Source organism: Nocardioides psychrotolerans (genome assembly GCF_900113685.1).
GTDB classification, from domain to species: domain Bacteria; phylum Actinomycetota; class Actinomycetes; order Propionibacteriales; family Nocardioidaceae; genus Nocardioides; species Nocardioides psychrotolerans.
Genome location: NZ_FOQG01000001.1, coordinates 284,601 through 340,805, shown reverse-complemented (window position 1 = coordinate 340,805; position 56,205 = coordinate 284,601). Strand labels below are relative to the sequence as shown.

Here is a 56,205-nt window from a genome sequence, read left to right as displayed (position 1 = left end):
GATGGGCCTCAAGCGCGGCATCGAGGCTGCGGTCACCGCCGTCTCGGAGCAGCTCTCCAGCATGGCCGTCGAGATCGAGACCAAGGCGCAGATCGCGTCGACGGCCTCCATCTCGGCTGCTGACACCACGGTCGGCGAGATCATCGCCGAGGCGATGGACAAGGTCGGCAAGGAAGGCGTCATCACCGTCGAGGAGTCGAACACGTTCGGCCTCGACCTCGAGCTCACCGAGGGCATGCGGTTCGACAAGGGCTACATCTCGGCCTACTTCGTCACCGACCCCGAGCGGATGGAGACGGTCCTCGAGGACCCCTACGTCCTGATCGCCAACCAGAAGGTCTCCAGTGTCAAGGACCTGCTGCCCCTCCTCGAGAAGGTCATGCAGTCCGGCAAGCCGCTGCTGATCCTCGCCGAGGACGTCGACGGCGAGGCCCTGTCCACGCTGGTCGTCAACAAGATCCGTGGCACCTTCAAGTCCGTCGCCGTCAAGGCTCCGGGCTTCGGTGACCGCCGCAAGGCCATGTTGCAGGACATCGCGATCCTGACCGGCGGCCAGGTCATCTCGGAGGAGGTCGGCCTCAAGCTCGAGTCGACCGGCATCGAGCTGCTCGGCCAGGCCCGCAAGGTCGTCATCACCAAGGACGAGACCACCATCGTCGAGGGCGCTGGTGACGCCGACCAGATCGCTGGTCGGGTCAACCAGATCCGCGCCGAGATCGAGAAGTCGGACTCCGACTACGACCGCGAGAAGCTGCAGGAGCGCCTGGCCAAGCTGGCCGGCGGCGTTGCGGTCATCAAGGTCGGCGCGGCCACCGAGGTCGAGCTCAAGGAGCGCAAGCACCGCATCGAGGACGCCGTTCGCAACGCGAAGGCCGCCGTCGAGGAGGGCATCGTCGCCGGAGGTGGCGTGGCGCTCGTGCAGGCCGCGGACCTGGCGTTCGCCAAGCTGGACCTCGAGGGTGACGAGGCGACCGGTGCCAACATCGTGCGTTTCGCGACCGAGGCCCCGCTCAAGCAGATCGCCATCAACGCCGGCCTCGAGGGCGGCGTCGTGGCGGAGAAGGTGCGCAACCTGACCCCCGGACACGGCCTCAACGCCGCGACCGGCGAGTACGTCGACATGATCGCCGAGGGCATCATCGACCCGGCGAAGGTCACGCGCTCCGCGCTGCAGAACGCCGCCTCCATCGCGGCGCTCTTCCTCACCACCGAGGCCGTCGTGGCCGACAAGCCGGAGAAGGCGGCGCCCATGGGCGGCGACCCGTCCGGTGGCATGGGCGGCATGGACTTCTGAGCACCCCCTGCCCGCGCTCGCGCGGGTGGAGCTGAAGTCCAGCTCACAGCACCAGCACCAGCCAGCAGGGCCTCCGCTTCGGCGGGGGCCCTGTCGGCGTGCGTGGACGCGGCGTACGACGGCACGTCGGTGCCGTGTGTGAGGCTGGAGCCGTGGCCGACGAGGAGACCAGCGCAGCGGAGCGTCGAGCGCGCTTCGAGGCGCTCGCGCCCGAGCTGGTGGAGTCGCTGCGGCGGTTCCTTGCCCGACGCACGGACACCGCCACGGCCGACGACGTGCTCGCCGAGACCCTGCTGGTCTGCTGGCGCCGGCTCGACGAGGTGCCCGACGCGGCGCTGCCGTGGGCCTACGGCGTGGCGCGGCTGTGCCTGGCCAACGCCCAGCGGGGCGCGCGGCGCCAGGAGCGGCTGGCGGCGCGGGTCGCGGTGGTGGACCCACCGGCTCAGAGCGTGCCGGGGCCGGGGGCGGACGACGGTGACCCACGCCTCGACGAGGCGTTGGCCGGCCTGACGGGGGCCGAGGCGGAGCTGGTCCGGCTGTGGGCCTGGGAGCAGCTCACCCCCACCGAGATCGCCGCGGTCCTCGACGTGACGCCCAACGCCGTGAGCATCCGGCTGCACCGCGCCCGAGCCAGGCTCCGAGACGGCCTGCGAAAGATCGACGGACTGGCCGGACATGAAGGGTCGAGAGAGGGGAGGACGCCATGACCGACGACGAGCTGCAGCAGCGACTGCAGGCGCACGACCCGGCGGCCTCCCTCCCACCGGCCGACCCCACGTGGGTGGCCCGACTCCTGGAGGACGCCATGAGTGCAGACCAGAGCACCGAGAGCCCCGGCACCCGTGGCGACAGCCTGGCGGAGACCCGCGAGAGCGGGACCCGTCACCGCAGCCCGCTCACCTGGCTCGTGGCGGCGGCCGCCGCCGTCCTGATCGGCGGGGTCGGGGTCTTCGGCCTCCTCAACAACGACCGCGAGTCCGGCCAGGTGCCCTCGGCCGGCCCCGGCCCCGGCGCCTCCGTCTCGGGGGCCCCGACCGTCACCGAGCTGGCCGCCGGTGCACCCACGCAGGGACGGTGCATGGTGCCCAGCGCCGAGGTGCTGTCCAACGCCCAGGTGGCGTTCTCCGGCACCGTCGAGGCCGTCGGTGCCGACGTGGTGAGCCTGACGCCCGACCGCTTCTACGCCGGTGAGGTCACCGACGTGGTCGAGGTTCGCACGGAGCCCGCGATGATGCAGGCCCTCGTGGGCGTCGTGGACTTCCAGCCGGGCCAGCGCTACCTCGTGGCCGCCACCGGTGGCGAGGTCATGGTGTGCGGGTTCAGCGGGGCCTTCGCCCCGCGTCTCGAGTCGCTCTACGTCGCAGCCTTCCCGGGGTGAGTGTCGAGGGAGTCCTCCTGGCGGCAGGCGCCGGCAGCCGCATGGGCATGCCCAAGGCCCTGGTCCACGACGAGGACGGGGGCCCGTGGGTCGCCCGCGGCGTCCAGAGCCTCATCGACGGCGGGTGCGACCGGGTCACCGTCGTCCTCGGTGCCTGCGCCGACGAGGCCGTGCGCCTCCTCGACGGGCTGGGTGTCGACGTCGTCATCGCCTCCGACTGGGCCGATGGCATGTCCGCCTCGCTGCGCGCCGGTCTCCGCGCCCTGCCCGAGGACGGGGAGGCGGCGATGGTCCTGCTCGTCGACCTGCCCGACGTCACCGCCGACGTCGTACGACGAGTGGTCGCCGCCGGCACTGATCGCGCCGACCTGCGCCGTGCGGCCTACGACGGTCGGCCCGGACACCCGGTGCTGATCGGCCGCGAGCACTGGGCCGGCGTGCTGGCCGAGGCGAGCGGCGACGAGGGTGCCCGCTCCTACCTCGCTGCCCACGAGGTCGACCTGGTCGAGTGTGGCGACCTCGCGACCGGCCACGACGTCGACGCCCGCTGAGCGGCACGGCGCCGTGCTGGGGTCAACCGGGTAAGTGGTGGCTGGTGGGGCTCGGGTGGGTGGGGACCGCCCCCAGGTCACCACCCTTCGGACCGACCCAGGCCAGCCCCGCGCCAGGGACGGCTCAGCGCACCCGGCGGATCCGGATCGGCCCCTTGGCGGTGGACGGGTCGACGACCTTGCCGCCCTGGGTGATCTCGACCTGGCCGGCGTCGACCAGGCGGCGCGCGGCACGGCGGGCCGGCTCCATCAGCTCGCGCCAGGCCTCCGGGCCGGCGTCGCCAGCGCTCGAGCCCACCGCCCGCGCCGCGTCCGAAGGACAGATCGTCGCGCCGGCAGCGCGACCGGCGAGCAGCGCGAGGATCGACTGCGACAGCTGCTCGTCGACGGGCCGCACCTTGCGGCTGCGGCAGGCCGCACCGCAGAACCTCACCTCGTCCCAGCTCCTCGCCCACTTCTTGCGCCACTCGATGCGGCGCCCGCACGAGGCGCAGATCTTGTCGGGAGGCTGGGCGGGCATGCGACCAGTCTGCCGACCGGACCAACCGCCGGCCTAGGCTGAACAGGTGCGCATCGACCTCACCACCGTCCTGGTCCACGCCGAGGACGAGGCCATCGACTTCTTCACCACCGCACTCGGCCTCGACCTCGTCGAGGACACCCCGCGGCCCAGCACGTGCGGATGACCGCAGCCGGCAACACCTGGGACCTCCTCGGAGCCGCCAGCTCGACCACCGGCCCCAACCGGTGACCAACGCCGCGGTCAGTACCGTGGGCAGCATGGAGCCCACTTCGCCCGCCGACGTCACCGCGCGCCTGCGGGAGACCGGCTACCTCAGCGACGACGACCTCGCGACCGTGGTCTTCCTCAGCCTCAAGATGCAGCGCCCGCTGCTCCTCGAGGGCGAGCCCGGCACCGGCAAGACCGCGCTCGCCGAGGCGATCGCGGAGAGCCTGGGCCTGCCGCTGGTGCGGCTGCAGTGCTACGAGGGCATCGACGCCACCCAGGCGCTCTACGACTGGGACTTCCCGCGCCAGATCTTGCACCTGCGTGCCCTCGAGGCAGCGGGCGGCGCGGACGTCGAGGAGGCCGAGAAGAGCCTGTACGACGAGCGGTTCCTGCTCGCGCGCCCCGTGCTGGCCGCGCTCCAGCAGGCCCCGGCCGTGCTGCTCGTCGACGAGGTCGACCGCGCCGACGACGAGTTCGAGGCGTTCCTGCTCGAGGTGCTCTCGACCTACCAGGTCTCCATCCCCGAGCTCGGCACCGTCAAGGCGGTGACCCCGCCGGTGGTCATCTTGACCTCCAACCGGACCCGCGAGCTCCACGACGCCCTCAAGCGGCGCTGCCTCTACCACTGGATCGACCATCCCGGCCTGGACCGCGAGGTCGAGATCCTGCGCTCGCGCGCGCCCGAGGTCTCCGAGACCCTGGCCCGCCAGGTGGCCACGATCGCTCAGCAGCTGCGCCAGCGCGGTGACCTGGAGAAGCCCCCGGGCGTCGCCGAGACCCTCGACTGGGCCCGCGCGCTCCAGCACCTCGGGGCCACCGAGGTCGACCTCGAGACCTCGGCGCGCACGCTCGGCGCGCTGGTGAAGTACCGCGAGGACACCGACCGCGTGAAGCAGGCGCTCGACCAGATGCTGCGCACGTGATCGACCTCCAGCAGCGCGCCCCCGGCGAGTCGACCCCGGTCCGCGAGGTCGACGAGGTCCTCGCCGGCTTCGCCCGGGCGCTGCGCGCCGCCGGCCTGCCGGTGACCCAGGACCGCACCCAGGGCTTCCTCGACGCGGTCTCGGTCGTCGGGCTCGGCGACCAGCGCGCGACCTACAACGCCGGCCGCGCGACCCTGTGCGGCTCCCCGGACGACCTGCGCCGCTACGACCAGGTCTTCGAGGCCTACTTCAACGCCCGCGACGGCCTGCCCCGCGCCACCCCGGCCCCGCCGACCGCTCCGTCCTTCTCCGACCTGCCCTCCGACGAGCGTGAGGGGCAGGGCGACGGGAACGGGGAGACGGTCCAGGCGATGGCCAGCAACGCCGAGGTCCTGCGCCACCGCGACGTCGCCGGCATGTCCGCGGCCGAGAAGCACCGGCTCTCCGCGATGTTCGCGACGCTGCACCCGCGCGCCCCCCTCCGTCGTACGGCGCGGCACCGGGCCTGGCACCGCGGCCAGGTCGACGCCTCCCGCACGCTGCGCGAGAGCCTGCGTCGCATGGGCGAGCCCTCGGCGATCGAGTGGCGCCGACGCGCGGAGAAGCCGCGCCGGGTGGTGCTGCTGATCGACGTGTCCGGCTCGATGAACGGCTACGCCGACGCGCTGCTGCGCCTCGCGCACCGGATGTCGCAGGGCCCCGGCGTCGTCGAGACGTTCACCGTCGGCACCCGGCTGACCCACCTGACCCGCGCGCTGCACAGCCGCGACGCCGAGCGGGCGCTGGTCGCCGCGGGCGAGGCCGTCCCCGACTGGTCCGGCGGCACCCGCCTGGGCGAGACCCTGCAGGTCTTCCTCGACCGCTGGGGCCGGCGCGGCATGGCCCGCGGTGCCGTGGTCGTGGTGTTCAGCGACGGCTGGGAGCGCGGTGACTGCACGCTGCTCGGCGAGCAGATGCGCCGCCTGCACCGGGTCGCGCACCGCGTGGTGTGGGTCAACCCGCACCGCGGCAAGGCCGGCTACGAGCCGGTGCAGCAGGGCGTGGTGGCTGCCCTGCCGCACGTCGACGACTTCCTCGCCGGTCACTCGCTGGCGACGTTCGCAGACCTGGTGGAGGTGGTGGCACGTGCGTGACGTGCTCGAAGAGCTGATGACCCGCTGGCACGCGGGGGAGGAGATCGGGGTCGGCACCGTCGTGGCGACCTTCCGCTCCGCCCCCCGGCCTCCCGGAGCCTCGATGCTGGTGACCCGGGAGGGTGCGGCCGTCGGGTCGGTCTCCGGGGGCTGCGTCGAGGGCGCGGTCTACGAGCTGGCCGAGTCGGTCGTCGTGTCGGGGGCGCCGGTCCTGGAGCGCTACGGCGTCTCCGACGACGACGCGTTCGCCGTCGGCCTGACCTGCGGCGGCATCCTCGACGTCTACGTCGAGAAGGTATCGCGCGACACCTTCCCCGAGCTCGGCGACATCGCCGCCGACATCACCGAGGGCCGCGCGGTCGCGCTGGCCACGGTGATCGAGCACCCCGACCCCTCCTGGCTCGGCAAGCGCCTGGTCATCCGTCCCGAGTCGCACGACAACGAGGGCACCCTCGGCAGCACCCGCGCCGACGGCGCCGTCCACGACGACGCCATGGGCCTGCTCGCCAGCGGCACCAACGCCACGCTCACCTACGGTCCCGACGGAGAGCGCCGCGGCGAGGGCATGCGCGTCTTCGTCTGGGCCTTCGCGCCCAAACCGCGGCTGCTGGTCTTCGGGGCGATCGACTTCGCCGCCGCCGTCGCCCGGGTCGGCGCCTTCCTCGGCTACCAGGTCACCGTCTGTGACGCCCGCCCGGTCTTTGCGACCCACAGCCGCTTCCCGGACGCCCACGAGGTCGTCGTCGACTGGCCCCACCGCTACCTGACCGCAGAGCAGGAGGCCGGGCGCATCGACCAGCGCACGGTCGTCACGGTGCTCACCCACGACCCCAAGTTCGACGTACCCCTCCTCGAGGTCGCCCTTCGCCTCCCCGAGGTCGCCTATGTCGGCGCGATGGGCTCGCGGCGCACCCACGAGGACCGCGTCACCCGCCTGCTCGAGGTCGGCGTGAGCAAGGAGGAGCTCCAGCGGCTCTCCAGCCCGATCGGCCTCGACCTCGGTGCCCGCACGCCCGAGGAGACCGCGATCAGCATCGCCGCCGAGATCATCGCCGGCCGCTGGGGTGGCACGGGCGAGCGCCTGGTGAGCACGGAGGGCCGCATCCACGGCGACCTCGACCACCTGCCGTGAGCCCCGCCGCACCCCGCCACCGAGCCCACCGAGCCGGTTGAGCCGGCCGAACCGGCGCTGCCACCGGCGCCCGACGCGCGTTCCCTGCCGGCGCTGATGCGCGAGGATTTCCGGGCCAGCCGGATCCGCTACGGCCGCGTGGTCGAGGAGACGGCCGACTACACCCGCTCCCAGGTCACCTACGACAGCAGCGGGGTCACCGTCTCGGGCATCCTCCTGCGCCCCACCGGGCCGGGCCCGTTCCCCCGGGGTCGTCCTCAACCACGGCTACATCGACCCCGACGTCTAGGTCGCCGGCCAGGGGCTGGCCCGCGAGCAGGCCTGGCTGGCCGGTGCCGGCTTCGCGGTGCTAGACACCGACTATCGCGGCCACGCCGGGTGGCAGCGCTCGATCGAGCGCACGGTGCGGTTTCTGCGCAGCCGGCTCGCCTGAGGTCGGGACCGGGACCGACCGGGCGGGGCCACCTGTCACAACGGGTAGTTATCACGGGCCCCGGTTGCTCCTAGCGTCGAGAGCGACACGACACCGGGAGGTTCGATGGGTTCGGGATGGATGGAGACGGTGGCCGAGGCACAGCGGCGGGCGCAGAAGCGCCTGCCGTCGTCGGTCTACAGCGCGTTGCTCGCGGGCTCGGAGCGTGGCACGTCCTACGACGACAACACTCGCGCCTTCGGTGAGCTCGGCCTCGCGCCGCACGTGGCGGGACTGACGGCCGAGCACGACCTCGCGACCACGGTGATGGGTCAGACGATCTCGATGCCGGTGCTGATCTCGCCCACCGGCGTGCAGGCCGTGCACCCCGACGGCGAGGTCGCCGTCGCTCGAGCGGCGGCCGCCCGGGGCATCGCGATGGGGCTCAGCTCGTTCGCGAGCAAGCCGGTCGAGGAGGTCACCGAGGCCTGCTCGCAGGTGTTCTACCAGTCCTACTGGATGGGCAGCCGGGAGGTGATGGCCCGCCGATTCGACCGGGCCCGCGACGCGGGCTGCGTGGGCCTGATCGCCACGCTGGACTGGTCGTTCTCCTACGGCCGAGACTGGGGCAGCCCGGTGATCCCGGAGAAGCTGGACCTCAGGGCGATGGCCCGCTTCGCCCCCGAGGCGCTGCGCCGGCCGCGCTGGCTCTACGACTTCGCCCGCTCCGGGAAGCTGCCTGACCTCACCACGCCCAACCTCGTCGACCCCGGCGCCGAGGACCAGGCACCCACCTTCTTCGGGGCCTACGGCGAGTGGGCGCAGACCCCGCCGCCGACCTGGGACGACATTGCGTGGATGGTCGAGGAGTGGGGCGGGCCGTTCATGCTCAAGGGCATCTGCCGCGTGGACGACGCCCGGGCGGCCGTCGACGCCGGCGTCACCGCGATCTCGGTCTCCAACCACGGCGGCAACAACCTCGACGGGACCCCGGCCCCGATCCGGGTGCTGCCCGCGGTGGTCGCCGCGGTCGGCGACGAGGTCGAGGTGCTGATGGACGGCGGGATCCGCCGGGGCAGCGACGTCGTCAAGGCCGTCGCCCTCGGTGCCCGGGCGGTGATGATCGGTCGTGCCTACCTCTGGGGCCTGGCCGCCAACGGGCAGGCGGGCGTGGAGAACGTCCTCGACGTCCTGCGGGGCGGCGTCGACTCCTCACTGCTCGGCATGGGCCACTCCTCGGTCCACGACCTCTCGCCCGACGACGTGGTGGTGCCCGACGGCTTCCTGCGCACGCTCGGCGGCACCACTGCCCGGGACCGCGCGGGCACGTGAGCGAGCCACGGGTCGCGCTGGTCACGGGGGCGGCCCGCGGGATCGGCGCGGCCACCGCGGTGCTGCTCGCCGACCAGGGGCTGCGGGTGGTCGCGCTCGACTCGTGCGAGGGCGACGGCGGGCGCGCGGGCTACCCGCTCGCCACCCCGGCCGACCTCGAGCGCACCGGCGACGTGCTCGGAGACCGGGGGATCACCCTGCAGGCCGACGTGTGCGACCCCGCGGCGCTGCGGCACGCGGTGGCCTGCGCGGTGGAGGAGTGGGGTCGGCTCGACGTGGCCGTTGCGGCCGCCGCGGTCATCGGCGGCGGAGTCCCGCTGTGGCAGGACACCAGCCTCGCCGCGCAGTGGGAGGTGGACGTCGTGGGGGTGTGGAACACCGCCGCGGCCGCCGTACCGGAGATGCTCACCGGGCCCGACCCCGCCGGTTGCCGCTTCGTCGCCGTCGCCTCCGCGGCCGGCACGCGGGGGCTGTTCCACCTCGCTGCCTACACGACCGTCAAGCACGCGGTCGTGGGGCTGGTGCGCGGGCTGGCCGCCGACCTCGTCGGAACCGGGGTCACCGCCGCGGCCGTCGCACCCGGGGGCACGCGCACCGCGATGCTCGACGCGACCGCGGCGCTCTACGGCGTCACCGCCTCCGACCTCGCACCTGCGCAGCTGCTCCAGGACCTGCTCGACCCGCGCGAGGTCGCCGCCACCATCGCCTTCGCGTGCTCGCGGGAGGGGCGGGTGCTCAACGGCTCGGTCGTGCACGCCGACGGCGGCTTCGTCGGCTGACGGGGCACCTGTCCGTCCGGGCAGGTGGTGCCCCCTCCGTCGGGGCAGGTGGGGGCACCAACCAACGCTTTCGCAACGTAGGGCGAGGCAGTGTGGTCCCCGTCACAGGCTTGGAGGCTCAGATGACCACCACGATGGCGCCCGCCGACACGATCGCACCGCGCCGCTCGACCACCGTCGCGGACCGAGAACCGGTGCGCCACGACGCGCCGCGCGAGCCCTCCGGGCTGGTGAAGTTCCACGCGCCCGAGGTCGTCTTCGGGATGGGGTCGCTGGCCGAGGCCGGCTTCGCCGCCGTCCGGCTCGGCGCGCGCCGACCGTTGGTGGTCACCGACCCCGGCATCATCGAGGCCGGCTGGGTCGAGGAGCTGCTCGGCCACCTGCGCGACTGCGGACTCCGGCCGGTGCAGTGGTCGCGGGTCACCCCCAACCCGCGCGACCACGAGGTCCGGGCGGCCTACGCCCACTACCTGGAGTGGGACTGCGACGTCATCATCGGCATCGGCGGCGGCTCCTGCGCCGACGCCGCCAAGGGCGTGGCGGTGCTGTCGGGCAACGGCGGCGACATCCTCGACTACGCCGGCATCGACCAGATGACCCAGCCGATCCCGCCGGTGCTGATCATCCCGACCACCTCGGGCACCGGCGCCGACGTCAGCCAGTTCTGCATCGTCACCGACACCGAGCGCTCGGTGAAGATCACGATCATGGGCCGCGCCCTGGTGCCGGACATCTCGATCACCGACCCTCGGCTGCTGATGACGATGCCCGAGCAGCTCAACGCGGCCACCGGCCTCGACGCGCTCACCCACGGCATCGAGGCCTTCGTCTCGCTGGCCCACAACCCGCTGGCCGACAACCACGCGCTCAGCGCCGTCGGCCTGGTGTGCACCTACCTGCGCAGCACCATGACCGACCCGAAGGAGGAGCGGCCCCGGACGAAGATGGCCCAGGCCAGCCTCGAGGCGGGGCTGGCCTTCTCCAACGCCATCCTCGGCGCGACCCACGCCATGAGCCACCAGGTCGGGGGCCTCCTCGACGCGCCGCACGGGGTCGTCAACGGGGTGCTGCTGCCGCACGTCATCCGCTACAACGCCCGGGCCACGCCCGACCGCTTCACCGACCTGGCCGCCGCGTCCGGGCTGGAGGTCTCCGGCATGCCGGGCGAGGAAGCCGCCGAGCTCCTCGCCGACCACGTGCGGCGCCTCGCTGACGACGTTGGCGTGCCCCGGGGGTTGCGCGAGCTCGGGGTCTGCGAGGCCGACATCCCGCGGCTGGCCGGCACCACGCTGGACGACGCGTGCCTGACGACCAACCCCCGCGCGGCCACCCGGAGCGACGTCGAGAAGCTCTTCCGAGACGCCCTGTGAGGTGACGGTGACCAGTCAGTCGCTCGACCTCGCGACCCTCACCGGGGTCCGCTCGGGCAAGGGGTCCTACTACCGCGCCTACGTCGCCTCCGACGAGCGCATGCAGCGCGCGGTGCGGGCGATGGACTCGATCTCCCGCACCCTGGTGCGCACGGTCGAGGGCCCGCGCGGCCTCCTCGAGCAGGTCACCCGGGCCGCCTCGGAGCACCTCGAGGCGCAGTGGACGCTGCTCGCGCTCTCCGACGGCCACCTCCCCGGTGCCCGGCCGCGCTTCCTCGCGGTCGACCGGGAGGGCACGGTCGTCGACGAGGACGCCGGCCTGCCACCCGCCGTACGACGTGAGCTCGGCGCGATCCGCGCCGGTCACGCCACCCGCACGCCGGCCGACGCCACCTGGGTGCGGGTGCCCATGACCCTCGACGGGGTGCGGATCGGGGCCCTCGTCGGGTTGCACGGCCTGGACGCCGAGCCCGCGCCGGGGGACCTCTCGGTGCTGCGGATCCTGGCCAACGAGGCGGCCGTCTCGCTGCACACCTCCGAGCAGTACCAGGCGGGCGCGGCCCTGCACCGTCGTGCCCAGCAGCTCTACGACGAGGCGACCGCCCAGGCGCTCGACCTCGAGCAGCGCACTCGCGAGCTGCGCGAGGTCGAGCAGCGGCTGCTGGTGGCCCACCAGCGCGAGCTCGTCGACCACGAGCGGCACCGGATCGCCCGCGAGCTGCACGACTCGGTGACGCAGTACGTCCTGTCCACCGGCATGGCCGTCGAGGTCGCGCGGGGTGAGGCCGAGCACCTGGGTCCCCAGGGGGCCCCGATCCTGGCCCAGCTGTGCACGGCCAAGTCGCTGAGCCAGGTGGCGATCGACCAGCTGCGACGGGCGATCTATGCTCTGCACCAGCCGCAGCGCGACACCGTGTGGACGCTGCCCGAGCTGCTCCACGAGGTGGCCGAGCACCACCGCCAGCAGCTGCAGGTCCAGGTGCGCGTCGAGGGGGACGCCCACCTGCTCGGGGCCGACGCCGACCACGAGATCGCGCGGGCGGTGGGGGAGGCCCTCTTCAACGTCGCCACCCACGCCGAGGCGACGCGCGCCGTCGTACGCCTGCGCTATCGCGCCACCGAGCTCCTCGCCAGCGTGGCCGACGACGGCACCGGCGACCCCACCGAGCTGGCCCGACGGCTGCGGCTGGAGCGCGGCCCTGCCGTCGACGGCCGGCACCGTGGCCTGGTCAACATCGAGAGCCGCATCACCGAGCTCGGCGGCAGCATCGCCTTCCGTCGCGCCCGTCTCGGTGGGGTGCGCGTGGAGATGCGCATCCCGCTGCCGCTGGCGGTGCCCTACCGCCCCGGACTCATCGGCGGCCTCGTCGAGGCCGCGCCCGACCGTCCGACCTTCCAGGAGAACCCGTGGCAACGCTGAGCCCGCCCAAGCCCGACACCGTCTCGAGCACCGTCGACATCATGCTCGTCGACGACCACGCCATCGTCCGCCAGGGACTGCGCTCGATCCTGGAGCGCGAGCGCGACATGCGCGTCGTCGCGGAGGCCTCGACCGCCGCTGAGGCGCTGGCCGTCGTGGTGCGGGCACGGCCGCAGATCGTGCTGCTCGACCTGAAGCTCTCGACCTCCTCCGACACCGAGGGCCTCGAGCTCTGCGCCGAGCTGGGCGAGCTGCACCCCGAGATCGGGATCCTGGTCCTCACGACCTTCCTCGACGACCAGCTGGTGCTGCGCGCGGTGCGGGCCGGTGCGCGCGGCTACGTCGTCAAGGACGTCGACACCTCCGGCCTGATCCGCGCCATCCGCGACATCGCCCGTGGGGAGAGCGCCTTCGACGCTCGCTCCGCCGCAGCCATGGTCCGCGGCCTCAACACCCCGACCGCCAGCGAGGCCAAGCACCTCACCCCCCGCGAGACCGAGGTGCTCCGCCTGCTGGCCCGCGGTCTGTCCAACCGCGACATCGGCGCCCGGCTCTACATCTCCGAGACCACCGCGAAGTTCCATGTCGGCAACATCCTGCGCAAGCTCGGGGTCACCCGCCGTGCGGAGGCGGTCTACGAGGCCTCCAAGATGGGTGTCATCTGAGCCGACCAGCCGACCACGACGAAGTCGTGGTCGGCCGAGTTGGGGCGGGCGGGCGGCAGGGATCCCCGGCCAGCCGGGGAAGTTGGCGCTTGACCGCCAATCCGACCGGGCAGTTCGGCGCGTACGTCGGTCCGCTCACGCTCTGCGTCGCGCCGGGGGCGGTGAACTGCCGACGTTCCTCCTGCCGCCCGGACCGGAGCTGCTCCTCGGAGCAGCCCCGGCCCGTCGAGTCGGCGCGATGTTGCATCAGCGGTGACCAGGCTCAGGGCACCGGCAGGACGGTGCGCTCCCACGTGGTGTTCACGATGATCGCGGCGGAGGCGTAGAGCGCGACGAGGGCGTCGAGCACCAGCACGTAGCCGGCTGCGTGGCCCAGCGCGGCACTCTCGAGAAACGCGCCGAAGGCCGCGAGATAGAACACCATGCACAGCAGCGAGAAGATCACGATCGTCGTGGTGTTGGTGCGCAGCGCGGCCAGCAGCATGTAGCTCGAGAAGATCGCCCACGCCAGCAGGAACATCCCGGTCACCGCCGCGGCGTCGGCGGTCACCATCGGCCCGTAGAACTGCACGAGCAGCGCATAGCTGAGCCAGAAGCCGGCGTACGCCGTGAAGACCAGGCCGGGGAAGGTCTCACCGCGCTGGAAGTGGATGATGCCCGCGACCAGCTCGGTGGTGAAGCCCAGCGCCAGCGCGAGCGATAGCACGGCCGGGGTGGCAGCGGCGTCGATGAGCCCCGACATGACGCTGGCGAGGACCAGTGCGGAGATGCCGAAGCTGGCGAGCCCGAGCGAGAACGGGTCGCCCCAGCCGGAGGGTGCGGTGGCCACGACGGCCGCGGGTGCCGGCTCGGCATGGCTGGGTGTCGCGTGGCTGGTGGGCTGGCTGGCGAGATCGGTCATGAGGTCCTCCGGAGGGGTGTGGGTGGCGGCGTCGGTGCCGGCCGCCTGCCTGCGGCGCTAGTGACGCAGGACCTCCGCGGGACCGGCCGAGCGACCAGTCCGGCGCCTGCCCGGAAGGGCCTCCACCACGCCTCGCGTGCACCCGTGCACCCGTCTCCGCGAGGTTGTACGGCGGACCGTCCCCACCCTGCGTGCGCGTCGGACAGGTAGGCGTGCGGACGGCGGTCGAGGCAGAGGGGCGGTGAGCTGCGGGTGACGGGCGCGCCACCGCACCTCCCACCTCCCACCGCCCATCGGCGCCTGCCCGAGGACCGCTGCACGACGTCAGCGGTCGAGGACGAGCCAGCCGCCGTGGTGCTCGTGCACCGTGTGCGCCAGGCCGGTGCGACTGCCCCAGGCATCGAGGTCGGCCAGGGAGAGCGTGCGCACGTGCCCCCAGGTCTCGTCGGCCTCGTCCTCGAGCGGCACGGCAACCACGACCCGGCGCCGGGCCAGCCGGATCGCCTCGGTCAGGACCCGGTCGCCGTGGTCGCTGTCGAGGTGCTCGAGCAGGTGGATCAGCAGCACCGTGTCGGCCGAGCGCTCAGGGGCCGGGACGCGCCCGGCGTCGGCGACGACGGTGCGCAGCGAGACCCCCAGCAGCGGCGCGACCGCGTCGAGCAGGGCGACCGTGCCGCGGTTGAGGTCGGAGGCGGTGACGTGGTGCCCGGCGGCCGCGAGGCGCAGGGACAGAAAACCGAAGCAGCAGCCGAGCTCGAGCACGCTGCCGGGCTCGAGGAGCTGCTCGGCGAACGCGTAGACAGGCGCGTAGTCGTCGATCGTCCCGTGCGCACCGCCGACACCACCGCCGACACCACCGCCGACACCACCACCGACACCACCACCCCGCGCGAGCACGGTCTCCACGCGCCGCAACGTGTTGCGGTAGAAGAGCGTCCAGCTGGCGAGCGGGTCGGGACCCGAGGTGAGCACGATGCCGGTGAAGAGCCGCTCGAACATCTCGGGACCGCGCAGCCAGCCGGGGCTGAAGAGCTCGTCGGCGAGCAGCCCCGAGAGGTCGTCGTCGATCCCCTCGGCCGGCACCCGGTGGGTGAGCAGCACGCGCGGACCGTCGTGCACGACGTCGAAGTGCGGGGTGCGCACCATGTGTCGCGAGCGGCGCGCCAGCGGCGCCGGCGCCGGGCACGCGTGCACCTCGACGAAGGCGTCGCGGTAGACGCCGCGGTCGGTCCGGGTGAAGGCGTCGATGCGGGGAGGCTCGGGCGCCGCCACCGGCCGACCCGTGCCCGTGGTCATGCCCGCCCGGTCATGTCGGGACCGCCGCCTGGTGGGAGACCTGCTCGAGCCCGGAGAGGCCGCGCACGACCTGCACGCGCTCACAGTGCTCGGCATAGAGCGGCAGGTCGCAGCCCCCGAGCCCCCACGAGTAGCGCGGCTCGGGCGTCAGCCAGATCGTGCTGCGCGCGCGCCGGCTGATCTCCTCGAAGACCGACAGACGCGGGTCGTGGCCGTTGCCGCGTCCGTCGCCCAGCACGATGACCGTCGTACGACGGGTGATGGCCGAGCCGAACAGGTCGAGGAACGTGTCGAACGCCGAGCCGTAGTCGGAGTCGGCGTCCACGTCGAGTACCCCGCCCGCGGGCAGCCCCGACATCACCAGGCTCAGCGCCTCCTCGGTGCGGTGCTCGGCGAAGAGGTCGGTCACCTCGACCAGGTCCTTGACGAACGCGAAGGTCCGCACCGAGGACGCGACCGACTGCAGGCTGTGCACCAGGTGCAGGGTGAAGCGGGCGGTCGAGCGCACGGAGAGCGAGACGTCGCATAGCACCAGCAGCCGCGGCCGGTCCTCCACCTTGCTGACGGTGACGGGACGGAAGGGGACACCGTCGTACCTCATGTTGGCCCGCATCGTGCGCGCACCGTCGACCACCCCACGCGCGGCCGCTTTGCGCCGCGGCCGGGGCGCACCACGCAGGCTGCGCAGCAGTCGCCGCAACGACTCCTCGAGGTCGGCGCGCTCGCGCTCGTCGAGGGTCTCGGCCTGCGCTGCCTGCACCTCGCGGACCTCGATCTCGTGCTCCATCTCCATGAGCCGCTCGAGGTGCTGCTTGAGCCGCTCCGGCAGGCTCGCGAGGTAGGGCGCCAGTGCCTCCCGCAGCGCGGCCAGGCCGGCCGCGGTGTCGGGGTCGTGCTCGGCGTCGTCGGGCACCGTCTCCTCGAGCCAGCTCAGCAGCATCATCTCCTCGGCGACCGTGAGCTCGGTGTCGATCTCCATGCCGGGTCGGCGCACCAGGTCGCCGGGTGCCCCGGGGTTGTGCATGCGCTGCGTGGAGAGCTGCACCCGCGCGGCCTCGCCGGCACTGTCCTGGGTGTCGTTGGACAGGACGATCTCGTCGGTCAGCGCTGCGATGTCGATCTTGTTGGCCTCCTGGTGCAGGTTGTACTGCTGGGCCATGTCCTCGGGCCTGAAGAACTCCTTGATGTCGTCGGGCTTGCCGTGCGAGTGGCCGTCCTCGGGCACGTCGCCGGGCTCCTCGGACAGGGTGAACTGCTCGAGCGAGCCCTCGTCGGTGAGGTCGTCGTGCGCGTGGCCGTGCCCCTCGTCGCCCGGCTCGATGACCGCGAGCAGCCCGAAGAAGCGCTCGAAGACCCGCTCGAAGACCTCGAGGTCGCGGCGGTCCTTGATGAGGCTGACCGCGAGAGCGGCCCGCAGCACCTCGCGGTGCTCGAGCACGCTGGGCTGGGCGACGGCGTGCATCGCGTCGACCGCCTCGGCGGTGCTCACGCGCACGCCGTGCAGCCGCAGCAGCCGGATGAAGCGGTGGACGGCGCCTTCCATCTGCTCAGACCGGACGCTTGCGGGCGGAGCGTGCGGCGAAGGAGCGCTCGCCCTGGCCGGTGGGCACGACCTTGGGCGGCCTGCCCTCCTCCGAGGAGCGGCCATTGCCGGCGTACGCCGCGTCGTGGCGGCCCGGCTGGTCCTTGGCCGCCCGCACGGCCCGGCCGTCCGGCCCGGCGTCGGTGCCGTCGTGCGCGTGGTCCGCGTCGTGGCCGTGCCCGTGGCCGTGGCCGTGGCCGAGGGAGTCGGGCACGGTGGCGTTGGGATCGACCATGCCGGGCAGGGCGCGACGGGCTTTCTCGAGGTCGCGTTCGTACTTGACGACGACGTTGAGCGTCGCGGACAGCACGTCGGCCGTGAGCTCCTCGACGCCGAGCACCGCGAGGGTGCGGGCCCAGTCGATGGTCTCGGAGATGGAGGGCGACTTGCGCAGCTCCAGATCGCGCAGGCCACGCACGATCTCGACCAGTCGCGTCGCCAGCGCCTCGGAGAGACCGGTGTCCTTCGAGCGGATGATCTCCAGCTCGCGGTCGGCCTCGGGGTAGTCGAGGAACAGGTGCAGGCAGCGGCGCTTGAGGGCGGCGGAGAGGTCGCGGGTGTTGTTGGACGTCAGCACGACGTAGGGCAGCGTCTTGGCGCGGATCGTGCCGACCTCGGGGATGGAGATCTGGAACTCGCTGAGCAGCTCGAGCAGCACCGCCTCGAGCGCCTCGTCGGCACGGTCGACCTCGTCGATCAGGAGCACGACCGGCTCCTCGGAAGTGATCGCCTCCAGCAGGGGGCGGGCCGCGAGGAAGCGCTCGGAGAAGAAGATGCTGTCCTGCTGGGCGATCCGCTCGACGGCCTCCTGGAGGTCGGCGGCGTCCTCGACGACCTGGCCGATCTTCTCCCGCAGGATCTGGGTGTAGAGCATCTGCTTGCCGTAGTCCCACTCGTAGAGGGCCTTGGTCTCGTCCTGGCCCTCGTAGCACTGGAGCCGGATCAGCCGTCGTCCGGTGACCTCGGCGAGGCTCGTGGCCAGCTGCGTCTTGCCGACGCCGGCCGGACCCTCGAGCAGCACCGGCTTGTCGAGCCGGGAGAGCAGGAACACCGTGGTCGCTAGCCGATCGTCGGCGAGGTAGCCGGCGTCACGGAAGCGGGTGCGGGTGTCCTCGACGTCGCTGAACTCGGCCACTGGCGCTGCTTGCTCGGTCACGCGGATCTCCTGTGCCTGGATGCGGGGATGGGGAGGTGCGAAGGGGGACGCGCTGGGCCCGGCCGGTGGGGGCCGGGCCCGACGCGATCGGTCGGCTAGGAGATGAGGTCGTCCAGGTCGCCGTTCATGCAGTGGTCCACGACGGGGCGCACGGTCTCGAAGGTGCACTCCTTGGCGTTGCCCGGGGTGCAGGCGTCGCCGAGGACGTGGTTGGTGATCCGGTCCACGTCGGCTGCGTCGCCGCTGATCGTCCCGGCGCTCTGGTAGAACGCGGTCGGGCCCTGGCCCAGCCGGTTCTTGGAGTAGGAGTCCTTCGTCACGTCGGTGAACTTCTCGGTGATCCCCACGTCGCGCAGCAGCCGGATCGCGGCGGCCAGCGCGGCGTCGGCCGCCTGGGGCTTGGTCATGCCGTGCGTGTCGATGCCCATGGCCTCGGCGATGTCGGCGAAGCGGCCGTACTGGGCGGGCATGTTGAACGCCCACACCCGGGGCAGCGCGATCGCGTTGTTGAGGCCGTGGTGGGTGTCGTAGAACGCCGACACCGCGTGGGAGATCGAGTGGATGATCCCCAGGCCGCCGGAGTTGAACGCCTGCGCGGCGATGTACTGGGCGTACATCATGCCCTCGCGGCCCTTGAGGTCCTGACCGTTCCAGACCGCCTCGCGCAGGTTCTCCGAGGTCAGCTTGATGGCCCGGATCGCGTTGCCCAGGGACGGCTCGAAGTTGAGCCGCGAGACGTAGGGCTCGCTGGCGTGGGCGAGCACGTCGAAGCCGCACTGGGCGGTGTAGTCGACGGGGCAGTCGAAGTAGAGCACCGGGTCGTCGATCGCCAGGGAGGCCACCGAGGCGTCGTCGAAGGCGACGTACTTGTGGGGGTTGTCGGGGTCGGTCGTGGTGTCGGTGATGACGTAGGCCCACGACGTCTCCGACCCGGTGCCGGCGGTGGTGGAGACCGCGATGTGGGGCGGGTTCTTCGGGTTCTCGGACATGTTGAAGCCCTCGAACTCGTTGACGTTGCGGCCGTCGTGAGCCACCGAGACGCGAGCTCCCTTGCAGGCGTCGTGCGAGGAGCCGCCGCCGATGGAGACGAAGGAGTCGCAGGCGTTCTCCTGGTAGAGCTTCACCGAGTCCATGACGTTGTAGTCCTTGGGGTTGGACTCGACCTTGTCGTAGACCACCACCTCGAGGCCGTGGTACTTCATCGACTCGACGATCTTGTGGACGATGTCGGTGCCGCGCAGCCCCGACGTCATCACGAGGGTCTTGCGGAAGCCCATCTTGAGGGCCTCGGGGCCGATCATCTCGTGGGCGCCGGGTCCCATCAGGGCCCGGGGGAACGGGTGGAACTCCTTGATGGGGAAGGGCTTGAGCAGCTCGTCGACTTGCATGGCGGAACCTCCGAAGGTCTGAGTGTGGGTGCCCTTCGGACGCTAGGAGTGTGAGGGCCGCCACCGACAGGGGAGGATCCGGAAACGGACCGCGGAGGCAGGGGGCCACCTGTCCGTCCGGACAGGTGGCGCCGTCATCGCGAGGGGTGTGCCACCGCGTCGGGTCCTGCCAGCGTTGCGACGTACGCCCGATGCCATCACTCACGCCCCCGGAGGCCCCCATGACGCACCCCGAGCAGACCCCGCCCCCCGCCGACGAGCAGGCCGACGAGCTCGTCGACGAGCTGGTCGAGGAGGTCTCGATCGACGGCATGTGCGGCGTCTACTGATGCCGGCGACGCTCGCCGGGTCCTGGCGCCTCAGCTCGTCGGTGTCGCTGCGGCCCGAGCCGTTCGGCGCGCTGGCCTACGACTTCGCCACCCGCCAGCTCAGCTTCCTCAAGTCGCCCCTGCTCGTCGACGTCGTACGACGCCTGGCCGGTGCCGGCTCCGTCGACGCCGCCCTCGACTCGGCGGGTGTCCCCGCCGAGCAGCACGCGGCCTACCTCGACGCGCTCCGTTCGCTGGCCCGCACCGGCATCATCACCGCCGACCACCCCAGGAGCTCCCCGTGACCCTCGCCCCCGAACGTCCTGTCACCGCCCGACCTGTCACCGCACGACCGGTGGGGGGCAAGCTCGTCGACCAGTTCGAGTTCGGTCTCGACGCGCCCATCTGCCTGACGTGGGAGCTGACCTACGCCTGCAACCTGGCCTGCGTCCACTGCCTCAGCTCGTCGGGCCGGCGTGACCCCGACGAGCTCACGACCGACGAGGCCAAGGCCCTGATCGACGAGTTCGAGCGGATGCAGATCTTCTACGTCAACATCGGGGGCGGCGAGCCGACGGTGCGACCCGACTTCTGGGAGCTGCTCGACTACGCGGTCGAGCACCACGTGGGCGTGAAGTTCTCCACCAACGGCTTCCGGATCACCCCCGAGCGCGCGGCCAAGCTCGCGGCGACCGACTATGTCGATGTGCAGATCTCACTCGACGGCGCGACCGCCGAGGTGAACGACCACGTGCGCGGCGCCGGCACCTATGACGCCGCCCTGCGTGCCATGGCCAACCTGCAGGCCGCCGGCATGAAGGACTTCAAGCTCTCGGTCGTGTGCACCCGCCACAACATCGGTCAGCTCGACGACTTCAAGGCGATCGCGGACACCTACGGTGCGCAGCTGCGCCTCACCCGCCTGCGGCCATCAGGTCGCGGCGCCGACGTCTGGGACGAGCTGCACCCGCTGCCGGAGCAGCAGCGCGAGCTCTACGACTGGCTCGTGGCCAACGGAGACCGGGTGCTCACCGGTGACTCGTTCTTCCACCTCTCGGCGTACGGCGACGCGCTGCCGGGCCTCAACCTCTGCGGGGCCGGCCGCGTGGTCTGCCTCGTCGACCCGGTCGGCGACGTCTACGCCTGCCCGTTCGCGATCCATGACACCTTCAAGGCCGGCAACATCCGCTCCGACGGTGGCTTCGACACGGTGTGGAAGCACTCCGAGCTCTTCGCCGACCTGCGCAACCCCCAGACGGGCGGAGCGTGCGTCTCCTGCTCGGCCTATGACTCGTGCCGTGGTGGCTGCATGGCCGCCAAGTTCTTCACCGGCCTGCCGCTCGACGGACCGGACCCCGAGTGCGTCAAGGGCAACGCCGAGACCGCGATCGCGGGGGAACGCACGCGTCCGGGCAGCTCGCAGGACCACTCGCACACGGGCACGGTGCGCAACGCCCCGGTGCCGCTGACGCTGCTCACCCGTCGTCCCGACAGCCCGTGCGACGAGAGCCCGGTGACGACAGGTCGACGGATCGGGCTGTGACCTCGCGGGAGCCTGCCGACGAGCTGAGCCTGGGCCGGCTGCGCTGGACCGACCTCGAGGAGGGCGACCCGGTGGTCGTCCTGGTGCCGGTCGGCTCCCTGGAGCAGCACGGGCCGGCGCTCGGCCTCGCCACCGACGCCGTGGTCGCCGCGCACGTCACCAGTCGCGCGGCCGGGGTGCTGGCCCGCGAGCGTCGCCGGTTCGTGGTCGCGCCGGTCGTGCCCTACGGCGCGAGCGGCGAGCACGAGGGCTTCCCCGGCACGATCTCCATCGGTCACGATGCCCTGCGGGTGCTGCTGGTCGAGCTCGGTCGCTCCGCCTGCCTCTGGGCCGAGGGCGTGGTCTTCGTCAACGGCCACGGAGGTAACGTGCCGACCCTGGTCAGCGCCGTGCGCCAGCTCCGGCAGGAGGGGCGCGCGGTCGCGTGGACCGGCTGCCGGGCCGCCGGTGCCGACGCCCACGCCGGGTTGACCGAGACCTCCCTGATGCTCCGCCTGGCGCCTGTCACGGTGCAGGTCGACCGGCTCACGGCCGGCCCCACCGAGCCGGTGGAGCAGCTGATGCCGGCGCTGCGGGCCCAGGGCGTGCGAGCGGTCTCGCCATCGGGGGTCCTCGGCGACCCGACGGGTGCCGACGCCCGTCGGGGCGACGCGATCCTCGCCGAGATGGTGCAGCGACTCGTCGCCGAGCTGGCGGAGATCGACGTCGACGAGCGCGGACGTCTCTCGGTGCCGGGGCAGGCGCCATGACCCTGCCTGCCGACTTCGGCGTGGCGCTCTCGTCCACCGTCCACGTCTGCGACGGCGGTCGCTCGCTCGTGGGCGGCGGTCGGGTGCTGCGGCTCTCCTCGAGCGCGGCGGAGGTCGTGGCCACGTTCCCGTCCGCCGTCGGCGGTGGCCAGGTCGCCCAGCAGGTCGCGCGGAGGCTCCTCGACGCAGGCGTGGCCGACCCGTGGTGGGCCGACCCGCCCCCACGCGACGACGACGTGGGTGACGTGACCGTCGTCGTACCCACCCGCGACCGCGCCGGCGCCGTCGCCGGCCTGATCGCCTCGCTGCCGCCGGGGCTGCCGGTCGTCGTCGTCGACGACGGCTCCACCGACCCCGGGTCGCTCGCCGCGGTCGCCGCCGAGCACGGCGCACGCCTGGTCCGGCACCCGCGCAACCTCGGCCCAGCCGCTGCCCGCAACTCGGGGCTGCGCGCCGTCCGCACGGCGTACGTCGTGTTCTGCGACTCCGACGTGCGTCCCGACCCCGGGTGGCTGGGCGCGCTGCGGCGACACCTCGACGACCCCGCGGTCGCGCTCGTCGGACCGCGGGTGCTCGGGCTGCAGGGGCTGGGGCAGGGCGCCGGGTCGTGGGTGGAGCGCTACGAGCAGGACCGGTCCTCGCTCGACCTCGGTCCCACCCCGGCCGCGGTGCGCGTGCACGGGGCAGTGGCCTACCTGCCGAGCGCCTGTCTGCTGGCCCGGGTGGCCGACCTCGGCACGGGCTTCGACGAGGCCATGCGCTCAGGGGAGGACGTCGACCTGGTGTGGCGGCTGCTGGGGGAGGGAAAGGGTGTGCGCTACGAGCCCGCCGCTGTCGTGCGCCACGACCACCGCACGCGGCCGCGCGCATGGCTGGCTCGCAAGGCGTTCTACGGCACCTCGGCAGCACCGTTGGCCGCGCGTCACCCGGGTGCCGTGGCGCCGGTGGTGATCACGCCGTGGACGGTGGTGTGGAGCGTGGCGCTGCTGGCCCAGCGACGGTGGTCGGCGCCCGTGGCGGTGCTCGCGCTGGCCGGCACGACAGCGTCGCTGGCGCGCCGGCTCGAGGACAGCGAGCGCCCCGCGCGGGCCGCCGCAGTGCTCGCGCTGGAGGGCGCGGTCGCCTCGACGTGGCAGGTCGGGGCCGGGCTGACCCGGCACTACTGGCCGCTCGGGCTCGTGTGGGCGCTGCGGTCGGGGCGTGGTCGCCGTGCCGTGCTCGTCGCGGCGGCGGCCGAGGGACTGGCCGACCGGCGTCGGGTCCGCTCGGGGCTCGGCGTGGTCCCCTACGTGCTGGTGCACCGGCTCGACGACCTCGCCTACGGCTCCGGGGTGTGGTGGGGAGCCCTCCGCGCACGCTCGCCCCGAGCGCTGCTGCCGGTGCTGCGCCGGGGTCGCCGACGGACTGCTGGTTCGGCCGTGTGAGCGCCATCACAGCGGTGCTACGTTGAAGTGACCGACGACGCACGGGGGTCTGGGATGGCACGAGGCGACCTTCAGGAGCGCAAGCGCGCGACGATGCGCGCGTGGACACGCTTCGTCGAGAGCGGTGACGCGGCCGAGCCCGTCGTACGCCCCGAGATCATGGACAGCTGGACCCGCTCCGACAAGGTCATCACCCCCGACGTGTCGCAGGCGCCCCTGGCCGACGAGTCCGAGACGGCGTCGATCTGGAAGGACTCCCCGCTGCAGCGCGCAGTGGAGGGCGTCGAGTCCGAGCTGCGCCGCACGGCGGAGGACGGCGACCTCGTGCTCGCGGTCACCGACTCGCAGACCCGCATCCTGTGGACCTACGGCGGCCGCGTGATGCGGCGCAAGGCCGAGTCGGTCAACTTCGTGGTCGGTGGCCGCTGGGACGAGCAGTCCGTCGGCACCAACGCCCTCGACCTGGCCAACCGGCAGGGTGAGCCGTCGATGGTCTTCAGCGCCGAGCACTACGCCTCGATCGTGCACAACTGGGTCTGCTGGGCCGCGCCCGTCGTCGACCCCCACACCGGGCGCCAGCTGGGCGTCATCGACCTGTCGACCACCTGGGACCGCTCCCACCCCATCGGCCTCGCGACCGCGCGGGTGATGGCGCGCCTCATCGAGACCGCCCTGCCGCGCTCGCAGCACCACCCCTCCGCGCTCGACGTCACCGACGACCCCGGCCTCGTCATGACACTGCTCGGCACCGCCGAGGTCCGCTTCGACGGCCAGCGCCTGCTCCTCAACCGGCGCCAGACCGAGATCCTCGCGCTGCTGGCGCTGCACCCCGAGGGGCTCTCGCTCGAGCAGCTCCACGCCCTGGTCTACGGCGACCAGGCGGTGACGTTCTCGACGCTCAAGGCCGAGGTCTCCCACCTGCGCTCCGCCCTCGGCGGCCAGCTCTCCTCACGCCCCTACCGGCTGTTGATGCCGGTCGCCACCGACGTCGACCACGTCCTCACCCTGCTGCGCGGCGGCCACGTCGCCGCGGCCGTCGACGCCTACGGTGGCGACCTGCTGCCCGGCACCAACTCGCCCGCCCTCGGCGACCTGGCCGAATACGTCGCGGTCGCGCTGCGCGAGGCGCTGCTCGCCGACCCCGTGCCCGACGCGGTCTTGCGCTACAGCGAGCTCGCGCCCTACGACACGGCGGTCGTCGAGCGGTGCCTGGCGTCGATCAGTGCCACGAACCACCCGGCCAAGGCGCTGCTGAAGGGCAAGCTGGCTGCGGCCCTGCGCTAGGTGTCCTGCTCCACCGCATTGTCACGCTCGGAGGGCACCGCTCATCTCGCCGGCACATCGACACGACCGCGGACTGTCAGCAGATCCGGGTTTTCCGATGTCCACAACTTCATGAAGTGGACCGCTAGGCGGACCAGCAATGACCACAGCCTGACGCACAGGGGTCGGGCGGCTCAGATCCAGTTCTTGGCCTTGCAGTCCTTGCGCACCTCGACGAGCGACCGACCGCCGTCCTCGCAGGAGCGGAACGAGCACGCGCCGCCGTACTGCCAGCGGGAGCCGTCACGCGGGTTCGAGATGAAGATGTCGCCGGCCGTGCGGGCAGCCCTTCGGCTTCTGGGTCTTGGTCCTGAGTCTTGAACTGGTAGTCCTTGATCTTCCAGTCCTAGCGAGAGAGTCGACCGTGGCCCTGGCTGCGGTCGGGGACTGGTGGTGACAGGTGCGATTCCCGAACCCCCGTCGACCTCGAGCCGTGCGGGTCGCCGACGCCAACCTTCGCCCAACCGACCGACCCTAGGTTGGGGTGACCCGCATCACAGGTCCACCCACTCTTGAGGGAGTCGTACATGACCCGGATCAACCTGACAGTCGACGGCGACAAGGTCGCTGACGACGTCGAACCTCGGATGCTGCTGGTGCAGTACCTCCGGGAGAAGCTCGGCAAGACCGGCACCGTCATCGGTTGCGACACCAGCAACTGCGGCGCGTGCACGGTCCACCTCGACGGCACGAGCGTCAAGTCGTGCAACGTGCTGGCGGTCCAGGCCGACGGCGCCGAGGTCACCACCATCGAGGGGCTCGCCCAGGACGGCGAGCTCCACCAGGTCCAGGAGTCGTTCCGTGAGTGCCACGGCCTGCAGTGCGGGTTCTGCACCCCCGGGATGATCATGCAGAGCATCGACCTGCTGAAGAACAACCCGAAGCCGTCCGAGCAGGAGATCCGGGTGGGTCTCGAGGGCAACCTGTGCCGCTGCACGGGCTACCACAACATCGTCAAGTCGGTGCAGCACGCCGCCGCCCAGGGAGGTGCCCAGTGACCGCCGTCCAGGACGCTCCCACCGCGGAGATCGGCAAGGACCGTCGCCGCAAGGAGGACCAGCGACTGATCACCGGTCGGACCCGCTGGACCGACAACATCACGCTGCCCGGCATGGTGCACCTCGCCATGGTCCGCAGCCCCTTCGCCCACGCGAAGATCACCAACATCAACACCTCCGCGGCGCTGGAGTCGCCCAACGTCGTGCGGGTGATCACCGGCGCAGACGTCGCCGACGAGCAGGGCAGCCTGCCCAACGCCTGGCCGATCACGCCCGACCAGGTCGCGCCGGCCCACCCGCCGATCGCGGTCGACCGGGTCGTCTTCGCCGGCGAGATCGTCGCGGTCATCGTGGCCCGCTCTGCCGCGGAGGCACGTGACGCCGCGGAGCTCGTCGACATCGACTACGAGCCGCTTCCGGCGGCCCTCGACCTCAAGGCGGCCGCGGAGGCGACGCCGGAGAACGGCGGTGCGCTCGCGCACCCCGAGCTCGGCACCAACAAGTCGGCGTTCTGGAAGTTCGACTCGGCCGAGGCCGGCACCGGCGGCAACGTGGACGAGGCGATCGCCAAGGCCCGCACCGACGGGGTCGTCCTCGAGCGCGAATACCGCCAGCAGCGTCTGATCCCCGCCTTCATGGAGCCCCGCTCGACCGTGGTCGACCCGACCGGCGAGCAGATCACGATGTGGTCGGCGACGCAGATCCCGCACATCCTGAAGTTCCTGCTCGCGGCCGTCACTGGCGTCTCCGAGGCCAAGATCCGGGTCATCGCTCCTGATGTCGGCGGCGGCTTCGGCGGCAAGCTCCAGACGACGCCCGAGGAGTTCATCACCTTCCTCGTGGCCCGCAAGCTGGGCAAGCCGGTGAAATACACCGAGACCCGCTCGGAGTCCCTGATGGCCGGCCACCACGGTCGCGACCAGTGGCAGAAGCTGACCCTCTCGGCCGAGAAGGACGGCACCGTCACCGGCCTCAAGGTCGAGCTGCTGGCCGACCTCGGCTCGCACGTCGCGTTGATCGGCGGCGGCGTCCCGGTGCTGGGTGCGTTCATGTTCAACGCGATCTACAAGTTCCCGGCTTACCAGTTCAACTGCCAGACGGTCCTCACCAACAAGACCTGGACCGACGCCTACCGCGGCGCCGGCCGCCCCGAGGCGACGTTCGGCATCGAGCGGATCATGAGCGACCTCGCCGCCGAGCTCGGCGTCGACCCGTTCGAGCTGCGCGAGAAGAACTGGATCAAGCACGAGGAGTTCCCGTTCACCACGGTGGCCGGCCTCGAGTACGACTCCGGCAACTACGAGGCCGCCACGGCAAACGCCAAGGCGATGTTCGGCTACGACGAGCTGCGCGCCGAGCAGATGGCCCGCCGTGAGTCGGGCGACAAGGTCCAGCTCGGCATCGGCATCTCGACGTTCACCGAGATGTGCGGCCTGGCGCCCTCGCGGGTGCTCGGCTCGCTCGACTACGGCGCCGGTGGCTGGGAGCACGCCAGCGTCCGGATGCTGCCCACGGGCAAGGTCGAGGTCCTCACCGGGGCCACCGCCCACGGCCAGGGTCACGCGACGGCATTCAGCCAGATCGTCGCCGACCGGCTCGGCGTGGCCTTCGAGGACATCGAGGTCCTGCACGGCGACACCGCCATCGCCCACAAGGGGATGGACACCTACGGCTCCCGGTCGTTGGTCGTCGGTGGTGAGGCCGTGGTCAAGGCGGCCGACAAGGTCATCGAGAAGGCCAAGGTGATCGCCGCCCACCTGCTGGAGGCCTCCGAGGACGACGTCGAGTTCGCCGGCGGTCGCTTCACGGTCAAGGGCACCGACCAGGGCCTGGCGATGGCGGAGATCGCGCTCGCGACCTTCGCGGCGCACAACCTGCCCGACGGGGTGGAGCCCTCGCTCGACTCCGACGCGACCTTCGACCCAGTGAACTTCAACTACCCCCACGGCACGCACCTGTGTGCCATGGAGGTCGACACCGAGACCGGCCAGGTGACGATGCGCAAGTACGCCGCCTGCGACGACATCGGCAACATCATCAACCCGTTGATCGTGGAGGGCCAGCTGCACGGCGGCCTGGTCCAGGGCATCGCCCAGGCCCTCTGGGAGGAAGCGGTCTACGACGACGCCGGCACCCTGGTGACGGGCTCGTTCGTCGACTACCTGCTGCCGACCTCGGCCGACACGATCAGCTTCGACCTCGACCACACCACCTCGCCGGCGACGACCAACACGCTCGGCACCAAGGGTGTGGGTGAGGCCGGCACGATCGCCTCGACCCCGGCCGTCGTCAACGCCGTCCTGGACGCGGTCCGCCAGTTCGGAGTCCAGGACATCCGGATGCCCTGCACGCCCGAGCGGGTGTGGAAGGCGATCAACGACGCCCGAGGCGGCGCCCAGGCCGAGACCGTCGCGGCAGCCGCACCGCACTTCGACGCCTCCACGGGCATGGAAGGCACCACCGACCGCACGTCTGGAGGCAGCGCATGATCCCCGCACAGTTCGACTACCTCGCGCCGACCACGGTCGAGGAGGCGCTCGCCGCCCTGGGCGAGCACGGTGACGACGCCAAGATCCTGGCCGGGGGGCAGAGCCTGCTCCCCGTGCTGCGGATGCGGCTCAACGCCCCCGAGGTCGTCATCGACCTCGGCAAGATCGACAGCCTGCGGGGCATCCGCGACGACGGCGACGCCATCGTCATCGGTGCGATGACCCAGCACTCCGTCGTCGAGCACGACCCGTTGGTGGAGGAGCACGCCGGGCTGATCCACCAGGCCGTCGAGCACCTCGCCGACGTACAGATCCGACACCGCGGCACCTTCGGCGGGGCCTTGGCCCACGCCGATCCGGCCGGTGACCTCGGTGCCCCGGCGCTGGCGCTGGGGGCACAGTTCGTGATCCAGGGTCCCGGCGGCACGCGCACGGTGGAGGCCGACGATTTCTTCGTCGACCTCTTCGAGACCGCGATCGGTGAGGACGAGATCCTCGTCGCCGTCCGGGTCCCGAAGCACACCGGCTGGGGCTCCTGCTACGAGAAGTTCGTGCGGGTCGCGCATCAGTGGCCGATCGTGGCCGTCGCCGCCACCGTCAAGATGGAGGGCGGCACGATTGCCGAGGCACGCATCGGGCTCACCAACATGGGCAACACCGCGCTGCGGGCCCGTGCGTCGGAGGCAGCCCTGGTCGGGCAGCCGGCGACCGAGGAGGGCGTGGCCGCCGCGGCCGCGCTTGCAGCCGAGGGCACCCACCCGCCCTCGGACCTGAACGGCGAGTCCGCCTACCGGAAGCACCTCGCCACCGTGCTCGTGCGTCGAGCCGTTCTCAACGCCGCAGGGGCCTGACCTCGTGGACCTGACCCATCGCTTCACCGTTCCGACCGGCGTCGAGGAGACCTGGGCGCACTTCCAGGACATTGCCTCGGTGGCGGAGTGCTTCCCCGGCGCAGTCGTCACCTCGGTGGAGGGCGACACCTTCCACGGCTCCTGCAAGGTCAAGCTCGGTCCGATCGCCCTGGTCTACAACGGCTCGGGCACGTTCGTGGAGAAGGACGAGACGGCGCACAAGTTCGTCGTCGACGCCAGGGGCAAGGACAAGCGCGGCAACGGCACGGCCGGGGCCGTGGTCACCTGCACCATGGACGACAACGGTGGCGCGACCGACGTGGTAGTGGTGACCGACCTGGCCATCACCGGCAAGCCGGCGCAGTTCGGCCGGGGGGTCATGCAGGACGTCTCGGACAAGCTGCTCGGGCAGTTCGTCGCGTGCCTGGAGAAGCGGCTCTCCCCGGAGCCACCGGCTGCGGAGCCCGCGGCCGACACCTCCACCTCGGAGGGGGCGGCCTCGCTCGAGGGCTCCCTCGCCGGCAAGCACGCGGCCACTGCGACGCCGATCACCTCGGCGCCGTCGGCACCCCGTCCGGCCCCGGCGCAGGAGGACGACGCCCTCGACCTGGGGGCAGCGGTCCTGCCGATCCTGCTGAAGGGCTACTGGAAGCAGGGCGCGGTCGGCCTCGTGGTGCTGGCGATCATCTTCAGGTGGGTCCGCCGCCGCTGACCCCACTGCCGAGTCGGCGCGATGTTGCAGACCCTGCGACATCGCGCCGACTCGGCACTCGGAGTACCAGACCACTGCCGAGCGACAGCCTCCCCGCGCGGCCGTGCGAAGGCCTAGGCTCCGGTCCATGCGCCGTCTGGTCACCATCGTCATCAGCCTCGTCGTGCTGGTGGGCGTGTTCTCTCTTCCCGCGCTCTTCTACAGCACGGGCGGTGCCGACGACGGCAGCTACGAGGAAACGACGATCACCCGCTACCAGGCCACGTTCGATGTTGCCGACAACGGCGACCTCGATGTGGTCGAGACGCTGACGGTCGACTTCCCGATCTTCGGCAAGCACGGGATCTTCCGCTTCTGGGACCGCACGGATCCAGGCGACGACTCGGCCCGGCGTACGGTCGAGGAGGTCGCGGTGACCTTCGACGGCGGGGACGTGCCGTTCGAGGAGTACCGCGAGCAGGGCGGGCGCTACCAGGTGGCCAAGATCGGTGACCCGGACTCGACGGTGGACATCGGCAGTCACACCTATGAGATCAGCTATCACATCGACGGCGTCCTCATCGAGGGCTCGGGTGCCTCGCCGACTCAGCTCTACTGGAACCTGATCCCGTCGGGCTGGCGCCAGAGCATCGTCGCGGCGGACCTGACGGTGAACCTCCCCGCGCCCGCGGAGGAGGTGCTCTGCACGGTCGGCGTCGGCGAGGGCACGCCGTGCACGGTCGAGGGGGAGGGGACCCAGCAGCTCTCGATCAGCGCCTCGGACCTCGCGCGCAACACCCCGGTGACGCTGCAGACCGGCCTGGACGTCGCGACCCCGGCCGCCGGCAACGCGGTGCCGTGGTCGCCGCGCTGGGACAGCGTGCTGGGCGGCAGCCTCCTCGGGCTCGGGATCATCGCGGTGATCGCGGCCCTCGCCGGGCTCGCCGGCCTGCTGCTCGCGCGCCGCTCCTATGAGTCGAACCCCCAGTTCCCGTTGATGTATGCGCCGCCGGAGGGGATCGGGCCAGCGCAGGCGGCCTACATCTTCACCGAGAAGATCGACCGTGAGGGCTACGTCGCGACCTTGCTGCACGCGGCGGAGAAGGGCGCGATCGACCTGCAGAAGGACGGCGCAGCCTGGACCATCAGCGACAAGGGCGGCGCCCAGGGCTGGACCGGCCTCGACCCGGTCACCACGAGCATCGCGCACCTGCTCGGTGGACCCGGCACGTCGTTCACCGCGGCGCCGAAGGACGTCGAGGCCGGCAAGCGGCTCAAGACCGAGATCGCGTCGTTCGAGAAGGCCACCAAGGACTGGGCCAGCCAGGGGCAGCACCTGGTCTCGGCCGGGCTCGGTGGCGCCGGGGGACTGCTCGTCATCGCCGCCTTCATCGCCGCGATCGCCAACGTCTTCGCCAACCCGTTCAACGTCACCATGCTGGGGCTCGTCCCCGGCGCCTTCTGCGTCTTCGGCGCGCCGCTGCTCAAGACCGGCGCCAGCACCAAGCGCACCAGGAGCGGACGCGACCTGTGGTCTCGTGTCGGGGGCTTCCGTCGGGTGCTGGCGACCGACTCGAGCATCGAGCGCTTCGACTTCTCCGGCCGCCAGGAGCTCTACACCGCCTACATCCCGTGGGCGGTCGCGCTGGGCTGCGCCGACGAGTGGGCTGCGAAGTACCGCACCGAGATGGGCGCGGAGCCGCCCACCCCGAGCTACTTCGGACCCGGCTACGCGGGCTTCTACGCAGGCTCGGCGATCAGCTCGATGGTGAGCGACTTCGACTCCACGGTCGACAGTGCCATCTCGTCCTACCAGGCGACGCAGTCGTCCTCGTCCAGCGGCGGCGGAGGTTTCTCCGGCGGCGGGGGCGGTGGTGGCGGAGGCGGTGGATCATGGTGAACACTCACACCCACGCGTCATCCCATCGAAAGAAGGCACGTCCGTGTTGATCCTCATCGTCGTCCTGGTGATCGTCGTCCTGCTCGTGGGCTTCGTCGTCGTCGGCTTCAACAAGCTCCGCACGACCGACGTCAACGCCGAGGAGGCGCTCGGTGGCATCGACGTCCAGCTCACCCGACGCGCCGACCTGATCCCCAACCTGGTCGAGACCGTCAAGGGCTACGCCGCCCACGAGAAGGGCGTCTTCGACGAGGTGACCAAGGCCCGCGCCGGGGTGCAGCAGGCGGCCGCGGGCAACGACGTACCGGCGAAGGCCGCGGCCGACGCTGCGCTCCAGCAGGCGCTGGTGAAGGTCAACGCCGTCGCCGAGGCCTACCCCGATCTCAAGGCCAACACGAACTTCCTCGAGCTCCAGCGCCAGCTCGCCGAGACCGAGAACCAGATCTCCTTCGCGCGGCAGTACTACAACGACGCCGTCGCCACCCTCAACAAGCTCGTCCTCACCATCCCGTGGATGTTCCTCACCGGCATGGCCGGCGTGCACAAGCGCGAGTTCTACGACGCTCCTGACGCGCACGTCGCCGCGCCCAGCATCGAGTTCTGACCTCGCAGGAGCGTGCGAGGTGCGAGGTGCGAGGTCGCGGCGGCGTCGGCTCAGGCAGCGGCGGACAGCGTCGCGAACTCCTCGTCGGTGAGCTCGATGCCGGCGGCGGCGACGTTGGACTCGAGGTGCTCGACGCTCTTGGTGCCGGGGATCGGCAGCATCACCGGTGAGCGACGCAGCAGCCACGCGAGCGCGAGCTGCGACGGGGTCGCGCCGTGCTCTGCGGCCGCGGCGGCAAGCGGACCGTCGGACTTCGACAGCGCTCCGGTGGCCAGCGGGAACCACGGGATGAAGCCGATGCCCTGCTCCTCGGCGTAGTCGAGCAACGGCTCCGCGTCACGCTTCGCGAGGTTGTAGAGGTTCTGCACGGTTGCGATGGTCGCGACCTGCTGGGCCGCCTTGGTCTGCTCGACGCTGACCTCGGAGAGGCCGATGTGGCGGATCTTGCCCTCGTCCTGGAGCTTCTTCAGCTCGCCGACCTGGTCCTCGAGCGGGACCGAGGGGTCGATGCGATGGAGCTGGAAGAGGTCGATGGTCTCGACGCCGAGGTTGCGCAGCGAGAGCTCGGCCTGCTGTCGCAGGTAGGCCGGGACGCCGACCGGCGTCCAGACACCGGGACCCTGACGGGTGAGGCCGGCCTTGGTGGCGATGACGACGTCGTCGGCGTAGGGGTGCAGCGCGTCCTTGAGGAGCTGCTCGGCGACGACGGGGCCGTAGGAGTCGGCGGTGTCGAAGAACGTCACGCCCAGCTCGACCGAGCGGCGCAGCACGCGCACGGCCCCGTCGTGGTCCTTCGGCGGTCCCCAGACACCCTCACCGGGGAGCTGCATGGTGCCGTAGCCGAGGCGTACGACGGGCAGGTCGCCGCCGATCGCGAAGGTGCCGGAGGGTGCTGCGGTCCTCGAGCCCGTGCTGGTGGTGGTGGTCTCGGTGGTCATGTCACATCTCCTTCTCGGTGCGGTCGCCCGCCCAGGTGGTGTGGAAGGTGCCCTCGCGGTCGGTCCGCTCGTAGGTGTGGGCACCGAAGTTGTCCCGCAGGCCCTGGATCAGGGCGGCAGGCAGTCGGGTGCGGCGCAGGCCGTCGAAGTAGGCCAGCGACGACGAGATCGCCGGGGTGGGGACACCCGCGCGGGCCCCGGTGGCGACCACCTCGCGCCAGGCATCGACGCCGTCCTTGACGGCATCGACGAAGTAGGGCGTCGTGAGCAGCGTGGTCAGGTCGGGCTCGGAGGCGTAGGCCTCCTTGATCCGGTCGAGGAACTGCGCGCGGATGATGCAGCCGCCGCGCCAGATCGTCGCGGTCTCGCCGAGGTCGACCTCCCAGCCGTGCTCCTCGGAGCCGGCCGCGATCTGGTCGAAGCCCTGCGCGTAGGCGACCACCTTGGCGGCGTAGAGCGCAGCGCGCACCTGGTCGACGAAGGTGTCGCGGTCGACCTCGACCCGCTGGTCCTCGGTGGTCGTGGAGAACATCTTCTGCGCGGCCGCGCGCTGGGCGGTGTGGCCCGAGAGGCTGCGGGCGAAGGTCGCCTCGGCGATGCCGGTGATCGGGACGCCGAGGTCCAGCGCGCTCTGCACGGTCCAGCGGCCGGTGCCCTTCTGCTCCGCAGCGTCGCGTACGACGTCCACGAACGGCTTGCCCGTCGCCGCGTCGGTGTGGCGCAGCACGTCGGCGGTCATCTCGATCAGGAACGACTCGAGGTCGCCTGCGTTCCACTCGTCGAACACGTCGGCGATCTCCGCGGGCTCCAGTCCCGCGACGCTGCGCAGCAGGTCGTAGGACTCCGCGATCAGCTGCATGTCGGCGTACTCGATGCCGTTGTGGACCATCTTCACGAAGTGGCCGGCGCCGTCGGGGCCGACGTGGGCGGCGCACGGGGTCCCGTCGACCTGCGCGGTGATCGACATGACGACCGGCTCGAGCACCTCGAAGGCGTGCTCGGAGCCGCCGACCATGATCGAGGGGCCCTTGAGCGCGCCCTCCTCGCCACCCGAGACGCCCATGCCGACGAAGTGCAGGCCCTGGGACTCCAACGCCTGCTGGCGACGCAGGGTGTCGGTGAAGTGCGCGTTGCCGGCGTCGACGACGATGTCGCCCTCGTCGAGCAGCGGGACCAGCTCCTCGATCACGGCGTCGGTCGGCTCGCCGGCCTTGACCATGATGATGATCGCCCGTGGCCGCCGGATCGCAGCGACGAACTCCTCGAGGCTCTCGGTGGCGACGAACGCACCACCGTGCTCGGTCGGCTCGTCACCGAACTCCTCGACCAGCGCGGTGGTCCGGGCGGTCGTGCGGTTGTGCACCGCGATGGTGTGGCCGTGGTTGGCGATGTTGCGGGCCAGGTTGCGACCCATCACCGCCAGACCCGTCATCCCGATGGTCGCGGTCGCGTCAGTGCTCGAGGTTGCCATGACTCCATGTAACTCCGGTGGTCAACCAGGTGTTCCCGACGACCCCGCCGGTCGAGCCGGGTCCCCGGTCGGCGTCGCGTCGTACGACGTGCCCCGACGCTGCAGGGCGCCGGGACGCGACACGGCCTCGCCGAGGGCTCCGACCACGACGACCTCGCTGGCTCGGTCGTGCTGGCGTGCTGGCGTGCTGGCGTCTTCTGAGTCGCTCCCTCGCGAGCTCAGGAGCCTCAGAAGACGTTGAACGGCCGGAACTGCACCGAGATCCGTGGTCCCGCGACCGCGACCTTGGGGACCGCGTGCTCCCAGGTGCGCTGGCAGGTGCCGCCCATAACGACCAGGTCACCGTGGCCCATCTCGATGGCGATCGACTCCCCGCCACCACGGGGGCGCAGGCACAGCCTGCGCGGGTCGCCGACCGAGACGATCGCGACCATCGTGTCGTGGGTGCTGCCGCGGCCGATGGTGTCGCCGTGCCAGGCGACGGAGTCGCGCCCGTCGCGGTAGTAGCAGCACCCGGCCGTGCGGAACGGCTCGCCGAGCTCGGGCAGGTAGTGCTCGGTCAGCGCGTCGCGGGCCTCGGTGAGGACGGGGTGGGGGAGGTCCTCGCCGATCATGTAGGTGTGCACGAGCCGGGGCACGTCGACGAGGCGGTCGTACATCTGTCGCTTCTCCGCCCGCCACGGCACCTCGCGAACCAGCGTGGTGAGGACGTCGTCGGCATCGGGCACCCAGGAGCGGAGCACGTCGAGCCAGGCGCCCTCGGTGAGCTCGCGCCGCTCGAGGCCCTCGAAGGACCGGAGCCGGTGGGGCGGTGCCTCGAAGAGCGTCGTCTGGAAGTCCATGGCCCGACGATACGCGATGCATCGAACACATGTTCGACAGGACGCGCCGGCGGGTCAGGCCGGCCCGGCGCGGCTCAGGCCAGGGCACGCTTCATCTGCGCGACCGTCTCGTCGGCCACCGTGTCGAGCTTGCGGCGGATGACGAGGGGCACGACGAGGTTGCCGAGGAAGCCGAAGTCGAAGTCGGCGCGGTAGTGGATCGATGTACCGCTGCCGGCAGGTGAGGACGGCGAGAAGGTCATCGAGTCGGTCGCGGTGGCGGACTTGTTCTTCCCGCGGAACTGCACACGGACGGGGCGGTCGTAGGTGATCGTCTCGTAGGTCAGCTCGACGCGACGGCCCATGAACTCCGAGGTGTTGGCGTAGGTCGTGCCGAGACCGCCGTCGCCGCCCGTGCGGGTCGTGCTCACGGTGCCCGGGTCCCAGGCCTCGGTGTGGGTGAAGTCCCCGAAGTAGGCGAAGACCTCCTCGATCGGCCTGGTCACGGTGAAGCTGCGCTCGACATGCATGAGACCAACCTACGGAGACGACCCAGGAGCCGGTCCAGCCCAGGGGTGAGTCAGGGGCATGCCCGGTGGCGCATCCTTGGAGCCGCACGGGACCCTGGTGCCATGACGGATGCCCCGCTGCTCGCCGGCCCGGTCGGACGCGTGGCCGCGGCCCGTGTCGAGGACCTCACCAAGACCTACGGCGAGGGCGACGCCCTGGTCCGTGCGCTCGACGGCGTGACCCTGGACCTCTACGCAGGCGAGTTCACCGCGGTCATGGGTCCGAGCGGCTCGGGCAAGTCGACCCTGATGCACTGCTGCGCCGCGCTCGACTCCGCCACGAGCGGCTCGGTGCTGATCGGCGAGCAGCGCCTCGACGACCTCGGCGACAAGGCGCTGACCCGGCTGCGGCGCGACGAGATCGGCTTCGTCTTCCAGTCGTTCAACCTGATCCCGACCCTGACCGCGGCGGAGAACATCCTGCTCCCGCTGTCGATCGCGGGCCGCAAGCCCGAGCCCGGCTGGTACGACGAGGTCGTCGCGACCGTCGGCCTCGGCGACCGCCTGAAGCACAAGCCCAACGAGCTCTCGGGCGGCCAGCAGCAGCGGGTCGCGGTCGCCCGGGCGCTGGTGAGCAGGCCGCGGATCGTCTTCGCCGACGAGCCCACCGGCAACCTCGACTCCCGCTCAGGAGCCGAGGTGCTGGAGTTGCTGCGCAGCAGCGTGCGCGACCACGGCCAGACGGTCGTGATGGTCACCCACGACCCGGTGGCGGCGGCCTACACCGACCGGGTCGTCTTCCTCGCCGACGGGCGGGTCGTCAACGAGCTGCGCGACCCCGACCGTGAGCACGTCATCGAGATCATGACCCGCATGTCCGAACCGGGCGCCTGATGTTCCGGGCTGCCCTCAAGAGCCTGCTGGACCGCAAGGTGCGGCTCCTGATGAGCACGTTCGCGATCGTGCTGGGCGTGGCGTTCGTCGCCGGTTCGCTGATCTTCTCCGACACCCTCAGCCGCAGCTTCACCGCGCTGTTCTCCTCCACGGTGGGGGACGTCGTCGTGCGCCCCGAGAGCAGTGGCGCCACCTCAGGCGGCTTCTCCTCGCTCACCGTCCCCGCCTCCGTCGTCGAGGACCTCGAGGGCCTGCCGGGCGTCGCGCGGGTCGACGGCAACGTCAACGCCTTCGGCGTCTACGTCGTCGGCGAGGACGACAAGGTCATCGGCGGGCTCGGACCGCCGGCCCTCGGCGGCAACTACATGACCGCACCGTCGGCGGGTGGGGCCGGCCTCGAGCTGGTGGAGGGCGAGGCACCGCAGGGCGTCGACGAGGTGCTGCTCGACGACCGCACTGCCGAGAAGGCGGGCTACGTCGTCGGCGACACGGTGCCGCTGCTCACCCCGCGCGGCGCCAGCCGGTTGGCACCGACGCTCGTCGGCGTCGTCGGCTTCCCTGACGGCGGCTCGCTCAACGGGGCCACCCTGGCGCTGTTCGACACCGCCACAGCGCAGGACCTCTTCCTCGACGGGGACGAGGCGTTCAGCGACATCTGGGTCACCGCCGAGGACGGGGTGTCCCAGGCCGACCTGGCCGAGACCGTCGCGGCGGCGCTGCCCGACGACGTGGAGGCCGTCGAAGGTGACACCGCCGCCGACGAGTCGGCCGACGACCTGCTCGAGGCGGTCTCCTTCATCACCACGTTCCTGCTGATCTTCGCGGGCATCTCCTTGGTGGTCGGGTCGTTCCTCATCGTCAACACCTTCTCGATCCTGGTCGCCCAGCGGAGCCGGGAGCTGGCGCTGCTGCGCGCGCTCGGGGCCTCCAAGCGCCAGGTGATCGCCTCGGTGCAGCTCGAGGCGTTCGTCCTCGGGGTGCTCGGCTCGACGGTCGGCATGGGGCTGGGGGTGCTGCTCGCCATGGCGCTGCGCGTCCTGTTCGCGCAGTTCGGGCTCGACCTCTCGGGGCAGCCGCTGGTCTTCGAGGCGCGCACCGTGCTGGCGTCGTACGTCGTCGGGGTGCTGGTCACCATGGCGGCCGCGTGGCTGCCGGCCCGCCGTACGGCCCGGATCTCGCCGGTCCAGGCGATGCGCGACGACGTGGCGCTGACCGAGAGCTCGATCCAGCAACGCTTCTGGCGCGGCCTGGCCCTGGGGGTGCTCGGCCTGGTCGTGCTGGGGCTCGGGCTGTTCTCCGACCTGCCCTACGGCGGCCAGATGACCGGCGGCGGGATCCTCTTCGTCCTGCTGGCCGTGGCCGCGATGAGCCCGGTGATCTCACGACCGTTCCTGGTCGGCGCGCGCGCGCTCTACACGCGGCTGTTCGGATCGATCGGCAACCTGGCCGGGCAGAACTCACTGCGCAACCCCCGCCGCACGACGGCCACGGCCTCGGCCCTGATGATCGGCCTGACGCTCGCGTGCACGATGGCGATCGTCGGTGACTCCGCGAAGGCGTCGGTGGATGCGTCGGTGAGCGACAACTTCGTCGGCGACTACGTCGTGAGCAACGTCTTCGGCGGTGAGTTCAACGCCACGATCGCCGACGAGATGGCGCAGGTGCCGGGTGTCGGCCAGGTCATCCGCGAGCGCTTCCAGCTCGTCGAGCGCGACGGGGACGCACAGGGCGTGGTCGCGACCGACCCGGCCACCATCGACGGGCTGGAGCTGGACCTGCTGCGCGGCTCGACGAGCGACCTGCGGGACGGGACCGTCCTGCTCGACGAGACCTTCGCCGACGAGGAGGGCCTCGCGGTCGGTGACACCGTCGACGTGACGGTGCCGACCGGCGAGAAGTCCTGGGAGGTCGTGGGCGTCTACGCCGAGAACCCGGTCGTCTTCTCCCCGGTGCTGACGACGCTGACGACACTCGTCGACGCGGGCTACGAGCCGGCCGACAACGCGCTCATCGTCTTCGCGGAGCCGGGCGCCTCCGACCTCCAGGCAGGCCTCGACGACGTCGTGGCCGACCTGCCGATCGTGACCGTCAAGGACCAGGCGGCCTTCGCGCAGGAGCGCCGGGAGCCGATCGACCAGTTCGTGCTGATCATCTTCGCCCTGCTGGGCCTGGCGCTGATCATCGCCGTGCTCGGCATCGTCAACACCCTGGCGCTGTCGGTGATCGAGCGGACCCGCGAGGTCGGCCTGCTCCGCGCGATCGGGGTGTCGCGCGCGCAGCTGCGGTGGATGATCACCCTCGAGTCGGTCGTGATCTCGGTGCTCGGCGCGGTGCTGGGGGTGTTGCTCGGCGTCGGCTTCGGCGTCGCGCTGATGTACGCCGTGCGCGACAAGGGCCTCGAGGTCATCAGCGTGCCCTACGGCCAGCTGGCCGTCTTCCTGGCGCTCTCGGTGGTCATCGGGATGCTTGCCGCGATCCTCCCGGCGCGTCGGGCTGCCCGGCTCGACGTGCTCCGGGCCATCTCGACCGAGTGACGTCAACGTGAGATCACGAGACCCTTGCCACAGCGGACTACCCCCATTCGGGGGACGGGAGCGCTGGTTCGGCCCTACATTTGTCGGGTGGAAGAAGCGCTCCTCACCGACGGACGGATGCTGAAGCACGTCCAGGTGCGTGAGTACGTGCGTGCGCTCGTCACCGGAAGCGCCCCCGGCTCACCGGCTCCCTCGGAGCGTGAGCTGGTCCACCGCTTCGGCGTGGCCCGCATGACGGTGCGCCAGGCGCTCGACGCACTGGTCGTCGAGGGGCTGCTCGAGCGCATCCCCGGACGCGGCACCTTCGTGGCCCGCCCGCGACAGTCGGTCAGCCGCATCTCGGGCTACACCGAGGACATGAACCGCCGCGGCCTCCTCGCCGAGTCACAGACCCTCCTCGCCCGTCGCGAGCAGGCCGGCCCGGGCGTCGCCCGCGCGCTCAACATCTCCGAGGGCGACGCGGTCATCCACTGGCGCCGGCTGCGCCGTGGCGACAGCACCCCCGTGTGCATCGAGGACGCCTACCTCAACGAGATCCTGCTGCCCGGCTTCCTCCAGAGCGGCATGCCCACGAGCCTCTACGACGCCCTCGAGCAGCGCGGCCTGCGCCCCACCTGGGCCGAGGACTCCATCACCGCCGACCGGCCGACTGCCGAGGAGGCCGGTCTGCTCGAGCTGCCCGTCGGTGGTGTCGTGCTGCGTCAGTCGCGCCGCGCCATGGCCGGTGACAAGACCGTCGAGGTCTCCCGCTCGGTCTACCGCGCCGACCGCTACACGATGTGGGTCCAGCTCGGAGGGTGAGCGCTGCGGCGGCTACGACGTCCGACCCGCCCCACCTCGCGCCGAGTGCAGCTGACCGAGCGCAGCGGCGACGGTGCCGGTCTCCTCGCAGACCCACACGGGGTCGGGGCCGCCGAGATCGGGCTGGATGTAGAGCGAATGCGATGGGCCGTCCTCGCAGCCGAGGCACAACGGCCAGCGGGCGCGGCTCTCGAACAACGAGTCCTGCACGTCCTGGGCCACGAGCCCGGCCACGAAGACCCCGCCCTCGGGCCACTGCTCTGCCCACCACTTGCGGGCCGCGCAGGCGTCCTCGAGAGCGGACACGGCCTCGGCGGTCGCCTGGTGCCGGGCCTGGAGGTCGGCCAGGACGAGGGCGCGGGCCTCGAAGAACAGGGTGTCGTCCACAGGTCCATTGTGCTCGGGTTTCAAGGCAGGCCGTCCCCGGGCACCACCACGCCATGACCTCCCCCCATCCCAGCCCGACACCAGGCCCGACACCAGGCCCCACGCCGGGCCCCGTCGAGGTGTCCTCCTGGGACGACCTCGAGGCCCTGCCCGCGCGTATGGCCGACCTGGCCCAGCAGGCCGACGAGATCGTGCGCCACGCCCGCGCGTGGGTCTGCCGTCGCGACGGCTTCGAGCCGAGCCCGGTGTGCGTGCTGCGACCGCTCGCCGCAGCCATGGACCCGCTCGAGGCCGCGTTCGCCGAGCTCGGGAGACGCTTCGAGGACCAGTGGCGCGACCTGACCGACGGCCTACGACGAGCGGCCGCGGACCTGGCCGCCACCGACGTCGCGACCGCCCGCGACCTCGGGGGCCTCATCCCTCGCAGCGCCCCATGACGTCCACCACCGCGGCCGCGCTCGGTCTCCTCCCGCCCCGGGAGGGGGAGGCAGAGCGAGCCCACGACGCCACCTTGGAGGCGTGGGACATCGGCCTGTCGGCACTGCGCGACGTCGTCAACCTCGGCATCCGGGCGATCAACCAGGCCGGCGCCGGGCTGTCCGAGCTCCCCGACGGCAGCCTCGAGGAGCTGCTAGTCGTGCCCCTGAGCGGTGACTGGGAGGCGATCGGGCAGAACGCCGTGGCCTGTCACCAGGTCGAGGACGCACTGTCCACGTGGAGCCGTCGCGTCCTCGGCCTCGGGGTCCACGCCGCGCTCGTGTGGCGCGGCGCCGCCGCGTCGGCGTACGTCGTGCGGGTGGAGGGCCTCGCGCTCGCTGGCCTCGCCCTCGCGGTCACCGTCGGTCGCGCGGCGTTGCTCCTCGACGAGGTCGCCGACTTCTGCGAGCGGCTGGCCGTGCGGGTCGAGCGACTCCTGGTCGACCTGGGGGAGACGCTCGCACGGCTGGCCCGCCGCATCCTCACGCGCATCGCCGGGCCGCTCGGCTGGGCGGTCTTCGCCGCCGACATCGCGACCTCCGGGATGGGAGCGGTGAGCGACATCATCGACGACGTACGACGAGTAGCCGACACCATCGACACCCTCACCGCCCTGCAGCACGAGGTCAGCAGCTGGGCGCAGGTGCAGGCCGCGCGACTGGAGTCCTTCGGCGGGCTTCCCGACCTGGTGCCCACGACGCTCTAGAGTCACCGCATGGGCAGAGGGCTCCTCGAGGTGGCGGTGCTGCACTCGCGCGACATCGCTGGCTGCGAACAGGGCGGCGCCGATCGGCTCTCGTTCGCAGTGAAGGGCGCCGTGGAAGGCGCCGTGGAAGGCGACGGCGACGGTCGCTCACCCGACCTCGCGGCGGCCGCCCAGGTCATCCGCGGGACCGAGCTGCCGGTGCGGGTGATGCTGCGGCTCAACGACTCGCTGACGACGACCGGAGGGGAGTTCACCCGGCTCGTCGGGCTGGCGGAGGAGTATGTCTCCCTCGGTGCCGAGGGCGTGGTCTTCGGCTTCCTCGACACCGACCTCGAGATCGACACCGAGACCTGCGTGGCGTTGGCCCGGGCCCTGCCCGGCGTCCCGTGGACGTTCCACCGCGGCTTCGACCAGGCCCTGGAACCGCGCCGCGCCTGGCGCGACGTGGTCCGGCTGCCCGGCCTCAGCGCCGTCTGCTCGGGCGGCTCGCCCCAGGGGCTGACCCACGGCTACGACGACCTGCTGGCCGTGCTCGACAGCGACCCCGACGTCGCGCGGTTCCTGATGCCGGCCGGTGGTCTGCTGCCCGAGCACGTGCCGTGGCTGCTGCGGGCCGGGGTGCGGCAGTTCCACGTCGACGTCCAGGTCCGGCCGGGTGCGACGACCCGCTCCTACGTCGACGCCGACTTCGTCCGCTCCTGGCGGCTCATGCTCGACGACGCAGCCGACCGCACAGGATGACGGTCCTCATCGACCCTCCCGACGCGGCGGGCCACGGCCGGCTCTGGTCGCACCTCGCCAGCGACACCTCCTACGACGAGCTCCACGCCTTCGCCCGGCTCGCCGGGATCCCCGAGCGGGGGTTCGACCGGGATCACTACGACGTCCCGTCGGAGTGGTACGACGCGGTCGTGGAGCTCGGCGCTGCCCCGATCAGCTCACGAGAGCTGGTCGCCCGGCTGATCGCCGCCGGGCTGCGCCGCCGCAAGACGGACCAACTCGGCTGACACGTTGGCCCGGGCCGGCTGCTCCCAGTGCTCGCGGGCGTAGGCGGTGTGGAAGAGGCGGGGCTTGGCGAGAAGGTCCTCCAGGACGGCCGTGCGCCCGGTGACGAACAGGTCGTCGGGCACGTGGAGGTAGTCCACCCGCACGGTCGCGACGTACTCGTCGTAGCGCGCGCGGTCGGAGGCGAGGATCGCGAGGTCGGCGTCGGAGAGCGCGCAGCCGCCGGCGTCGTCGGCCTCGGGGCGGTGGGTCTCGGTGAGCCGCACCAGCCGGGCCACCTCGGTGACGACGTCATCCTGGACCAGCCCGGGCAGCGCCCGCTCGACCCACGCCGCGGAGCGCTCCTCGGCGTCGCGCTCACCGTCGTAGATGCCGTCGTGGAACCACGCCGCCAGCAGGACCGGGTCACGGTCGAAGGTGGCGCCCGCGCCGTCGAGCTCGTCGAGCCGGGTGAGCACCTCCGCGAGGTGACGCAGGTCGTGGTAGCCGCGCGACGGGTCGGCGTAGGCCGCGAGCAGCTGGTCGCGCAGGTCGATCGAGGCGGCGTCGGTCAGCGGCCAGGCCGCATGGAGTTCCACGCAGACCATTCAAGCAAACGGGGCGGCTCAGACCCTCGTCGCGGGCAAGGTCATGGCCGTGACGTGCAGGCGCGGTGACCAGTGGGCGGTGCAGCTCGCCGGCAGGACGATGGCGCCGAGGTCGACCCGACGACCGGTGCGCACCTCGACGTCGGCGATGGCGACGCGCTGCACGTGACGGCGTTCGGGTCCGCCGGAGACCACGACGGTGAGCTCACCGGCGGTGCGCAGGTCCCGCCCCAGGACGAAGTGACCACGGGAGTCGGTGCGCGTTCGCTCGAGCTCGGTGCCGTCGGCGTCGAGGAGCGAGACCGGTGCGGCGAGCAGGCCCAGGCCCGTCGCCCCGTCGAGGACCCGGCCGGTGACGACCGCGCTCCGCTCGACGACGACCTCGGTCACGACCATCGCGTCAACCGCGACCGGGCCCAGCGCGAAGGTGCCACCGAGGACGCCCCGTGAGGGCGCCAGCACCAGGTCGTAGCAGCCGGGGACGAGACCGCTGACCGCTCCGACGCCGTCACGGACCCTGATCGGGTGCTGCTGCCCGGTCCTGGTGTCGACCAGGTTGCCCTGCGCCGCGGGGACCGCGACACCGTCCGGCAGCGTGAGGCGCACGGCCACGGTCGCGGTCGGGGTGTCGATCCGGACGAACGTCTCGGGACGGTCGGCGGCGACGGTCACCTCCGCGACACAGGCCGAGCGACGCGCGTCGTACGCCGTGAGGGTGAGCGCGCCGGCCGGCAGACCGGCGGCGAGGAAGCGGCCGTGGGCGTCGGTCCGCAGCTCCCAGCTGCGTCCGTCCTCGTGCCGGACGTGGACCCGGGCGTGGCGCTCGGGCAGCTCGTCGGCCTCGACGACGCCACGGAGAGGGGCGACCTTCTCGAGCTGCAGCGGCTGCTCGAGCACGTCGCCGGGTCGCAGGTCGAGCACCACGTGGGTGCCGCCGTGCCGACGCGGATCGGCGAGCGGTCGGTCGTCCTCGACGTCGACGCGGTAGCGACCGGGGACCAGGGTGAGGCGGAAGGTCAGGTCGCGCGAGCGTCGCCGCCCCACGACCCGACCGGTGTGGTCGGACCAGGTGAGGAGCGCGACGCAAGGCCCGGGAGCCTCGATCGTGCCGTGGACCACTGCTGGTGCCGTCATGACCGCCCGTCCCCTCCTCGGTGATCACCTCTACATCGGGTGACCCTGGGGTGACATTAGGAAATCGATCCCCTGTCCCTGATCAGGCTGCGCGCAAGAAAGCCTCAAGAAGTGGCGCGCGGGCCGGCGCCCAGGGCCCAGCGGATCGTCCCGGTGGCGACGCCGCCGAGGGCGCGCACCACCGTGCGCTCCGACACCGGCAGCCACGGCAGTCGCAGCGGCAGGCGGCTCCAGCGCGGCATCAACCCGATCCCAGCCGCCATGAGCACGCCGTAGGGGACGCGCGCGGCCAACGGCAGCGGCGGCCTGAAGAGCAGGAAGCGCACGGCCTCGCGGGCCTCGGGGGAGCCGCGCAGCTCGGGACGGTAGGACGCCAGGACGGCGCGCAGCTCGGCCTCGGTGGTCGGCGGGTCGACGACGCCGAGGCGGCGCGCGACCTCGCCGGTCTGGGCGACGTACTCGTCGCGGCCCGCCTGGTCCAGCGGCTCCTTGCCGTAGACCTGGTGGGCCAGCAGGAAGCTGTCGACCTCGGCGACGTGGACCCACATCAGCAGGTGCGGGTCGGACGCCGCGTAGGGCGTGCCATCGGGCATCGTGCCGGTGACGCGGGCGTGGATGGATCGCACGACGTCGATGGACTGCTGGGCGTCGTCGACGGTGCCGAACGTCGTGACCGCGAGGTAGCGACTGGTCCGGTTGAGGCGTCCCCACATGTCACCGCGGAAGCCGGAGTGCTCGGAGACCGCCCGCATCGCGGCAGGGTGCAGGGTCTGGAGCAGCAGCGCCCGGATGCCGCCGACGAACATGGAGGCGTCGGCGTGCACGCGCACGATCGCGCTGTCCGGCTCGAACCAGCGTGGCCCCGGTGTGCCGTGGATGCGCGCCGCGTGGGCAGCGCCGTCGGGTCCCGCGACCCGCAGGAACAGGGCTTCGCCGAGCCGGTCTCTCGCACCACTCACCATCGACACGTCCCCCATGGTGCCAGGGGGCCGTGCATCTGGACCGGAGCGCCGGCTCAGGCCTCGCGCAGTGGCAGCCGCACCGTGAACCGGGCCCCCGAGGTCTCGGAGGTCTCGGAGGTCCCCGAGGTCACCGCCACGCTGCCGCCGTGGATGGTGACGACCTCGCGCAGGATGGCCAGCCCGATGCCGGTGCCGGGCACCGCCTGGTCGACGGTCCGTGCCGACCTGGCGAAGCGGTCGAAGACGTGGTCCTGCTCGTCGGCGGGGATGCCGTCCCCGGTGTCGGCGACGACCAGCACGCACTCGCGGGCCTCCTGGGCGAGCGAGACGGTGATGCTGCCGTCTGCGGGAGTGAACTTGACCGCGTTGTCGAGCAGCTCGCCCACGGCGCGGGTGAGGTCGGCATCGTGGCCGGCGACCACGACGGGACCTCCGGGCAGCTCCACCTCGAGGCGCTGCCCGCGCGCCTGTGCGGCGCAGGCGACGTGCGCGACCGCCCGTCGTACGACGTCACGCAGGTCGACGTCGGGGGCGTCGGCCTGGACCGGGGTCGACCCGAGGCGGGCGAGCATCGCCATGCCCTCCACGAGCTCGAGCATCCGCTCGCCGTTGCGGAGGACGCGCTCGAGCAGGTCCGCCGAGGCAGGCCCACCCGGCCCTTGGTCACGGAGCAGCTCGGTGAAGCCGAGGATGCTCGCCAGGGGCGTGCGAAGCTCGTGCCCGACGGTGGTGAGGAAGTCGTCCTTGGCGCGCTCGAGGGCGGCGAGGCGACGTGCGGCCTCACGCTCGGCGCCGCGGGCTCGCGCCAGCAGGTCGTCGCCGCGGCGACGCTCGGTGACGTCCTCGCCCAGCACCAGGTGACCGGTGGTGGTGCCGCCTGGCTCCCTGAGGGCGCTGATGGTCAACGTGACCGCGCGACGCTCACCGTCCTGGCGCACGCAGGTCCACTCACGGCGACTGAACCGATCGCCCCGGTCGACGTCGTGAGTCACCCGGTCGAAGAGGCCCTGGGCGACCTGGTGCTCGGTGGGGTCGGCTCGGTGCGGGTCGCTCCGCTCCGCCGGACGGTGGAGGATCTGGAGGACCCCGAGGGGCTGCTCCCCAGGGGTGGTCAGGCGCGACAGCGTCAGCCGGGCGGTCGCGAGGGGGCCGGTCCCACCGGCCTCGTGCACCCAGGACGCGAGTCGGCCGCCGACCACCTCGGTGACCGCGTCGACCAGGGCGCTGAGGTCGTCGTGGCCCAGGACGTCGCCGAGGTCGCCACCGACCAGCGGCCCGGGACAGGGGAGGGACCGGCGGGCTGCTTCGTTGGCCGCGAGGACGGTCAGCCCGTGGTGACCGCCCGCCACCAGCACGGCCGGTACCGGAGAGGAGCTGAGCACCGCGAGGAAGGTCTCCCGACCGCGCGCGGTCCGCCGTGCGGTCCGCGGCGAGATGCTGACGGGACTGGGGAGGGAGGGCACCACCCCAGGCTCGGGGAGTCTTCGTCCGAGGTGAAGGGACGCACTCCTCATCTCGTCTGGTGCTGAGGTGCCAGAGGGGCGGGGCAGTCGGTCGCGCGTCAGTCGTGGTGGGACTGATGGGTCAGCAGGAGCACCGGAGGGATCTCGCGGGGCACCCAGAAGCGCACGGTCGTGCCCGGCTCTGCCTGCTCGAGCCGGCACCAACCCCCCACGAGCTCGGCGCGGTCCCGCATCGTGGAGACGCCCCGGTGACCGGGTGCCGACGCGGCCGGCGCGGGCCCGACGCCCACACCGTCGTCGGTGAGGACCACCTCGATGCCGTCGCCGACCTCCCGCACGATGACCTCGACGATGGAGGCCCCCGCGTGCTTGCGCACGTTGATGAGGGCTTCCTTGGCGATGCGCAGCGCCTGGACCTGCACGCTTTCGGACAACTGCAGGGATGGCTCGTCACCAGGTCCTCGGTGCTCGACGGTGACCGACCACCGCACCTTGCTGTGCTCGAACAGGTTTCCCGCGGCCTCGCGCAGGGCCTCGTCGAGGCTGGACTGCGTGTCCGGGGCCTCGAGATCGAACAGCAGGTGACGCAGACCGGTGGTGACCGAGGTGACGGTCTCCTGGAGCTGGGCGACCGACGGGGCCAGCTCGGGGGCGACCTCCTGGACGCGGCGCGCCAGCAGCCCGAGGCGTAGGTCGACCGCGGCGAGGGCTTGGACCGACTCGTCGTGCACGTCGGCGGCGATGCGGGCCCGCTCGTCCTCCTGCGCCGCCACGACCCGGCGCAGGAGGTCACTGCGCTGCTGGGCCAGTCGGTTGAGCCGGGCGGAGGCGACGAACCCGTCCAGCGCGAAGGAGACGTTGCGGGCCAGGCCGGTCAGCTGGCTGCGCAGTCGCTCGTCGAACTGGCGCGGCTCGGCCGACCAGAGGCTGAGCGCGGCGACTGACCGGCCGCCGACCGCGAGCGGGAGGGTCGCCGAGGAGCGGATGCCGAAGCTCTCCGCGAGCGCGTGCCACGGCAGGGTGATGGTGTCGGAGGCGAAGTCGGAGCTGTAGACGGCCTGGCCGGTGCGCAGGGCGGTCGCGGTCGGGCCGTTGCCGCGCCGGCTGCGGGGGTCGAGGCTGATGTCGAGGTGTGCGATGTAGTCGTCGAGGACGCCGGCTGTCGCCAGCGTCTCGACCCCCTGGTCGAGCGTCCGTCGCACCGCCCAGGCGCCGAGGTATCCACCCTCCTCGATGGCGATCCGGCAGGTCTCGGCGTAGAGCTGCGGGGGGTCCTGGGCCAGGACGATCGCCTCGTTGAGGGCCGCCATCGTCCGGTAGTCGCGGTTGACCCGCGCGAGCCGGTCCTCCGTCGCCCGGCGGTCGGTGACATCGGCGATCGAGCACAGGATCCACGACCCACGGTCGGTGACGACCGGGGTCAGGCTGACCTCCGCCGGCAGCGTGCTGCCGTCACGTCGCCGGCCCAGGACCTCGAGCCCGATGCCCATCGGACGGGCGACCGGGTGGGCCGCGAAGTTGGCGCGGTGGTGCCGGTGCCGGTCGTCGAGGTCCTCCGGGAGCAGGACCTCGACGGGCAGGCCCACGAGCTCGGCCTCGCCGTAGCCGAAGGTGCGCAGGGCCCGCGCGTTGACGAACGCGATCGCACCGTCGGCGTCGACCGCGATGACGTTGTGGGGCGAGGCTTCGATGATGTCCCCGACGACGCCCCGGTCACCGAACCACGCTGGCCGCGCGCTCATGTCTCTCCCACCTCCGACGGTCCGGTCAGCGTACGTCCGCTGGACCCCCGGCGGGTGGGTCTTGGCGGAGCTGACGCATCGCGTCGGCGGCGCCGGACGCGTCCAGGACCACGTGGCCGCCGGCGCAGCGAGCCACCAGGTCGGGCAGGCCCGCCAGCCGGCCCTTGGTGAGGTAGCCGACCACACCCGCGCGCACCATCGCGGCGACCGAGGAGGCGCCGGTGTGTGCGGAGACAGCCACCACGGCCGGGGTGGGAGGAGGCCCGGCCAGCAGCCGGCGGGCACCGTCGGGCCCGCCGCCGGGCATGCGAACGTCGAGCAGCACCAGGTCGGGGGTGGACGCCAGGGTCACGGCGACGGCGATCACGACACGGATGCTGCTCATCCGATCTCCCCCTCCGCGTCAGTCGGGGTCCATACTCCTCGGACCCGACTTCGTCGGACAGCCACTCGCAGCGCTACTCCTCTAGTACGTTTGGCGCTATCACCTCGAGAGGGTGTGACGCAGCCAGTCCGGGAGGGACCGTGGAGGACACCCCGATGACCGCCGAGACGGTCGCGGAGGTGACCCGCGTGCTCGTCGTCGACGACCACGAGGTCCTCGCCACCAGCCTCGCGCACGTCCTCGACGCTGAGCCCGACCTGATCAGCGTGGGCGTGGCTGGCTCCCTCGAGCGGGCCCGCTCGCTCATCCTCACCACGGCTCCCGACGTCATCCTGCTCGACCACCGACTCCCCGACGGCGACGGGGCCGACGCCATCGGCGAGCTCCTCGCGCTGCGTCCCACGGCCCAGATCGTCATGCTCACGGCCAGCGCCGCCGACCACGTCCTGGTCAAGGCCCTGGAGAAGGGTGCCTCGGGCTTCGTCTCGAAGACCCGCAGCCTGGCCGAGCTGACCTCGGCAGTGCGGGCCGCGGCGGCGGGTGAGGCGGTCATCTCGCCCGAGCTCCTCGCCCGTCTGCTGCCCCGCCTGCACCGCAGCGGCAGGCCACGGGCGACCGACCTCACCGAGCGCGAGCGCGAAGTCCTCGGGCTGCTGTCCGGCGGATTGTCCAACGCCGCGATCGCCGCCGAGCTCACCGTCAGCGTGCACACCGTGCGCAACCACATCGCCAACCTGTCGGCCAAGCTGGGCGCCCACTCCAAGCTCGAGGCCCTCTCGATCGCCGTCCGCGACGGGTTGCTCCCCGACATCTGACCCTGCTGCTCGCGCCGCGGAACCTGGTCTGGACGCCCGCCGTCCCACGACCGCGCCGCGCGCTAGGTTGCGGCGGGGGCGCTCCCCACGAGCAGAGGAGCACGGGATGCAGGCACTGATGCGCACGGTCGCGGGCACGACGGCGGGCGCGATCGCGGGGGTTGCGATGGTGCTGAGCCTGCTGGAGGTGCCCGGCAGCCCGGCTGGCGCGACCGGGACGGAGGCGGCCGATCAGGTCGCCACATCGACCCGGGGCGACTGGCAGGTGCGCACCACCGCACCGGGCCGCCACCTCGTCTCCTGGACCTCGCCGCGGCGCCTGCCGCTCACCTCCGACCGGCCGCGGGTCGTGCCGGCGCCGGGCATGGGCGCCGACGCCGCCGTGATCGGCGTACCGACGTTGTCCGCCGACGGTCGCACGCTCACCAGCGTCGTGTCCTCACCCAGCGCGCCCGACCCGGCCGACCTCGACGTCGTGCTCTCCGGCCGTGTCCTCGACGAGCCCCGGGTCGCCGTCGCACGCCGCGGAGGTGGCCGAGCAGCCGCGACCGTGCCGGTGAAGCAGACCCTGGCGGCCGACCCCGGGGTCGCCGGCCCCCATGCGGTCGTGACCAGCGACTACACCCTCGACCCCGTCAAGCTGCCCGGCATGCCCGAGCCGATCGAGATGCTGGGGCACGTCGTTGAGCCCGACCCCGCAGCCGCCACCGGACCACGGCCGCTGGTGCTGTTCCTGCACGGCCGGCACGAGGTGTGCTATCTGCCGCCCGGCACCGAGGGTGATCTGGGTGCGTGGCCCTGCGCGGCCCCGGCCCTCGAGATCCCCAGCCACCTCGGCTACGACTACATGCAGCGCCTGCTGGCGACCCAGGGCTATGCCTCGGTCTCGATCCGGGTCAACGGCATCAACGCGCAGGACTTCCGGCTGCCCGACGGCGGTGCCGGCGTGCGCGCCGACATCGTGCGCGAGCACCTCGACCACTGGGTCGGCATCGCCGCAGCGCACCAGGTCGACCTCGACCGCGTCGTCCTAGTCGGTCACAGCCGCGGTGGCGAGGGAGTCGACCGCGCCTCGATCAGGATCCCGCTGGACGCGCCCTACCGCGTCGTCGGGCAGGTGCTCCTCGCGCCGACCGACTTCGGTGTCCAGAGCGCGCCCTACGTCCCCACCGTCACCGTCCTGCCCTACTGCGACGGCGACGTCAGCGACCTCCAGGGTCAGAAGTTCACCGACCTCGCTCGCGACCTGACGACCGACGACACCTCCCTCAAGAGCTCGGTCATGGTCATGGGCGCCAACCACAACTTCTTCAACACCGAGTGGACCCCGGCGACCGCCGTCGCGCCGGCCGTGGACGACTGGTCCGGGGCCGACACCGAGGGGTGTGGCCGGAAGTCGCCCGACCGGCTCAGCCCGGCCGGGCAGCACCGCGCCGGGCGGACCGTCGTCGCGGGCGCCGTGCGACTCTTCGCGGGCGAGCAGCAGTTCCTCCCGCTCTACGACGGCTCGACCGTCACGGTCGACTCCCTCGACGGAGCCGACCTGCGCAGCCACGCCGTCGGGGGCGGCCGCGACGTCCGTCGGCCGGCCGCGGGGACCAGCCCGACCCTGCCGGTGGGCGCCACCTCGCAGTTCTGCGTGGGCGTCGCCGGCTTCGAGAACCGTTTCGGTCGGTGCGGCCGCTCCCTCACCGACACCGTGACGCCGCACTGGGAGGCCGACGGCGCCCGCGTGCCGACGAGGCGCTTCTTCGAGATGGCCTGGACGGCGGTCGGTCAGCGCGCCGGCCTCGGCCTGGACCGCCCGCTCGACCTGTCGACCGGACGGCTCGAGCTGCGCACCATCGTCGACGACGCAGGCGGTGACGCGACCTTCGGGGTGCGCCTGACCGACGCCGACGGTGCCCGCGCCGAGGTGACCCCTGAGGGTGGCGGTCTGGTCCCGGCCCTCCCGAGCGTGCCGTTCGGCACCAAGCTGTGGGCGCAGACCCTGGTCGTGGACCCCACGGTCGCGGCCGGGATCGACCTGACCCGCGTCACCGCCGTGGAGCTGGTGGCAGGCACCCCGCGCGGTCGCGTGTGGGTCGCCGACCTGGCCAGCGCTCCCGTGACGTTGGCTGCCGTGCCGGAGCGGCGGCTGCCGACGCTCTCGCTCGCGGGGCTGCGGCTCGTCGAGGGGGACGCGTCCGGCACCCGGGAGGCGCGGATGCCCTTCCGCGTGACGGGTGAGGTCTCGCGACCGATGAAGGTGGAGGTCGTGACCGTCGGGCAGGCGAGGGGAGCGGTCCAGTCCTTCACGATCGACCTCGCACCGGGGCAGACGTCCGGCAGCGTGCCGGTGTCCTACGACGTGGACCGTCGCGACGACCTGTCGCCCTCGGTGACGACGGCGTCGATCTGGGCCACCCGCAACGTCATGACCGATGCCTACGTGGCAGACGTCCGCATCGAGGACGACGACCCCGCTCCGCCGGTGACGGTGAGCCCCGTGTCCCGGACGGTGCGCGAGGGGGAGCGGGTCGAGGTCGTGGTGCGACTGGGCGGCACGATCGACTACGACCTGTTCGTGCAGGCACGCGTGCTCCGCTCGCCCGCTGGGCTGCGGGTCGCCGACGTGCCCGCCGCCTGGTTCGAGCGCTACGGCTACAGCGAGGATCCCGCGGCGACGCTCGCCTCCACCCGGCTCTCGCTCTACGAGCAGGTGCGCGCTGGGCAGCGTCGCGTCGTGGTCAGCGTGCCGATCGCCCGCGACGGCGTGGCCGAGCCGAGGGAGTCGATCACGCTGCGGCTCGTGGTCGGGCGGCAACGCTTCACGCGGACGATCTACGTCGCCCGCAGTGCTGGTGGCTCAGCGGCGGGCTGAGGTCTTGGCGCGGGGCATGACCAGGGTGCCGAGCGACTTGTCCTGGTTGAGCTGGATGCTCAGGCCCTCGCGGGAGATCCGGTCGTAGTTGGCGTCGAAGGAGTTGAAGGCGACCAGGGTCATGCCCGACTGGGTGCGCAGCCTGCCGCCGACGAGGAAGTAGCCGGTGCTGGAGGTCGTCGTCTCGGAGACCGTCGCGCCCGAAGAGTCGAACAGGCGAACCGTGGCTCCGCCCATGGGCATGCCGCCGTCCTCACGGACGATCTTGCCGGTGAACGCACCGCCCCTCTGGGTCAGCCTGAAGCTGCCGAACGCCGTCCGTCCGGGGCGGACGACGCCGTTCTTCACGCTGCCGGTGCGACCGAACCAGCGACCCACGTCCGGCACCACGATCCGATAGCGGCCGGGGAACAGGCCCTGGAAGCTGACGCTGCCCTGGCGGACCTTGGAGGTCCAGAACTGTCCGGTCCGCCGACTGATCGCCGTGGCGAAGGTGGTCCCCTGGAGGGGCTTTCCGCCGGCGTAGAGGTCGACGAGCAGACCGCCGGCCCTCTTCGGCAGCGCGATGCGCAGGTTGGCGAACTTGCCGGCGCCCAGGTTGCGGATGTAGCTGCTCTTGCCGACGAACTGCTTGCGGTGGTCATAGGTGAAGACCGAGTAGCTGCCGGCGGGGAGACCACCGATGGCGAACTGGCCCTTGTCGTTGGCGAGGGTCTCGAAGGACTGCTCGTTCGGGTTGGCCGCGACGACGCGGGCCTTGGCTCCCGGTTTGCCGCCGGCGAGGACGGTGCCAGTGATCGCGGCTCCCTTGCGCATGCGGACGTCCTTGGCGACGGTCGCTCCGGATCGGACCTTGACGAACACGTCGGTGGGGGCGAACTTGCGGACGTCGTAGGTGGGCCGCTTGTCGACGAACTGCAGGTGGTAGTTGCCGGCCGGCAGCGCGATCGAGTAGGCACTCCCGAAGACGTTGCGGGCGCTGAGGTAGGTCCAGTCGCCCTTGAAGATGAGCATCTTGAGCTTCAGCGGGGTGCCGCCGGTCGTGCCGAAGATGTTGCCCCGCACCCTGCCGGTCGGATCCGCCGCAGGAGCGCCGGGCGTCGGGACGAGCAGCAGCAGCCCGGCCAGGAGCGCTCCGAGGAGGGCGATGACGAGGCCGCGGCGGCGGACCAGGGGGAGGGACGACATGAGTGCTCCGGTTTCATGACCTGGGCGCCCGAGTGGCCGCTGGTCGATCTGTCTCCATGGTAGGTCGGGCCGCGCGGTCCCGTGCCCGAATCGAGGTGGCGTGCCTCATGCGACCCGGGCAGGCGACGTTTGCGCCGCGGGGAGCGGGGGAGGTAGGAGCCATGACCCAGGCCCCGCAGTCCCCGCAGACTCAGCCGCCCTCCGGCCAGCCCGCCGGCTGGATCCAGCTCACGCTCCAGGGCAGCATGGTGACGAGCAGCGCCGTCCCGCCGAAGGTGCGGCTCAACGGCTACCCCGTCGCCACGGCGTACGGCGTCAACGCGCTGCCGGTGCCCGCCGGTCGCTGGCGCGGCGAGGTGCACTGCCAGTGGTTGCGTCAGTTCGGCCAGGCAGCGCTCGACGTCGACGTGGCGCCCGGACAGCAGGTGCCGGTCTTCTACGCCGCGCCCCTCCACCAGTTCACGACCGGCAACATCGGCTTCGAGCGGCAGAAGCGCAAGGGTGTGGCCTTCTTCACCGGGCTGATGGTCTTCCTGGCCCTGATGGTCGCGGTGCTGATCGCCGTCAACGTGGCCTGACGCCCCTCAGCCCGGCAGGTCCTCGGGCTTGCCGGTGAGGTCTTCGGCGTCGATGATCCGGTAGGCGTAGCCCTGCTCGGCCAGGAAGCGCTGTCGGTTCTGGGCGAAGTCGGCATCGACGGTGTCGCGGCTGACGATCGTGTAGAAGTGCGCCGACTTGCCCTCGGACTTGGGCCGCAGCAGCCGGCCGAGACGCTGGGCCTCCTCCTGGCGTGACCCGAAGGACCCCGACACCTGGATCGCGACCTCGGCGGAGGGCAGGTCGATGGAGAAGTTGGCGACCTTGCTGACGACCAGCAGCCCGACCTCGCCGGTGCGGAAGGCCTCGAAGAGCCGCTGGCGCTCCTTGACCGGCGTCTCGCCCTTGATCACGGGCGCGTCGAGGGCGGCGGAGAGCTCGTCGAGCTGGTCGATGTACTGGCCGATGACCAGTGTCGGCTGGCCGGGGTGCTGGGCGACGAGGTCGCGCACGACCTGGACCTTGTGGTGCGTGCAGGAGGCGAGTCGGTAGCGCTCCTCGGGCTCGGCGGTCGCGTAGACGATGCGTTCGTTGGTCGGCAGCGTGACGCGGACCTCGACGCAGTCGGCCGGCGCGATGTAGCCCTGGGCCTCGATGTCCTTCCAGGGCGCGTCGTAGCGCTTGGGCCCGATCAGGGAGAAGACGTCGCCCTCGCGGCCGTCCTCGCGCACGAGGGTCGCGGTGAGGCCGATCCGACGCCGTGCCTGGAGGTTGGCCGTCATCCGGAAGATCGGCGCCGGCAGCAGGTGGACCTCGTCGTAGACGACCAGGCCCCAGTCGCGGGCGTCGAGCAGCTCGAGGTGGGTGTAGACACCCTTCCGACGCGTGGTGAGGACCTGGTAGGTCGCGATGGTGACCGGACGGATCTCCTTGACGGCACCGGAGTACTCGCCGATCTCGTCCTCCGTCAGGCTCGTACGACGGATGAGCTCGTCCTTCCACTGGCGCGCGCTCACGGTGTTGGTGACCAGGATCAGCGTGGTCGCCTTGGCGTGGGCCATCGCGGCCGCACCGACCAGCGTCTTGCCGGCGCCACAGGGCAGCACGACCACGCCGGAGCCGCCGTGCCAGAAGGAGTCGGCCGCGTCGCGCTGGTAGTCGCGCAGGTGCCACTCGGACTCGTCGAGGAAGATCGGGTGGGCCTCGCCGTCGACGTAGCCGGCGAAGTCCTCTGCCGGCCAGCCCAGCTTGAGCAGGGCCTGCTTGAGGTTGCCGCGCTCGGAGGCGTGGACGGCCACGGTGTCGGCGTCGAGCCGCTCCCCGATCATCCCCGCGACCTTCTTGGCGCGCAGCACCTCCTCGAGCACGGGACGGTCGTTGCTGGCCAGGACGAGCCCGTGGACCGGGTGCTTCTCCAGGCGCAGTCGGCCGTAGCGGGCCATGGTCTCGGCGATGTCGACCAGCAGGGCGTGAGGCACGGCATAGCGGCTGAAGGCCAACAGGGTGTCGATCACCTGCTCGGCGTCGTGGCCCGCCGCCCGGGCGTTCCAGAGCCCCAGCGGCGTCAGCCGGTAGGTGTGGATGTGCTCGGGGGACCGCTCCAGCTCCGCGAACGGTGCGATCGCCCGACGGCACGCCTGCGCCTGCTCGTGGTCGATCTCGAG

General features: G+C 71.9%; 54 protein-coding genes (2 of these 54 running past the window's edge). 35 read left to right on the top strand and 19 right to left on the bottom strand.

Annotation, left to right across the window (positions count from 1 at the left end; all coding sequences use genetic code 11):
* From groL to BM204_RS01610, 4 genes are all read left to right on the top strand, one after another.
* A protein-coding gene (groL, locus tag BM204_RS01625) for a chaperonin GroEL (RefSeq protein WP_091109854.1) crosses the window boundary here: on the top strand, positions 1-1,294 show its 3' portion. Its footprint begins 335 nt before the window's first position; only the last 1,294 of its 1,629 coding nucleotides appear in the window; its start codon lies beyond the left edge, outside the window; the stop codon is at positions 1,292-1,294.
* 152 nt (positions 1,295-1,446) lie between these two features.
* Positions 1,447-2,001, top strand: coding sequence for an RNA polymerase sigma factor (locus tag BM204_RS01620; RefSeq protein ID WP_091109852.1), 555 nt, complete (start codon positions 1,447-1,449; stop codon positions 1,999-2,001).
* Entirely contained in the window at positions 1,998-2,672 is a 675-nt protein-coding gene (locus BM204_RS01615; RefSeq protein WP_091109850.1) for a hypothetical protein, read from the top strand. Before BM204_RS01620 ends, BM204_RS01615 begins: the two co-directional genes overlap by 4 nt.
* On the top strand, positions 2,669-3,223 hold the full coding sequence (locus tag BM204_RS01610) for a nucleotidyltransferase family protein (RefSeq protein ID WP_091109848.1): 555 nt from the start codon (positions 2,669-2,671) through the stop codon (positions 3,221-3,223). The genes BM204_RS01615 and BM204_RS01610 overlap by 4 nt, the downstream gene beginning before the upstream one ends.
* A gap of 124 nt (positions 3,224-3,347) precedes the next feature.
* Here BM204_RS01610 and BM204_RS01605 read toward each other — a convergent pair whose 3' ends face one another.
* Complete coding sequence (locus tag BM204_RS01605; protein WP_091109846.1) at positions 3,348-3,743, bottom strand: DUF2256 and DUF3253 domain-containing protein; 396 nt, start codon at positions 3,741-3,743, stop codon at positions 3,348-3,350.
* 46 nt (positions 3,744-3,789) lie between these two features.
* Here BM204_RS01605 and BM204_RS22130 point away from each other — a divergent pair, with 46 nt between their 5' ends.
* The 9 genes from BM204_RS22130 to BM204_RS01565 all read left to right on the top strand — a co-directional run bounded on the left by BM204_RS22130 (position 3,790) and on the right by BM204_RS01565 (position 13,119).
* Positions 3,790-3,909, top strand: coding sequence for a VOC family protein (locus BM204_RS22130; RefSeq protein ID WP_143099621.1), 120 nt, complete (start codon positions 3,790-3,792; stop codon positions 3,907-3,909).
* A gap of 94 nt (positions 3,910-4,003) precedes the next feature.
* Positions 4,004-4,876: an AAA family ATPase gene (locus BM204_RS01600; protein ID WP_091110051.1), complete on the top strand. Its 873-nt coding sequence runs from the start codon at positions 4,004-4,006 to the stop codon at positions 4,874-4,876.
* Complete coding sequence (locus BM204_RS23405) at positions 4,873-6,009, top strand: vWA domain-containing protein (protein ID WP_091109845.1); 1,137 nt, start codon at positions 4,873-4,875, stop codon at positions 6,007-6,009. Before BM204_RS01600 ends, BM204_RS23405 begins: the two co-directional genes overlap by 4 nt.
* Complete coding sequence (locus BM204_RS01590) at positions 6,002-7,141, top strand: XdhC family protein (RefSeq protein ID WP_091109843.1); 1,140 nt, start codon at positions 6,002-6,004, stop codon at positions 7,139-7,141. Before BM204_RS23405 ends, BM204_RS01590 begins: the two co-directional genes overlap by 8 nt.
* Positions 7,142-7,679: 538 nt before the next feature.
* On the top strand, positions 7,680-8,885 hold the full coding sequence (gene mftD, locus BM204_RS01585; protein WP_091109842.1) for a pre-mycofactocin synthase MftD: 1,206 nt from the start codon (positions 7,680-7,682) through the stop codon (positions 8,883-8,885).
* A complete protein-coding gene (locus tag BM204_RS01580; protein ID WP_091109840.1) occupies positions 8,882-9,664 on the top strand; it encodes a mycofactocin-coupled SDR family oxidoreductase in 783 nt (260 codons plus the stop codon). The genes mftD and BM204_RS01580 overlap by 4 nt, the downstream gene beginning before the upstream one ends.
* A 122-nt stretch (positions 9,665-9,786) precedes the next feature.
* Positions 9,787-11,034: an iron-containing alcohol dehydrogenase gene (locus tag BM204_RS01575; RefSeq protein WP_091109839.1), complete on the top strand. Its 1,248-nt coding sequence runs from the start codon at positions 9,787-9,789 to the stop codon at positions 11,032-11,034.
* A gap of 7 nt (positions 11,035-11,041) precedes the next feature.
* A complete protein-coding gene (locus tag BM204_RS01570; RefSeq protein WP_246165756.1) occupies positions 11,042-12,454 on the top strand; it encodes a MadS family sensor histidine kinase in 1,413 nt (470 codons plus the stop codon).
* A complete protein-coding gene (locus BM204_RS01565) occupies positions 12,442-13,119 on the top strand; it encodes a MadR family response regulator transcription factor (RefSeq protein WP_281290178.1) in 678 nt (225 codons plus the stop codon). Before BM204_RS01570 ends, BM204_RS01565 begins: the two co-directional genes overlap by 13 nt.
* Positions 13,120-13,381: 262 nt before the next feature.
* Here the strand turns inward: BM204_RS01565 and BM204_RS01560 are convergent, their stop codons facing one another.
* From BM204_RS01560 to mdo, 5 genes are all read right to left on the bottom strand, one after another.
* Positions 13,382-14,020 carry an acetate uptake transporter gene (locus BM204_RS01560; protein WP_091109837.1) on the bottom strand — a complete coding sequence of 213 codons (639 nt, stop codon included), beginning with the start codon at positions 14,018-14,020 and terminating at the stop codon, positions 13,382-13,384.
* Positions 14,021-14,344: 324 nt separating this feature from the next.
* Positions 14,345-15,316, bottom strand: coding sequence for a mycofactocin oligosaccharide methyltransferase MftM (mftM, locus tag BM204_RS01555; RefSeq protein WP_170259041.1), 972 nt, complete (start codon positions 15,314-15,316; stop codon positions 14,345-14,347).
* A 10-nt stretch (positions 15,317-15,326) separates the two neighbouring features.
* Positions 15,327-16,859, bottom strand: a complete 1,533-nt coding sequence (locus BM204_RS01550) for a VWA domain-containing protein (RefSeq protein ID WP_091109836.1) — start codon at positions 16,857-16,859, stop codon at positions 15,327-15,329.
* A 4-nt stretch (positions 16,860-16,863) separates the two neighbouring features.
* Positions 16,864-18,054: an AAA family ATPase gene (locus BM204_RS01545; protein WP_174812967.1), complete on the bottom strand. Its 1,191-nt coding sequence runs from the start codon at positions 18,052-18,054 to the stop codon at positions 16,864-16,866.
* 95 nt (positions 18,055-18,149) lie between these two features.
* Entirely contained in the window at positions 18,150-19,442 is a 1,293-nt protein-coding gene (gene mdo / locus BM204_RS01540) for an NDMA-dependent methanol dehydrogenase (protein WP_091109834.1), read from the bottom strand.
* Between the two features lie 221 nt (positions 19,443-19,663).
* Between mdo and mftA the strand changes: the two genes are divergently transcribed.
* From mftA to BM204_RS01475, 12 genes are all read left to right on the top strand, one after another.
* Positions 19,664-19,771: a mycofactocin precursor MftA gene (mftA, locus tag BM204_RS01535; protein WP_143099620.1), complete on the top strand. Its 108-nt coding sequence runs from the start codon at positions 19,664-19,666 to the stop codon at positions 19,769-19,771.
* Complete coding sequence (gene mftB, locus BM204_RS01530; protein WP_091109831.1) at positions 19,771-20,055, top strand: mycofactocin biosynthesis chaperone MftB; 285 nt, start codon at positions 19,771-19,773, stop codon at positions 20,053-20,055. Before mftA ends, mftB begins: the two co-directional genes overlap by 1 nt.
* Entirely contained in the window at positions 20,052-21,293 is a 1,242-nt protein-coding gene (gene mftC, locus BM204_RS01525) for a mycofactocin radical SAM maturase (RefSeq protein WP_091109830.1), read from the top strand. Before mftB ends, mftC begins: the two co-directional genes overlap by 4 nt.
* Positions 21,290-22,042 carry a mycofactocin biosynthesis peptidyl-dipeptidase MftE gene (mftE, locus tag BM204_RS01520; protein WP_246165758.1) on the top strand — a complete coding sequence of 251 codons (753 nt, stop codon included), beginning with the start codon at positions 21,290-21,292 and terminating at the stop codon, positions 22,040-22,042. The genes mftC and mftE overlap by 4 nt, the downstream gene beginning before the upstream one ends.
* A complete protein-coding gene (gene mftF / locus BM204_RS01515) occupies positions 22,039-23,466 on the top strand; it encodes a mycofactocin biosynthesis glycosyltransferase MftF (RefSeq protein WP_091109828.1) in 1,428 nt (475 codons plus the stop codon). The genes mftE and mftF overlap by 4 nt, the downstream gene beginning before the upstream one ends.
* A gap of 54 nt (positions 23,467-23,520) precedes the next feature.
* Positions 23,521-24,750: a helix-turn-helix domain-containing protein gene (locus tag BM204_RS01510; RefSeq protein WP_091109827.1), complete on the top strand. Its 1,230-nt coding sequence runs from the start codon at positions 23,521-23,523 to the stop codon at positions 24,748-24,750.
* A gap of 566 nt (positions 24,751-25,316) precedes the next feature.
* On the top strand, positions 25,317-25,787 hold the full coding sequence (locus BM204_RS01500; RefSeq protein ID WP_091109823.1) for a (2Fe-2S)-binding protein: 471 nt from the start codon (positions 25,317-25,319) through the stop codon (positions 25,785-25,787).
* Entirely contained in the window at positions 25,784-28,276 is a 2,493-nt protein-coding gene (locus BM204_RS01495; RefSeq protein ID WP_091109821.1) for a xanthine dehydrogenase family protein molybdopterin-binding subunit, read from the top strand. Before BM204_RS01500 ends, BM204_RS01495 begins: the two co-directional genes overlap by 4 nt.
* Positions 28,273-29,127, top strand: a complete 855-nt coding sequence (locus tag BM204_RS01490) for an FAD binding domain-containing protein (protein ID WP_091109819.1) — start codon at positions 28,273-28,275, stop codon at positions 29,125-29,127. The genes BM204_RS01495 and BM204_RS01490 overlap by 4 nt, the downstream gene beginning before the upstream one ends.
* Before the next feature lie 4 nt (positions 29,128-29,131).
* The gene (locus BM204_RS01485; protein WP_091109818.1) at positions 29,132-29,839 is read left to right on the top strand and encodes an SRPBCC family protein; all 708 of its coding nucleotides are present in this window, start codon (positions 29,132-29,134) and stop codon (positions 29,837-29,839) included.
* A gap of 127 nt (positions 29,840-29,966) precedes the next feature.
* Entirely contained in the window at positions 29,967-31,718 is a 1,752-nt protein-coding gene (locus BM204_RS01480) for a DUF2207 domain-containing protein (RefSeq protein ID WP_091109816.1), read from the top strand.
* Between the two features lie 43 nt (positions 31,719-31,761).
* Positions 31,762-32,322, top strand: a complete 561-nt coding sequence (locus BM204_RS01475) for a LemA family protein (protein WP_091109814.1) — start codon at positions 31,762-31,764, stop codon at positions 32,320-32,322.
* Positions 32,323-32,372: 50 nt separating this feature from the next.
* On the opposite strand, the gene BM204_RS01470 is transcribed toward BM204_RS01475, so the two are convergent.
* The 4 genes from BM204_RS01470 to BM204_RS01455 all read right to left on the bottom strand — a co-directional run bounded on the left by BM204_RS01470 (position 32,373) and on the right by BM204_RS01455 (position 36,082).
* Positions 32,373-33,260: an aldo/keto reductase gene (locus tag BM204_RS01470; RefSeq protein ID WP_091109813.1), complete on the bottom strand. Its 888-nt coding sequence runs from the start codon at positions 33,258-33,260 to the stop codon at positions 32,373-32,375.
* Position 33,261: 1 nt separating this feature from the next.
* On the bottom strand, positions 33,262-34,731 hold the full coding sequence (gnd, locus tag BM204_RS01465; protein WP_091109811.1) for an NADP-dependent phosphogluconate dehydrogenase: 1,470 nt from the start codon (positions 34,729-34,731) through the stop codon (positions 33,262-33,264).
* Between the two features lie 227 nt (positions 34,732-34,958).
* Positions 34,959-35,573 carry an alpha-ketoglutarate-dependent dioxygenase AlkB gene (locus BM204_RS01460; protein WP_091109810.1) on the bottom strand — a complete coding sequence of 205 codons (615 nt, stop codon included), beginning with the start codon at positions 35,571-35,573 and terminating at the stop codon, positions 34,959-34,961.
* A 74-nt stretch (positions 35,574-35,647) separates the two neighbouring features.
* Positions 35,648-36,082: an SRPBCC family protein gene (locus tag BM204_RS01455; protein WP_091109808.1), complete on the bottom strand. Its 435-nt coding sequence runs from the start codon at positions 36,080-36,082 to the stop codon at positions 35,648-35,650.
* A gap of 102 nt (positions 36,083-36,184) precedes the next feature.
* Here BM204_RS01455 and BM204_RS01450 point away from each other — a divergent pair, with 102 nt between their 5' ends.
* The 3 genes from BM204_RS01450 to BM204_RS01440 all read left to right on the top strand — a co-directional run bounded on the left by BM204_RS01450 (position 36,185) and on the right by BM204_RS01440 (position 40,290).
* A complete protein-coding gene (locus BM204_RS01450; protein ID WP_091109806.1) occupies positions 36,185-36,955 on the top strand; it encodes an ABC transporter ATP-binding protein in 771 nt (256 codons plus the stop codon).
* Positions 36,955-39,489: an ABC transporter permease gene (locus BM204_RS01445; RefSeq protein ID WP_091109805.1), complete on the top strand. Its 2,535-nt coding sequence runs from the start codon at positions 36,955-36,957 to the stop codon at positions 39,487-39,489. The genes BM204_RS01450 and BM204_RS01445 overlap by 1 nt, the downstream gene beginning before the upstream one ends.
* A gap of 87 nt (positions 39,490-39,576) precedes the next feature.
* Positions 39,577-40,290 (top strand): GntR family transcriptional regulator, encoded by a 714-nt coding sequence (locus BM204_RS01440; RefSeq protein WP_246165760.1) that lies wholly within the window; start codon positions 39,577-39,579, stop codon positions 40,288-40,290.
* Between the two features lie 12 nt (positions 40,291-40,302).
* On the opposite strand, the gene BM204_RS01435 is transcribed toward BM204_RS01440, so the two are convergent.
* On the bottom strand, positions 40,303-40,677 hold the full coding sequence (locus BM204_RS01435; RefSeq protein ID WP_091109803.1) for a DUF8819 family protein: 375 nt from the start codon (positions 40,675-40,677) through the stop codon (positions 40,303-40,305).
* A gap of 53 nt (positions 40,678-40,730) precedes the next feature.
* On the opposite strand from BM204_RS01435, the gene BM204_RS22485 reads away from it, so the two are divergent.
* From BM204_RS22485 to BM204_RS01415, 4 genes are read left to right on the top strand one after another with little or no spacing between them, the layout of a single operon-like run.
* The gene (locus BM204_RS22485) at positions 40,731-41,114 is read left to right on the top strand and encodes a hypothetical protein (RefSeq protein WP_170259042.1); all 384 of its coding nucleotides are present in this window, start codon (positions 40,731-40,733) and stop codon (positions 41,112-41,114) included.
* Entirely contained in the window at positions 41,111-41,860 is a 750-nt protein-coding gene (locus BM204_RS22480; RefSeq protein ID WP_091109800.1) for a hypothetical protein, read from the top strand. Before BM204_RS22485 ends, BM204_RS22480 begins: the two co-directional genes overlap by 4 nt.
* Before the next feature lie 9 nt (positions 41,861-41,869).
* Positions 41,870-42,601: a copper homeostasis protein CutC gene (locus BM204_RS01420; protein ID WP_091109799.1), complete on the top strand. Its 732-nt coding sequence runs from the start codon at positions 41,870-41,872 to the stop codon at positions 42,599-42,601.
* A complete protein-coding gene (locus BM204_RS01415; protein ID WP_091109796.1) occupies positions 42,598-42,867 on the top strand; it encodes a DUF4031 domain-containing protein in 270 nt (89 codons plus the stop codon). Before BM204_RS01420 ends, BM204_RS01415 begins: the two co-directional genes overlap by 4 nt.
* Here BM204_RS01415 and BM204_RS01410 read toward each other — a convergent pair.
* The 6 genes from BM204_RS01410 to BM204_RS01385 all read right to left on the bottom strand — a co-directional run bounded on the left by BM204_RS01410 (position 42,799) and on the right by BM204_RS01385 (position 49,138).
* Positions 42,799-43,443 carry an HD domain-containing protein gene (locus tag BM204_RS01410; protein ID WP_091110040.1) on the bottom strand — a complete coding sequence of 215 codons (645 nt, stop codon included), beginning with the start codon at positions 43,441-43,443 and terminating at the stop codon, positions 42,799-42,801. The genes BM204_RS01415 and BM204_RS01410 overlap by 69 nt on opposite strands.
* Positions 43,444-43,470: 27 nt before the next feature.
* On the bottom strand, positions 43,471-44,586 hold the full coding sequence (locus BM204_RS01405) for a hypothetical protein (RefSeq protein ID WP_143099618.1): 1,116 nt from the start codon (positions 44,584-44,586) through the stop codon (positions 43,471-43,473).
* A gap of 104 nt (positions 44,587-44,690) precedes the next feature.
* Positions 44,691-45,548, bottom strand: a complete 858-nt coding sequence (locus BM204_RS01400) for an oxygenase MpaB family protein (protein WP_091109793.1) — start codon at positions 45,546-45,548, stop codon at positions 44,691-44,693.
* Positions 45,549-45,601: 53 nt separating this feature from the next.
* Positions 45,602-47,011 (bottom strand): PAS domain-containing sensor histidine kinase, encoded by a 1,410-nt coding sequence (locus tag BM204_RS01395; protein ID WP_143099617.1) that lies wholly within the window; start codon positions 47,009-47,011, stop codon positions 45,602-45,604.
* 98 nt (positions 47,012-47,109) lie between these two features.
* On the bottom strand, positions 47,110-48,753 hold the full coding sequence (locus BM204_RS01390; protein WP_091109789.1) for a sensor histidine kinase: 1,644 nt from the start codon (positions 48,751-48,753) through the stop codon (positions 47,110-47,112).
* Positions 48,754-48,778: 25 nt separating this feature from the next.
* Positions 48,779-49,138: a response regulator gene (locus BM204_RS01385; RefSeq protein ID WP_091109788.1), complete on the bottom strand. Its 360-nt coding sequence runs from the start codon at positions 49,136-49,138 to the stop codon at positions 48,779-48,781.
* A 155-nt stretch (positions 49,139-49,293) separates the two neighbouring features.
* Between BM204_RS01385 and BM204_RS01380 the strand changes: the two genes are divergently transcribed.
* Positions 49,294-49,953, top strand: a complete 660-nt coding sequence (locus tag BM204_RS01380; RefSeq protein ID WP_143099616.1) for a response regulator — start codon at positions 49,294-49,296, stop codon at positions 49,951-49,953.
* A gap of 106 nt (positions 49,954-50,059) precedes the next feature.
* Positions 50,060-52,816, top strand: a complete 2,757-nt coding sequence (locus tag BM204_RS01375) for an alpha/beta hydrolase (RefSeq protein WP_091109785.1) — start codon at positions 50,060-50,062, stop codon at positions 52,814-52,816.
* On the opposite strand, the gene BM204_RS01370 is transcribed toward BM204_RS01375, so the two are convergent.
* Entirely contained in the window at positions 52,802-54,004 is a 1,203-nt protein-coding gene (locus BM204_RS01370; protein WP_091109783.1) for an MSCRAMM family protein, read from the bottom strand. The two genes, BM204_RS01375 and BM204_RS01370, sit on opposite strands and share 15 nt — an antisense overlap.
* A gap of 161 nt (positions 54,005-54,165) precedes the next feature.
* Here BM204_RS01370 and BM204_RS01365 point away from each other — a divergent pair, with 161 nt between their 5' ends.
* Positions 54,166-54,582, top strand: coding sequence for a hypothetical protein (locus BM204_RS01365; protein ID WP_091109781.1), 417 nt, complete (start codon positions 54,166-54,168; stop codon positions 54,580-54,582).
* Positions 54,583-54,588: 6 nt separating this feature from the next.
* Here BM204_RS01365 and BM204_RS01360 read toward each other — a convergent pair whose 3' ends face one another.
* A protein-coding gene (locus BM204_RS01360) for a DNA repair helicase XPB (RefSeq protein WP_091109779.1) crosses the window boundary here: on the bottom strand, positions 54,589-56,205 show its 3' portion. Its footprint extends 45 nt past the window's final position; 1,617 of the gene's 1,662 nt are visible here — the last part of the coding sequence; its start codon lies off the right edge, out of view; its stop codon occupies positions 54,589-54,591.

Coding starts and splice junctions, on each gene's coding strand:
- BM204_RS01615 (WP_091109850.1), top strand. CDS start 1,998: ATGACCGACGACGAGCTGCAGCAGCGACTGCAGGCGCACGACCCGGCG.
- BM204_RS01605 (WP_091109846.1), bottom strand. CDS start 3,743: ATGCCCGCCCAGCCTCCCGACAAGATCTGCGCCTCGTGCGGGCGCCGC.
- BM204_RS01600 (WP_091110051.1), top strand. CDS start 4,004: ATGGAGCCCACTTCGCCCGCCGACGTCACCGCGCGCCTGCGGGAGACC.
- mftD (WP_091109842.1), top strand. CDS start 7,680: ATGGGTTCGGGATGGATGGAGACGGTGGCCGAGGCACAGCGGCGGGCG.
- BM204_RS01575 (WP_091109839.1), top strand. CDS start 9,787: ATGACCACCACGATGGCGCCCGCCGACACGATCGCACCGCGCCGCTCG.
- BM204_RS01560 (WP_091109837.1), bottom strand. CDS start 14,020: ATGACCGATCTCGCCAGCCAGCCCACCAGCCACGCGACACCCAGCCAT.
- mftM (WP_170259041.1), bottom strand. CDS start 15,316: ATGACCACGGGCACGGGTCGGCCGGTGGCGGCGCCCGAGCCTCCCCGC.
- BM204_RS01550 (WP_091109836.1), bottom strand. CDS start 16,859: ATGGAAGGCGCCGTCCACCGCTTCATCCGGCTGCTGCGGCTGCACGGC.
- mdo (WP_091109834.1), bottom strand. CDS start 19,442: ATGCAAGTCGACGAGCTGCTCAAGCCCTTCCCCATCAAGGAGTTCCAC.
- mftA (WP_143099620.1), top strand. CDS start 19,664: ATGACGCACCCCGAGCAGACCCCGCCCCCCGCCGACGAGCAGGCCGAC.
- mftB (WP_091109831.1), top strand. CDS start 19,771: ATGCCGGCGACGCTCGCCGGGTCCTGGCGCCTCAGCTCGTCGGTGTCG.
- mftF (WP_091109828.1), top strand. CDS start 22,039: ATGACCCTGCCTGCCGACTTCGGCGTGGCGCTCTCGTCCACCGTCCAC.
- BM204_RS01510 (WP_091109827.1), top strand. CDS start 23,521: ATGGCACGAGGCGACCTTCAGGAGCGCAAGCGCGCGACGATGCGCGCG.
- BM204_RS01500 (WP_091109823.1), top strand. CDS start 25,317: ATGACCCGGATCAACCTGACAGTCGACGGCGACAAGGTCGCTGACGAC.
- BM204_RS01490 (WP_091109819.1), top strand. CDS start 28,273: ATGATCCCCGCACAGTTCGACTACCTCGCGCCGACCACGGTCGAGGAG.
- BM204_RS01480 (WP_091109816.1), top strand. CDS start 29,967: ATGCGCCGTCTGGTCACCATCGTCATCAGCCTCGTCGTGCTGGTGGGC.
- BM204_RS01470 (WP_091109813.1), bottom strand. CDS start 33,260: ATGACCACCGAGACCACCACCACCAGCACGGGCTCGAGGACCGCAGCA.
- gnd (WP_091109811.1), bottom strand. CDS start 34,731: ATGGCAACCTCGAGCACTGACGCGACCGCGACCATCGGGATGACGGGT.
- BM204_RS01460 (WP_091109810.1), bottom strand. CDS start 35,573: ATGGACTTCCAGACGACGCTCTTCGAGGCACCGCCCCACCGGCTCCGG.
- BM204_RS01455 (WP_091109808.1), bottom strand. CDS start 36,082: ATGCATGTCGAGCGCAGCTTCACCGTGACCAGGCCGATCGAGGAGGTC.
- BM204_RS01450 (WP_091109806.1), top strand. CDS start 36,185: ATGACGGATGCCCCGCTGCTCGCCGGCCCGGTCGGACGCGTGGCCGCG.
- BM204_RS01445 (WP_091109805.1), top strand. CDS start 36,955: ATGTTCCGGGCTGCCCTCAAGAGCCTGCTGGACCGCAAGGTGCGGCTC.
- BM204_RS22485 (WP_170259042.1), top strand. CDS start 40,731: ATGACCTCCCCCCATCCCAGCCCGACACCAGGCCCGACACCAGGCCCC.
- BM204_RS22480 (WP_091109800.1), top strand. CDS start 41,111: ATGACGTCCACCACCGCGGCCGCGCTCGGTCTCCTCCCGCCCCGGGAG.
- BM204_RS01420 (WP_091109799.1), top strand. CDS start 41,870: ATGGGCAGAGGGCTCCTCGAGGTGGCGGTGCTGCACTCGCGCGACATC.
- BM204_RS01415 (WP_091109796.1), top strand. CDS start 42,598: ATGACGGTCCTCATCGACCCTCCCGACGCGGCGGGCCACGGCCGGCTC.
- BM204_RS01405 (WP_143099618.1), bottom strand. CDS start 44,586: ATGACGGCACCAGCAGTGGTCCACGGCACGATCGAGGCTCCCGGGCCT.
- BM204_RS01400 (WP_091109793.1), bottom strand. CDS start 45,548: ATGGTGAGTGGTGCGAGAGACCGGCTCGGCGAAGCCCTGTTCCTGCGG.
- BM204_RS01390 (WP_091109789.1), bottom strand. CDS start 48,753: ATGAGCGCGCGGCCAGCGTGGTTCGGTGACCGGGGCGTCGTCGGGGAC.
- BM204_RS01385 (WP_091109788.1), bottom strand. CDS start 49,138: ATGAGCAGCATCCGTGTCGTGATCGCCGTCGCCGTGACCCTGGCGTCC.
- BM204_RS01380 (WP_143099616.1), top strand. CDS start 49,294: ATGACCGCCGAGACGGTCGCGGAGGTGACCCGCGTGCTCGTCGTCGAC.
- BM204_RS01375 (WP_091109785.1), top strand. CDS start 50,060: ATGCAGGCACTGATGCGCACGGTCGCGGGCACGACGGCGGGCGCGATC.
- BM204_RS01370 (WP_091109783.1), bottom strand. CDS start 54,004: ATGTCGTCCCTCCCCCTGGTCCGCCGCCGCGGCCTCGTCATCGCCCTC.
- BM204_RS01365 (WP_091109781.1), top strand. CDS start 54,166: ATGACCCAGGCCCCGCAGTCCCCGCAGACTCAGCCGCCCTCCGGCCAG.